At 64.7% G+C, this 57,671-nt stretch carries 53 protein-coding genes and 2 tRNA genes (1 of these 55 cut by a window edge); 29 read left to right on the top strand and 26 right to left on the bottom strand.

Annotation, left to right across the window (positions count from 1 at the left end):
* Window positions 1-61, bottom strand: the 5' end (the start) of a protein-coding gene (locus ACIGGF_RS02420) for an adenylate/guanylate cyclase domain-containing protein (RefSeq protein ID WP_397519818.1). 1,529 nt of this gene lie to the left of the window's left edge; 61 of the gene's 1,590 nt are visible here — the first part of the coding sequence; it begins with the start codon at window positions 59-61; the stop codon falls past the left edge of the window.
* A 42-nt stretch (window positions 62-103) separates the two neighbouring features.
* Here ACIGGF_RS02420 and nucS point away from each other — a divergent pair, with 42 nt between their 5' ends.
* Complete coding sequence (gene nucS, locus ACIGGF_RS02415; protein ID WP_397519817.1) at window positions 104-775, top strand: endonuclease NucS; 672 nt, start codon at window positions 104-106, stop codon at window positions 773-775.
* A 41-nt stretch (window positions 776-816) separates the two neighbouring features.
* Window positions 817-1,134: an ATP/GTP-binding protein gene (locus ACIGGF_RS02410; protein WP_397519816.1), complete on the top strand. Its 318-nt coding sequence runs from the start codon at window positions 817-819 to the stop codon at window positions 1,132-1,134.
* 28 nt (window positions 1,135-1,162) lie between these two features.
* On the opposite strand, the gene ACIGGF_RS02405 is transcribed toward ACIGGF_RS02410, so the two are convergent.
* Window positions 1,163-2,125, bottom strand: a complete 963-nt coding sequence (locus ACIGGF_RS02405; RefSeq protein WP_397519815.1) for a hypothetical protein — start codon at window positions 2,123-2,125, stop codon at window positions 1,163-1,165.
* A gap of 59 nt (window positions 2,126-2,184) precedes the next feature.
* On the bottom strand, window positions 2,185-2,667 hold the full coding sequence (mce, locus tag ACIGGF_RS02400; RefSeq protein ID WP_397519814.1) for a methylmalonyl-CoA epimerase: 483 nt from the start codon (window positions 2,665-2,667) through the stop codon (window positions 2,185-2,187).
* A 105-nt stretch (window positions 2,668-2,772) separates the two neighbouring features.
* Here mce and ACIGGF_RS02395 point away from each other — a divergent pair, with 105 nt between their 5' ends.
* From ACIGGF_RS02395 to ACIGGF_RS02385, 3 genes are all read left to right on the top strand, one after another.
* Window positions 2,773-3,963 carry an acetyl-CoA C-acetyltransferase gene (locus ACIGGF_RS02395; protein WP_397519813.1) on the top strand — a complete coding sequence of 397 codons (1,191 nt, stop codon included), beginning with the start codon at window positions 2,773-2,775 and terminating at the stop codon, window positions 3,961-3,963.
* A gap of 67 nt (window positions 3,964-4,030) precedes the next feature.
* The gene (locus ACIGGF_RS02390; protein ID WP_397519812.1) at window positions 4,031-4,402 is read left to right on the top strand and encodes a DUF3817 domain-containing protein; all 372 of its coding nucleotides are present in this window, start codon (window positions 4,031-4,033) and stop codon (window positions 4,400-4,402) included.
* Between the two features lie 101 nt (window positions 4,403-4,503).
* Window positions 4,504-5,391, top strand: a complete 888-nt coding sequence (locus tag ACIGGF_RS02385) for a tetratricopeptide repeat protein (RefSeq protein WP_397519858.1) — start codon at window positions 4,504-4,506, stop codon at window positions 5,389-5,391.
* A gap of 4 nt (window positions 5,392-5,395) precedes the next feature.
* On the opposite strand, the gene ACIGGF_RS02380 is transcribed toward ACIGGF_RS02385, so the two are convergent.
* Genes ACIGGF_RS02380 through ACIGGF_RS02370 form a run of 3 tightly spaced genes read right to left on the bottom strand, consistent with a single transcriptional unit; the run spans window position 5,396 to window position 11,064 of the window.
* A complete protein-coding gene (locus ACIGGF_RS02380; RefSeq protein WP_397519811.1) occupies window positions 5,396-6,844 on the bottom strand; it encodes a metallopeptidase in 1,449 nt (482 codons plus the stop codon).
* On the bottom strand, window positions 6,845-9,046 hold the full coding sequence (gene glgB, locus ACIGGF_RS02375; protein ID WP_397519810.1) for a 1,4-alpha-glucan branching protein GlgB: 2,202 nt from the start codon (window positions 9,044-9,046) through the stop codon (window positions 6,845-6,847).
* A gap of 11 nt (window positions 9,047-9,057) precedes the next feature.
* A complete protein-coding gene (locus ACIGGF_RS02370; RefSeq protein WP_397519809.1) occupies window positions 9,058-11,064 on the bottom strand; it encodes a maltotransferase domain-containing protein in 2,007 nt (668 codons plus the stop codon).
* 205 nt (window positions 11,065-11,269) lie between these two features.
* On the opposite strand from ACIGGF_RS02370, the gene glgP reads away from it, so the two are divergent.
* A complete protein-coding gene (gene glgP, locus ACIGGF_RS02365) occupies window positions 11,270-13,792 on the top strand; it encodes an alpha-glucan family phosphorylase (RefSeq protein WP_397519808.1) in 2,523 nt (840 codons plus the stop codon).
* Window positions 13,793-13,799: 7 nt separating this feature from the next.
* Here glgP and ACIGGF_RS02360 read toward each other — a convergent pair whose 3' ends face one another.
* Window positions 13,800-15,848, bottom strand: coding sequence for an ATP-dependent DNA helicase (locus ACIGGF_RS02360; protein ID WP_243609749.1), 2,049 nt, complete (start codon window positions 15,846-15,848; stop codon window positions 13,800-13,802).
* A gap of 50 nt (window positions 15,849-15,898) precedes the next feature.
* On the bottom strand, window positions 15,899-17,236 hold the full coding sequence (locus tag ACIGGF_RS02355) for a nicotinate phosphoribosyltransferase (protein WP_397519807.1): 1,338 nt from the start codon (window positions 17,234-17,236) through the stop codon (window positions 15,899-15,901).
* A gap of 58 nt (window positions 17,237-17,294) precedes the next feature.
* Between ACIGGF_RS02355 and clpS the strand changes: the two genes are divergently transcribed.
* The 8 genes from clpS to ACIGGF_RS02315 all read left to right on the top strand — a co-directional run bounded on the left by clpS (window position 17,295) and on the right by ACIGGF_RS02315 (window position 23,129).
* Complete coding sequence (gene clpS, locus ACIGGF_RS02350; protein ID WP_397519806.1) at window positions 17,295-17,654, top strand: ATP-dependent Clp protease adapter ClpS; 360 nt, start codon at window positions 17,295-17,297, stop codon at window positions 17,652-17,654.
* 38 nt (window positions 17,655-17,692) lie between these two features.
* Entirely contained in the window at window positions 17,693-18,262 is a 570-nt protein-coding gene (locus ACIGGF_RS02345) for a DUF2017 domain-containing protein (protein ID WP_397519805.1), read from the top strand.
* A gap of 9 nt (window positions 18,263-18,271) precedes the next feature.
* Window positions 18,272-19,354: a P1 family peptidase gene (locus ACIGGF_RS02340; protein WP_397519804.1), complete on the top strand. Its 1,083-nt coding sequence runs from the start codon at window positions 18,272-18,274 to the stop codon at window positions 19,352-19,354.
* Between the two features lie 108 nt (window positions 19,355-19,462).
* The gene (locus ACIGGF_RS02335) at window positions 19,463-20,041 is read left to right on the top strand and encodes a rhomboid family intramembrane serine protease (RefSeq protein WP_397519857.1); all 579 of its coding nucleotides are present in this window, start codon (window positions 19,463-19,465) and stop codon (window positions 20,039-20,041) included.
* A gap of 110 nt (window positions 20,042-20,151) precedes the next feature.
* Window positions 20,152-20,910, top strand: coding sequence for a cyclic nucleotide-degrading phosphodiesterase (locus tag ACIGGF_RS02330; protein ID WP_397519803.1), 759 nt, complete (start codon window positions 20,152-20,154; stop codon window positions 20,908-20,910).
* A 21-nt stretch (window positions 20,911-20,931) separates the two neighbouring features.
* Window positions 20,932-21,717, top strand: a complete 786-nt coding sequence (rph, locus tag ACIGGF_RS02325; RefSeq protein WP_397519802.1) for a ribonuclease PH — start codon at window positions 20,932-20,934, stop codon at window positions 21,715-21,717.
* Entirely contained in the window at window positions 21,710-22,324 is a 615-nt protein-coding gene (gene rdgB / locus ACIGGF_RS02320) for an RdgB/HAM1 family non-canonical purine NTP pyrophosphatase (protein WP_397519801.1), read from the top strand. The genes rph and rdgB overlap by 8 nt, the downstream gene beginning before the upstream one ends.
* A gap of 4 nt (window positions 22,325-22,328) precedes the next feature.
* On the top strand, window positions 22,329-23,129 hold the full coding sequence (locus tag ACIGGF_RS02315) for an esterase/lipase family protein (protein ID WP_397519800.1): 801 nt from the start codon (window positions 22,329-22,331) through the stop codon (window positions 23,127-23,129).
* A gap of 2 nt (window positions 23,130-23,131) precedes the next feature.
* On the opposite strand, the gene ACIGGF_RS02310 is transcribed toward ACIGGF_RS02315, so the two are convergent.
* The 4 genes from ACIGGF_RS02310 to ACIGGF_RS02295 form a co-directional block, all read right to left on the bottom strand.
* The gene (locus tag ACIGGF_RS02310) at window positions 23,132-23,485 is read right to left on the bottom strand and encodes a DUF3817 domain-containing protein (protein ID WP_397519799.1); all 354 of its coding nucleotides are present in this window, start codon (window positions 23,483-23,485) and stop codon (window positions 23,132-23,134) included.
* Window positions 23,482-23,883 carry a transcriptional regulator gene (locus tag ACIGGF_RS02305; protein ID WP_397519798.1) on the bottom strand — a complete coding sequence of 134 codons (402 nt, stop codon included), beginning with the start codon at window positions 23,881-23,883 and terminating at the stop codon, window positions 23,482-23,484. The genes ACIGGF_RS02310 and ACIGGF_RS02305 overlap by 4 nt, the downstream gene beginning before the upstream one ends.
* 78 nt (window positions 23,884-23,961) lie before the next feature.
* Complete coding sequence (locus ACIGGF_RS02300; RefSeq protein ID WP_397519797.1) at window positions 23,962-24,621, bottom strand: maleylpyruvate isomerase family mycothiol-dependent enzyme; 660 nt, start codon at window positions 24,619-24,621, stop codon at window positions 23,962-23,964.
* Between the two features lie 42 nt (window positions 24,622-24,663).
* Window positions 24,664-24,745: transfer RNA gene (locus ACIGGF_RS02295), tRNA-Leu, on the bottom strand.
* Window positions 24,746-24,909: 164 nt separating this feature from the next.
* Between ACIGGF_RS02295 and ACIGGF_RS02290 the strand changes: the two genes are divergently transcribed.
* Window positions 24,910-25,719 (top strand): TetR/AcrR family transcriptional regulator, encoded by an 810-nt coding sequence (locus ACIGGF_RS02290; RefSeq protein ID WP_397519796.1) that lies wholly within the window; start codon window positions 24,910-24,912, stop codon window positions 25,717-25,719.
* Here the strand turns inward: ACIGGF_RS02290 and ACIGGF_RS02285 are convergent.
* Window positions 25,686-26,417, bottom strand: a complete 732-nt coding sequence (locus ACIGGF_RS02285) for a hypothetical protein (RefSeq protein WP_397519795.1) — start codon at window positions 26,415-26,417, stop codon at window positions 25,686-25,688. The two genes, ACIGGF_RS02290 and ACIGGF_RS02285, sit on opposite strands and share 34 nt — an antisense overlap.
* Before the next feature lie 433 nt (window positions 26,418-26,850).
* Between ACIGGF_RS02285 and ACIGGF_RS02280 the strand changes: the two genes are divergently transcribed.
* Together ACIGGF_RS02280 and ACIGGF_RS02275 are read left to right on the top strand one after the other, a co-directional pair.
* On the top strand, window positions 26,851-36,153 hold the full coding sequence (locus ACIGGF_RS02280; protein WP_397519794.1) for a fatty acid synthase subunit beta domain-containing protein: 9,303 nt from the start codon (window positions 26,851-26,853) through the stop codon (window positions 36,151-36,153).
* Window positions 36,153-36,545 (top strand): holo-ACP synthase, encoded by a 393-nt coding sequence (locus tag ACIGGF_RS02275; RefSeq protein WP_008715184.1) that lies wholly within the window; start codon window positions 36,153-36,155, stop codon window positions 36,543-36,545. The genes ACIGGF_RS02280 and ACIGGF_RS02275 overlap by 1 nt, the downstream gene beginning before the upstream one ends.
* A gap of 75 nt (window positions 36,546-36,620) precedes the next feature.
* Here ACIGGF_RS02275 and ACIGGF_RS02270 read toward each other — a convergent pair whose 3' ends face one another.
* On the bottom strand, window positions 36,621-37,259 hold the full coding sequence (locus ACIGGF_RS02270) for a TetR/AcrR family transcriptional regulator (protein WP_080729227.1): 639 nt from the start codon (window positions 37,257-37,259) through the stop codon (window positions 36,621-36,623).
* A gap of 349 nt (window positions 37,260-37,608) precedes the next feature.
* Here ACIGGF_RS02270 and ACIGGF_RS02265 point away from each other — a divergent pair, with 349 nt between their 5' ends.
* Together ACIGGF_RS02265 and ACIGGF_RS02260 are read left to right on the top strand one after the other, a co-directional pair.
* Window positions 37,609-38,919, top strand: coding sequence for a hypothetical protein (locus tag ACIGGF_RS02265; RefSeq protein WP_397519793.1), 1,311 nt, complete (start codon window positions 37,609-37,611; stop codon window positions 38,917-38,919).
* Window positions 38,920-38,993: 74 nt separating this feature from the next.
* Window positions 38,994-40,358 (top strand): dipeptidase, encoded by a 1,365-nt coding sequence (locus ACIGGF_RS02260; RefSeq protein ID WP_397519792.1) that lies wholly within the window; start codon window positions 38,994-38,996, stop codon window positions 40,356-40,358.
* Here ACIGGF_RS02260 and bcp read toward each other — a convergent pair.
* Window positions 40,347-40,820, bottom strand: coding sequence for a thioredoxin-dependent thiol peroxidase (bcp, locus tag ACIGGF_RS02255; protein WP_032375973.1), 474 nt, complete (start codon window positions 40,818-40,820; stop codon window positions 40,347-40,349). The genes ACIGGF_RS02260 and bcp overlap by 12 nt on opposite strands.
* Before the next feature lie 77 nt (window positions 40,821-40,897).
* Between bcp and ACIGGF_RS02250 the strand changes: the two genes are divergently transcribed.
* Together ACIGGF_RS02250 and ACIGGF_RS02245 are read left to right on the top strand one after the other, a co-directional pair.
* Window positions 40,898-41,119 (top strand): DUF3618 domain-containing protein, encoded by a 222-nt coding sequence (locus ACIGGF_RS02250; RefSeq protein ID WP_032408333.1) that lies wholly within the window; start codon window positions 40,898-40,900, stop codon window positions 41,117-41,119.
* Window positions 41,120-41,211: 92 nt separating this feature from the next.
* Window positions 41,212-41,285, top strand: a tRNA-Lys gene (locus ACIGGF_RS02245).
* Between the two features lie 260 nt (window positions 41,286-41,545).
* On the opposite strand, the gene ACIGGF_RS02240 is transcribed toward ACIGGF_RS02245, so the two are convergent.
* The 4 genes from ACIGGF_RS02240 to ACIGGF_RS02225 all read right to left on the bottom strand — a co-directional run bounded on the left by ACIGGF_RS02240 (window position 41,546) and on the right by ACIGGF_RS02225 (window position 44,134).
* Window positions 41,546-41,752, bottom strand: coding sequence for a hypothetical protein (locus ACIGGF_RS02240; RefSeq protein WP_397519791.1), 207 nt, complete (start codon window positions 41,750-41,752; stop codon window positions 41,546-41,548).
* A 42-nt stretch (window positions 41,753-41,794) separates the two neighbouring features.
* Window positions 41,795-42,250, bottom strand: a complete 456-nt coding sequence (locus ACIGGF_RS02235; RefSeq protein WP_397519790.1) for a hypothetical protein — start codon at window positions 42,248-42,250, stop codon at window positions 41,795-41,797.
* Window positions 42,251-42,276: 26 nt separating this feature from the next.
* Entirely contained in the window at window positions 42,277-43,152 is an 876-nt protein-coding gene (locus ACIGGF_RS02230; protein ID WP_397519789.1) for a DUF6745 domain-containing protein, read from the bottom strand.
* Window positions 43,153-43,765: 613 nt separating this feature from the next.
* Window positions 43,766-44,134, bottom strand: a complete 369-nt coding sequence (locus tag ACIGGF_RS02225; RefSeq protein ID WP_397519788.1) for a hypothetical protein — start codon at window positions 44,132-44,134, stop codon at window positions 43,766-43,768.
* A 325-nt stretch (window positions 44,135-44,459) separates the two neighbouring features.
* Between ACIGGF_RS02225 and thpD the strand changes: the two genes are divergently transcribed.
* The gene (gene thpD, locus ACIGGF_RS02220; protein ID WP_397519787.1) at window positions 44,460-45,323 is read left to right on the top strand and encodes an ectoine hydroxylase; all 864 of its coding nucleotides are present in this window, start codon (window positions 44,460-44,462) and stop codon (window positions 45,321-45,323) included.
* Window positions 45,324-45,611: 288 nt separating this feature from the next.
* On the opposite strand, the gene ACIGGF_RS02215 is transcribed toward thpD, so the two are convergent.
* A complete protein-coding gene (locus tag ACIGGF_RS02215; protein WP_397519786.1) occupies window positions 45,612-45,872 on the bottom strand; it encodes a hypothetical protein in 261 nt (86 codons plus the stop codon).
* 334 nt (window positions 45,873-46,206) lie between these two features.
* On the opposite strand from ACIGGF_RS02215, the gene ACIGGF_RS02210 reads away from it, so the two are divergent.
* From ACIGGF_RS02210 to ACIGGF_RS02195, 4 genes are all read left to right on the top strand, one after another.
* Window positions 46,207-46,539 (top strand): putative quinol monooxygenase, encoded by a 333-nt coding sequence (locus ACIGGF_RS02210; RefSeq protein WP_397519785.1) that lies wholly within the window; start codon window positions 46,207-46,209, stop codon window positions 46,537-46,539.
* A gap of 87 nt (window positions 46,540-46,626) precedes the next feature.
* A complete protein-coding gene (locus tag ACIGGF_RS02205; RefSeq protein ID WP_397519784.1) occupies window positions 46,627-47,802 on the top strand; it encodes a lipase family protein in 1,176 nt (391 codons plus the stop codon).
* A gap of 85 nt (window positions 47,803-47,887) precedes the next feature.
* Complete coding sequence (locus ACIGGF_RS02200) at window positions 47,888-48,058, top strand: hypothetical protein (RefSeq protein WP_397519783.1); 171 nt, start codon at window positions 47,888-47,890, stop codon at window positions 48,056-48,058.
* A gap of 77 nt (window positions 48,059-48,135) precedes the next feature.
* Window positions 48,136-49,164 carry an LLM class flavin-dependent oxidoreductase gene (locus tag ACIGGF_RS02195; protein ID WP_397519782.1) on the top strand — a complete coding sequence of 343 codons (1,029 nt, stop codon included), beginning with the start codon at window positions 48,136-48,138 and terminating at the stop codon, window positions 49,162-49,164.
* A gap of 7 nt (window positions 49,165-49,171) precedes the next feature.
* Here the strand turns inward: ACIGGF_RS02195 and ACIGGF_RS02190 are convergent, their stop codons facing one another.
* Both ACIGGF_RS02190 and ACIGGF_RS02185 read right to left on the bottom strand, forming a co-directional pair.
* A complete protein-coding gene (locus tag ACIGGF_RS02190) occupies window positions 49,172-49,879 on the bottom strand; it encodes an enoyl-CoA hydratase-related protein (RefSeq protein ID WP_397519781.1) in 708 nt (235 codons plus the stop codon).
* Window positions 49,880-49,939: 60 nt separating this feature from the next.
* Complete coding sequence (locus tag ACIGGF_RS02185) at window positions 49,940-50,974, bottom strand: hypothetical protein (protein ID WP_397519780.1); 1,035 nt, start codon at window positions 50,972-50,974, stop codon at window positions 49,940-49,942.
* A gap of 208 nt (window positions 50,975-51,182) precedes the next feature.
* On the opposite strand from ACIGGF_RS02185, the gene ACIGGF_RS02180 reads away from it, so the two are divergent.
* Complete coding sequence (locus ACIGGF_RS02180; protein WP_397519779.1) at window positions 51,183-51,461, top strand: Rho termination factor N-terminal domain-containing protein; 279 nt, start codon at window positions 51,183-51,185, stop codon at window positions 51,459-51,461.
* A gap of 1 nt (window position 51,462) precedes the next feature.
* Here ACIGGF_RS02180 and ACIGGF_RS02175 read toward each other — a convergent pair whose 3' ends face one another.
* Both ACIGGF_RS02175 and ACIGGF_RS02170 read right to left on the bottom strand, forming a co-directional pair.
* Entirely contained in the window at window positions 51,463-51,951 is a 489-nt protein-coding gene (locus tag ACIGGF_RS02175; RefSeq protein ID WP_397519778.1) for an SRPBCC family protein, read from the bottom strand.
* Between the two features lie 81 nt (window positions 51,952-52,032).
* Window positions 52,033-53,721 carry a nitroreductase/quinone reductase family protein gene (locus ACIGGF_RS02170; protein ID WP_397519777.1) on the bottom strand — a complete coding sequence of 563 codons (1,689 nt, stop codon included), beginning with the start codon at window positions 53,719-53,721 and terminating at the stop codon, window positions 52,033-52,035.
* 119 nt (window positions 53,722-53,840) lie between these two features.
* On the opposite strand from ACIGGF_RS02170, the gene ACIGGF_RS02165 reads away from it, so the two are divergent.
* Entirely contained in the window at window positions 53,841-54,434 is a 594-nt protein-coding gene (locus tag ACIGGF_RS02165) for a TetR/AcrR family transcriptional regulator (protein WP_397519776.1), read from the top strand.
* Window positions 54,435-54,526: 92 nt separating this feature from the next.
* Window positions 54,527-56,146, top strand: coding sequence for an MFS transporter (locus ACIGGF_RS02160; RefSeq protein ID WP_397519775.1), 1,620 nt, complete (start codon window positions 54,527-54,529; stop codon window positions 56,144-56,146).
* Here the strand turns inward: ACIGGF_RS02160 and ACIGGF_RS02155 are convergent.
* Window positions 56,139-57,035, bottom strand: a complete 897-nt coding sequence (locus ACIGGF_RS02155) for a glucose 1-dehydrogenase (RefSeq protein ID WP_397519774.1) — start codon at window positions 57,033-57,035, stop codon at window positions 56,139-56,141. The genes ACIGGF_RS02160 and ACIGGF_RS02155 overlap by 8 nt on opposite strands.
* A gap of 148 nt (window positions 57,036-57,183) precedes the next feature.
* Window positions 57,184-57,546: an STAS domain-containing protein gene (locus ACIGGF_RS02150; protein ID WP_397519773.1), complete on the bottom strand. Its 363-nt coding sequence runs from the start codon at window positions 57,544-57,546 to the stop codon at window positions 57,184-57,186.
* Window positions 57,547-57,671 lie beyond the last annotated feature (125 nt).

Genomic DNA, 57,671 nt, shown 5'->3' with positions numbered 1-57,671 from the left:
CGGTGGTGTCTCCGAGGAGCCGAGAGCCGAGCGGAGCTGCAGATCGTCTGAATTTGGGCATGGTCGTCACAGACTAACGGGCAGGCTGGCTTAAGGTGGTCGAGTGCGTCTAGTTATTGCTCGTTGCCAAGTGGACTACATCGGCCGCCTCACCGCACATCTACCCTCTGCTCGACGCCTCCTTCTCGTCAAGTCCGATGGATCGGTCAGCGTGCACGCGGACGACAGGGCCTACAAGCCGCTCAATTGGATGTCTCCGCCGTGCTGGATGGTCGAGACAACCGAAGAGGAAACGATCAAGTGGGTCGTCACCAACAAGGCGGGCGAGGAACTTCGCATCACCATCGACGACGTCGAGCTCGACTCGAGTCACGAGCTCGGCATCGATCCGGGGCTGGTGAAAGACGGTGTGGAGGCCCATCTTCAGGAATTGCTCGCCGAGCATGTCAGCACCTTGGGTGATGGCTACACCCTTGTGCGCCGCGAATACATGACTGCGATCGGACCGGTGGATCTACTGTGCCGCAACGCTGATGGCGGCACTGTAGCGGTCGAGATCAAGCGTCGCGGCGAGATCGACGGCGTCGAGCAGTTGACTCGGTATCTCGAACTTCTCAATCGTGACCCGTTGCTTGCCCCGGTCAGCGGAGTTTTCGCCGCGCAGGTCATCAAGCCGCAGGCGAAGACGCTGGCCACTGATCGCGGTATTCGTTGTCTCACACTGGACTACGACGTTCTGCGCGGAACCGACAGCACCGAGTTCCGGCTTTTCTGACGACTGTCGGCACCCACGGCTTGGTTCTCTACACTGGACGGGTGCCCCGCCGTAATCAACCCCGCCGACCGAATCGGAGTGGCCCGAGCGATCTCGGTCCGCCGGCCGACTCCGTTCTGGGTGGCAATCGGACCGAGGTCGGTCCGGACGGGTACTCGTACACGACGCGGATGATCCCGGGTGCGAAGGCCGTGAAGACGTACCGGTGCCCAGGCTGCGATCACGAGGTGCGGCCCGGCGTCGCACATATCGTTGCGTGGCCGTCGGACGACTTCGGCGGAGCAGATAACCGCAGGCACTGGCACACCGGATGTTGGAGCGGCAGAAACACGCGAGGCCTCACCCGCAGATGGTCGTAGCGGGGGAGGCCGGGCGCGTACTGCGAGTTCAGGACGCCGAGTCGGCCGATTCCTTCGCGTCCTCGCTGTCCTTTTCGGCCTTCGCTGCAGCCTTCTCTTCTTCCTTCTTCAGAATTGCCGTCGGGTCCGGGTTGTCGAGTAGTTCGCTCTCACGGTTGACCGAGGCCAGCATGGCCGGCACCGAATCGAGTTGGCCGCGGATTCCGAGTAGCTGAGCGAGCACCCGACTACGCAGCACACGCAACTCCTCGGCCAATTCCTTGGAGTGTGCGATGCGTCGTTCTGCCTGCTCACTGGCGGACTGGAGCCGTCGTGCAGCTTCGGTGGTGGCATCCTCGATGCGTCGTGCCGCGTCGGCTTTGCTCGACGCCTCGAGCTCTTCGAGTGCGCTGAGCACCTTGGTTCGGCGCTCGGCCATCGTGATCTCGAAATCCTCCTGGACCTCGGCGCGCTTGGCCTCGGACTCGGCTGCCAGCTTGTCGCGCTCTGCCTGTGCGGCCTCGACCACCCGAGCTGCCTCGGTGCGCGCCTGCGCCATGGTCTGCTCGTGCTCGGTTTCGAGAGCCGTCCGGCGTTCTTCGAGTTCTGCCACCAGCGACTCGTGCCGCCCGCGGAGTCGAGCGCTTTCCTGCTGCGCAACCGAAATCATCTCCTCGGACTCCGAGTGCGCTTTCGCCCGCACCTCGGATGCCTCGTCCGACGCCAGGCGCAGCATGCGCGAGATTCGATCGCTCATGCCTTCCGCTGTAGTGGGCGGAACCGAGAGACGATCGATGTCCTTGCGCAGCTCGTCGATCTCGTCACGTGCATCGTCGAGTTGCTTTGCCAGGTCACGAGCCTGCGCTGCGGCCGCGTCACGGTCGGCGGTCGTCAGCCGCAGCTCGGCGTCGAATCGCTCGAAGTAGTTGGTGACTTCGTCGCGATCGAACCCCTTCCGGACGATGGAAAAGGGAAGTTGCACCGCAGAAGTGCGCTCATGATCGATGGCCATGGCCGTCAATTTACCGGTGAGTCAAGTAGAGAGCCATACGGCTGGTTCACAGAGTTCGATCAGTGCGCGTCGGGGTTCGGCTCGACCAGTTCGATGAGTACTCCACCAGCGTCTTTGGGGTGAACGAAGTTGATCCGAGAATCGGCGGTACCGCGGCGCGGGGCGTCGTACAGCAACCGAACGCCGCGAGCGCGCAACTCCGTCGAAATCTCTTCGATGTCGGTGACGCGGTAAGCCAACTGCTGCAGTCCCGGCCCGTTGCGTCCGATGAACTTGGCGATGGTGGACGACTCGTCGATCGGCGCGAGCAACTGCAGTGCAGCGGACTTCTCCGTGGCTCCGGGGAAGGAGAGCATCGCCTCGCGAACGCCCTGCTCCTCGTTGATCTCCTCGTGCACCGCGACCATGCCGAGGTGATCGGTGTACCAGGCGATGGCAGCATCGAGATCGGGGACGGCGATTCCGACATGGTCGATGGCCGTCACCAGGTCGGAGCGGAGCGGAGCTCCCGTGAAAGACTGTGTGCTGGAGGTCATGGCCATGACGTTAGCGCCAGCTGCATTTGGCTGCTCTGCCCGGCCGGTATCGGTCGGGCGCGTCGGAGCGTTGATCTCGACAAGGCCGTCTTCACACTTTCGGAGGAAATCGTGACCACAACAGTCATCGTCGCCGGTGCTCGCACGCCCGTCGGGCGCTTTTCGGGTGCGCTCAAGGACCTCTCGGGATCGGACCTCGGCGGGATCGCCATCAAGGGTGCGCTCGAGAAGGCGGGGGTTTCGCCCGACCAGGTCGAGTACGTCATCATGGGCCAGGTTCTCACCGCCGGAGCCGGCCAGATTCCGGCCCGTCAGGCCGCTGTTGCTGCCGGCATTCCGATGACGGTGCCTGCGCTGACGATCAACAAGGTGTGCCTGTCCGGCGTCGACGCCATTGCCCTGGCTGATCAGCTCATTCGCGCCGGTGAATTCGAGATCGTGGTGGCCGGCGGCCAGGAGTCGATGACCCAGGCACCGCACATGCTCGAGAAGTCGCGGGCCGGATTCAAGTACGGCGACGTCACGATGCGTGATCACCTCGCCTACGACGGCCTGTACGACATCTTCACCGACCAGGCCATGGGAGCACTGACCGAGCAGCGCAACCAGAGCACCGAGGTCATCACTCGCGAAGAGCAGGACACGTTTGCTGCCGCGTCGCATCAGAAAGCTGCTGCTGCCTGGAAGAACGGCGTCTTCGACAACGAGGTCGTACCGGTGTCGATCCCGCAGCGCAAGGGCGACCCGATTCAGTTCACGGCCGACGAAGGTATCCGCGCCGATACGACGGTCGATTCTCTCGGGAAATTGCGCCCCGCGTTCGACAAGGCCGGAACCGTCACCGCAGGATCCGCGTCCCAGATCTCCGACGGTGCCGCCGCCGTGGTCGTGATGAGCAAGGAGAAGGCGGAGTCGCTCGGGTTGACCTGGCTCGCCGAGATCGGTGCCCATGGAGTGGTCGCCGGTCCCGATTCCACACTGCAGTCGCAGCCGGCCCGTGCCATCGCCAAGGCGTGCGAGAAGGACGGCATCGATCCCAAGGATCTCGATCTCGTAGAAATCAACGAGGCGTTCGCAGCGGTGGGAATCGCGTCGACGCGCGAACTCGGCATTGATCCCGAGATCGTGAACGTCAACGGCGGAGCGATCTCGATCGGGCATCCGCTCGGCATGTCGGGGGCTCGCATCGCCTTGCACCTGGCCCTCGAGCTGCAGCGACGCGGCGGCGGAGTGGGTGCAGCAGCACTGTGCGGCGGCGGTGGACAGGGCGACGCCCTCATCGTTCGGGTGCCGAAGCAGTAGGGCGGACGTGGCTCTGGTCCACAGTGAGACCAGAGCCACTACGTTCTGTCGTAGCCGACCGGGCACAATGGCTGGCATGACCAAGTTCTTCGACCTGAGCACCACAGCCACACGCTTTCGTTTCATCGCCGTGCTCGAAGCGTTCACCTGGCTGGGCTTGCTGATCGGAATGGCCTTCAAGTATTTCCCGGCCGACGGCAACGAAATCGGCGTGAAGATCTTCGGGCCGATCCACGGCGGGGTGTTCGTGGTGTATCTGGCCGTAGCAGTGTTGACGGCGGTGAAGCTGAAGTGGGACGTGAAGGCGACCCTGTTGTCGCTCGTCGCTGCGTTCCCGCCCTTCGGCACTGTCATTTTCGAGATCTGGGCCGCACGCACCGGACGCCTTGCCGAGCTCAGCACGGGCCGGGCGGTACCCGACGCGAAGGTCGTGTCCTGACTGCCCGCAAGTGGATGGCACTTCGCGTTAGTGACAAACTGTAGGGCGTGACTCGACCCGGTTCCCGTCCTCCCGCCCGCCCAGCTGCCGTCCCCGCCTCTATTGCCGGTGCCGTCGACCTGTCCGTCCTCAAGGACCGTCCGACACCTGCTCCAGCAGGCGATGCTGCCGGTGAATCGGCGGGGCTGGCACCGATCGTGGATGTGACCGCGGCCACGTTCGAGGCCGAGGTTTTGCAACGCTCCACCCAGGTTCCGGTGGTCGTCGATCTGGGCTCGGCCCGCTCCCCGCAATCACAGGCGTTGACGCGTCAGCTGGGGCAATTGGCCGTCGATGCCGGGGGTGCGTGGGTTCTGGCCCGCGTCGACGTCGACTCCAATCCGCAGATCGCGCAGGCGTTCGGTGTACAGGCCATTCCTACGGCCGTAGCCGTTGCTGCCGGCCAACCGTTGGCCGACTTCCAGGGCACGCAGTCGGACGAGCAACTGCGCCAGTGGCTGCAGGCAGTAGAACAGGCAACGGCCGGAAAGCTCAGCGGCCCACCCGGAGTCGCGACTGCCGAACCTGAACCCGAGGTGGAGGATCCCAGGATCGTCGCAGCCGAGGAAGCCATCGACGAGGGCGACTTCGACAAGGCGGCAGCCGCGTATCAGGCGATCATCGACGCCGAACCCAAGAACACCGACGCCGTCGCCGCGCTGCGGCAGGTCAAGTTCTTGGCTCGGGTGCAGAACGTTTCACCGGATGCCATCGAGACCGCCGACGCCGACCCCGCCGACGTCCAGGCTCGAATCGACGCCGCGGACGCCGAGATGGCCGGTCAGCAGCCGGAGGAAGCCTTTGCTCGGCTCATCGAGGGCATCAAGATCAGTGCGGGCGACGACCGGACCGCACTACGCACCCGGTTGCTCGAATTGTTCGAGTTGTTCGACGCGGCCGATCCACTGGTGGTGTCCGCGCGCCGCAAGCTCGCATCCGCGCTGTACTGATCGATCAGCTGTACCGTGCCTCGCACGATTGCCGGCCGCCGAGAACCCCCGAGCGAAACGCGTCGACTCGGGAGAAGCCGGACGGCAGCGTCGTTCCGTTGACGTCGCTGGCGGCCAATCCGTCGCTGAGTAGACCGGAGACAGCTTCGTCGAGATCGCCGGGCGAGAGCCGGATTTCGAGTGCGGCATCGTTGGATTCGGCGCTCAACGCTGCGGTGATGACTCCGGAAAGGCATGCGGAGCGAAGTGCGGTCTGTGGGTCGTCGAGCGTTTGGCCTGCTTCCTTCTGTACAGCGAGGGTGTAGCGCGACGCGAACAGTACATACGCGCTGTAGTCACCGGATACGTTGAGCGGCAAGATGTCTCCGCGCTGCGGGGTCTCGGGCTGCCCGATTTCGGCCAAGTCCTCGACATCGACACCGATGGTGTTGGTCGACGGGCAGTACGACACCGGCGCGGTGGCCTCGGCGTCGGCGCAATCGGTGTCCGACCCGGAGTAGTCCACGGTCGGCGGATCAGCGACGGGTAGCGCCGTTTCGAACGATCGCGTGAATGCGCCGAGGGAATCCTCGGTGACCGGTAGCTCGCCGGAATCGTCGGCGCTATCGAACTTCTGCGGCAACGATGCTCGGCGTGAATCGATTTCGGCCTCGTCGATGCCGGTGCAGGCCGCCGCTCCGTCGGTGAAGCCGATCTGTACGGCAGTCACTCGTTCGAATGCAGATCCGTGTACCGACTCGGGATCGTTGGGGTCCACGTCGCGCACGGCGACGGTCGCCGCCAGAACACCGTTGAGTCCATCCGAGGTGTTGATGGTGAAGTGAGGTGAATTGTTCTCTGCCACATGGCGTATGAATGCGCCGGCGAAGCAGTCGGCCTGTTGCTCGGCAACGATGGTCGGGGTGTCGTCGCCGACCAGGCCCGACTGATGTTGAATGGCGTGACCGTATTCGTGAGCGATCACCATCACCACCGACATCGGCCCGAAGGCATCGACCAGAGCCGGTAGGAGAATAGTGCGGTCCCAGCCGATCGAGTCGTCTCGCGTGCAGTAGGCGGCGTTCGGGATACCGCCGGTCCGGTCTCCGCAGAACCTTATGCCGGATCCCTCGTCCTCGGAGGCGTCCCACGAGACCACCTCGGTGACCGGCGTGAACGAGCCCTTGAACAGGATCGGATACTGCTCGGACCAGAATTGCTGAATGTCGTCGACGGCGTTGGTCGCCAGAATGTCCGAGTCGGTGCCCTCGGAGTTCTCCACGACGATCGTCGAATCGGGCACCCCCGGCCGCAGACCGCTCGGCCCGCTGGTGACGGGAAGGCCCGCGACGGTGAACGGGTTCTCGTAGATGGACACGGCGTTCCCGCCGACCGTCTGCGTACATGCGGTCAGCAGGAGGAGCCCTGCGGTGGCGGCCGCGGCCACGAGACGGGATGTGCGGCCGCCACTCATCTATTGCTCCAGTTGTATCCAGATCGCCCCGTTGGCCGGGAGGGCGACCTGGCCTGACGCCGGTCGACCGTGCCACGAGTGCGATGTTGCCGTCACTTCACCCAGGTTGCCCACGCCGGAGCCGCCGTATTCCGTTGCATCGGTGTTGAGGATCTCGATCCAGCGACCGGGTTCCGGTAGTCCCACACGATAGCTTCCGTGCTCGGTACCGGAGAAGTTGAAAATACACGCGATGACCGAACCGTCCGACCCGTACCGCAGAAAGCTCAGCACGTTGTTCTCGGTGTCGTTGGCGTCGATCCACGAATATCCGCTGGGAGAGGTGTCGAGTGTCCAGAGTGCCGGATGCGACCGGTACGTCGAGTTGAGGTCGGACACCAGGGTTTTGACGCCCTTGTGCAGCGGCTCCTCGTCGATCTGATGCCAGTCGAGACCGCGTTCCTCGGACCACTCACGGGTCTGACCGAATTCCTGTCCCATGAACAGCAGTTGCTTACCGGGGTGTGCCCACATGTAGGCGAGCATGCCGCGCAGACCGGCCGCCTTGGCGTAGTCGTCGCCGGGCATCCGAGTCCACAGCGTGCCCTTGCCGTGCACCACTTCGTCGTGGCTGATGGGGAGCAGATAGTTCTCGCTCCACGCGTAGACGAGGGAGAAGGTGATCTCGTGATGGTGGTAGCTGCGATGAATGGGATCACGCCCGAGGAAGCCCAGGGTGTCGTGCATCCAACCCATGTTCCACTTCATGTTGAAGCCCAGTCCGCCGACATTGGTCGGTCGGGTGACGCCGGGCCATGCCGTCGACTCCTCGGCCACGGTGACGACCCCGCGGTGCTTCTTGTGCACCGTCGCGTTCATCTCCTGCAGGAAGGTGACGGCCTCGAGGTTCTCGCGGCCCCCGTAGATGTTCGGCGACCAGCCGCCCTCGGGGCGTGAGTAGTCCAGGTACAGCATGGAGGCCACGGCGTCGACGCGCAGTCCGTCGATGTGGAACTCGTCGATCCAGTACAGCGCGTTCGCAACGAGGAAGTTGCGTACCTCGCGTCGGCCGAAGTCGAAGACCAGTGTGCCCCAATCGAGTTGCTCACCGCGCTGCGGATCTCCGTGTTCGTACAGTGGGCCACCGTCGAACCTCGCGAGGGCCCATTCGTCCTTGGGGAAGTGCGCGGGAACCCAGTCGACGATCACGCCGATGCCGGCGCTGTGCAGATGATCGACGAAGAAGCGGAAGTCGTCGGGGCTGCCGAAACGGGAGGTCGGTGCGTAATACGACGTCACCTGATAGCCCCATGAGCCGCCGAACGGATGCTCGGCGACGGGGAGGAGCTCGACGTGGGTGAAGCCGGTTTCGGTGAGGTACTCGGCCAGCTGTTCGGCGAGCTCCCGGTACCCGAGGCCCGGTCGCCAGGACGCCAGGTGGACTTCGTACACACTCATCGGTGCCTGCGTCGGCTCGATTCCGGCCCGGGTGTCCAGCCAGGACTCGTCGTTCCAGGTGTAGGAGGACGCGGTGACGACCGAGGCAGTCGACGGCGGGACCTCGGTGGCGAACGCCATCGGATCTGCCTTGTCCTTCACCGAACCGTCGGAGCCGTGTACGCGGAACTTGTACAGCGCCCCGGGTGCGATGTCGGGGACGAACAGTTCCCACACGCCAGTGGAACCGAGTACGCGCATCGGCCAACTTCGCCCGGTCCAGCCGTCGAAATCGCCCACCAGAGTAACGCCCTGGGCGGCCGGGGCCCAGACGGCGAACGAGGTGCCGGTGACCGGGCCGTCGGGGGTGGCGTACGACTGCTGGTGTGCGCCGAGGATGTCCCACAAGCGCTCGTGGCGACCCTCGCCGAACAGGTGCAGATCCAGTTCACCGAGAGTGGGCAGGAATCGGTATCCATCGGCGGATTCCGATACGTGACCGCCCGGCCAGGTGACCACGAGGCGGTAGTCGATCAGGTCCTCGAACGGGATCAGAGCCGAGAAGACTCCGTGTGCGACGTGCGTCAACTCGTGGTCGACACCGCCGACGCGTGCCACCACCTTCTCGGCATCGGGCTTGAGCGCGCGAATTGCTGTTCCGCCCGCCACCGGGTGCGCGCCGAGGACGGAATGCGGGTTGTAGTGCCGACCCGCAGCGATGAGATCGAGGTCGTTGTCGGACGGGGCTGCGACGGTGTCTTCGGGCGTCGTCGGATTCTTGGTCACGTTGAATCCCTTCACTTTCGGTTGCCGCGGTAGGCCAGTTCGATTCGTGCCGGGTAGGGGATGTGGGGGAGCGTGAAGATGTGCGCCACCGAGGTCCAGGGCTCGAGTCGGACGAAGTTGGTGTGGCCCCAGTCGTAATGGACGCCGCTCACCTCGTCCTTGATCGTCAGGGTGTCCTGCCAGTCGTGTCCGAGTGCGGGCATGTCCAAGTGGACCGTGCCTTCCTCGGCTCCGAACGGGTTGAGGTTGATCACCACCAGGACGGAGTCACCGGTCTGCGGATCGAACTTGGAGTATCCGATCAGCGCTTCGTTGTCGATCGTGTGGAAGTGGATGTTGCGGAGTTGCTGTAGTGCGGGGTGGGCGCGGCGAATGGAATTGAGGGTGGTGATCCAGGGCTCGAGCGATTCACCCCGGGCCAGCGCCCCCTCGAAGTCGCGTGGACGCAGCTCGTATTTCTCGGAGTCCAGATACTCCTCGCTGCCCTCGCGCACGGCCTGATGCTCGTACAGCTCGTATCCGGAGTAGACACCCCAGGTCGGAGCCAGAGTTGCGGCCAGAGCTGCTCGCAGAGCGAACATTCCGGGGCCGCCGTGCTGCAGGCTCTCGTGCAGGATGTCCGGGGTGTTGACGAACAGATTCGGACGCGCGTCATCGGCCCGTCGGGCATGCTCCTCGGCGAACTCGGTGAGCTCCCACTTGGCCGTACGCCAGGTGAAGTACGTGTACGACTGGGTGAACCCGCGTTGAGCGAGACCGTACATGCGGACCGGACGGGTGAACGCCTCGGCGAGAAAAAGTACGTCCGGGTCGGTCTTCTTGACCTCGGCGATGAGCCATTCCCAGAAGTCCGGTGGCTTGGTGTGCGGGTTGTCGACTCGGAAGACCTTGACTCCCAAGGATATCCAGTATCGGACGACCCGCAGAACCTCTTCGTAGATGCCACGTCGGTCGTTGTCGAAATTGACCGGGTAGATGTCCTGGTACTTCTTCGGCGGATTCTCGGCGTACGCGATCGTGCCGTCCGGCAATACCGTGAACCACTCCGAATGTGTTGCGGCCCATGGGTGATCGGGAGCGGCCTGCAGGGCGAGGTCGAGTGCAACTTCGAGACCGTGCTCTTTCGAGGCGGCGACGAACGCGAGGAAATCGTCCTCGGTCCCCAGCTCGGGATGGATGGCGTCGTGCCCGCCGTCCTTCGATCCGATCGCCCACGGCGACCCGACATCCTCGGGGCCGGGAGTCAACGTGTTGTTGGGCCCCTTGCGGTTGATCGTGCCGATGGGGTGGATCGGCGGCAGGTAGACGATGTCGAATCCCATTCGCGCGATGCGGGGCAACTGCTCGATCGACGTCGCGAACGTGCCGTGTCGCGGCGATCCGTCCTCGTTCCATCCGCCCGTCGACCGAGGGAAGAACTCGTACCAGGCACCGTTGAGTGCGAGATTGCGGTCGACCCAGATGTTGACCGCACGGGATCTGGTCACCAGCTCGCGGAGCGGATGCGCGAACAGCAGTTCGGCAACCGACGACGCGAACGCCGAGGACACTCGGGCCGGCAGCGGGCGATCGGTGTCTCGCAGTGCAGCGGCGACATCGGCCAGCAACTGCCTGCTCTCGGCGGGAACGCCGGTCGCGGCGCGCAGAAACAAGCGCGCCCCGATCTCCAGGTCGTTCGCGAGCTCGTGCGCGCTCTGGCCGACGCCGAGCTTCGCTTCGACGGCATGACGCCACGTACTGATCGGGTCGCTCCACGCTTCGATCCGGCAGATCCAGTAACCCGGCCGGGAGGGAACGAACACCGCGTCGAACGTGTCGGGTTCGCGGCCCGGCGTCATCGGAATGCGCTCGAGCTTGCCTCCCGGTCCGCGCACCGACAGTGTTGCGGCCACTGCGTCGTGACCCTCGCGCCAGACATCGGCCGAAACCGGAAATGTCTCGCCCACCACCGCTTTCGCGGGGTACTTCCCGGTCGTCGTATCTGGAAGGACATTGTCGATACCAAGTCGACCTGTCACTTCACACTCCATTCTTCGCTAGAGGTATGGCTGCGCGGGCGCAACCTCTTGTCGAACCGATCTTGGTGTGCTTCTACTCGTCAACCGTAATGCAGCAACGCAGTCGGCGCGTGCGCCAACCGATACTGCCCGCGACGAACGCGGGATCTCGGATTTCATGTAAGCCGCCCATCGACACAGGTATCCGTGGGTAGGGTTCGACTCTGTGAAAGCTTTGCGCCGATTCACCGTCCGAGCCCACCTTCCCGCCCGCTTGAATGCCCTCGCCGAGCTCTCGACAAACCTTCGGTGGTCGTGGCACCCGGCGACGCAAGATCTGTTCGAGCACATCGATCCGCTGCTGTGGACCGAACTCGAACGTGATCCGGTTGCGGTGCTCGGAGCCGTTGCACCGGCGCGCCTCGAGGAACTTGCGGGCAACGATCGGTTCCTGGCCGAGCTGGATGCGGCCGAGGCGGACTTGCACGACTACCTGGCGCGTCCGCTGTGGTACCAGAACGAGCTGGCCGAGGGCCGTGCTCTGCCGTCGGGCATCGGCTATTTCTCGATGGAGTTCGGCGTCACCGAAGTGTTGCCGAACTATTCCGGCGGACTCGGCATCCTGGCTGGGGATCACCTCAAAGAGGCCTCCGATCTGGGTCTGCCGTTGATCGGCGTCGGGTTGCTCTACCGCTCGGGGTATTTCCGGCAATCGCTGACGGCCGACGGCTGGCAGGCCGAGCGCTATCCGTCCCTCGACCCACACGGGCTTCCGCTGCGGCTGCTCACCGACGGCGGCGACTCGCCCGTGCTGATCCACGTGTCCATGCCCGGATCGCGAGTACTGCGGGCGCGCGTGTGGATCGCCCAGGTGGGTCGCATCCCACTGCTGTTGCTCGACTCGGATATCGCCGACAACGATCCGGAGCTCCGCGGAGTGACCGACCGCTTGTACGGCGGCGATCAGGATCACCGCATCAAGCAGGAGATTCTGGCCGGTATCGGCGGAGTCCGAGCGATCCGGGCCTACACCCGAGCGCACGGGCTGCCCGACCCCGAGGTGTTCCACATGAACGAGGGTCACGCAGGTTTCCTCGGTGTCGAACGAATTCGGGAACTGGTCACCACGGACGCACTGGATTTCGACTCGGCTCTGGCGGCGGTGCGGGCCGGCACCGTCTTCACCACCCATACCCCGGTTCCCGCAGGCATCGACCGATTCCCCGCCGATCTCGTTCGGCACTACTTCGGTAGCAACGACGGCGGCTCGGACTCGTCGTTGCTGCCGGGGCTACCGATGGACCGCATTCTCGCCCTCGGCGGCGAGAGCGACGCCTCCGTGTTCAACATGGCGCACATGGGTCTGCGTCTGGGGCAACGCGCCAACGGCGTCTCGAAGCTGCACGGCATCGTGAGCCGCGACATGTTCAACGGTCTGTGGCAAGGATTCGACGCCTCGGAGGTGCCGATCGGATCGGTGACCAACGGCGTCCATGCGCCGACGTGGTCTGCTCGAGAATGGGCGCAGGAGGGCGAACTGTCCTCCGGACGCGTGTGGTCCACGCGAAACAACCTGCGCGCGCAGTTGGTGGACGAGGTGCGCCGCCGAGTGCGCCGTTCGGCACTCGAACGCGGTTCGACAGAGGCTGAGATCAGTTGGACTGCACACGTTTTCGATCCTGACGTGCTCACCGTGGGATTTGCCAGACGGGTGCCGACCTACAAGCGCCTGACGCTGATGCTGCGTGAACCCGAGCGGCTGCGCGCGATGTTGTTGGACCCCGTTCGTCCCGTACAGCTGGTGGTAGCAGGCAAGTCACATCCCGCGGACGACGGCGGCAAGGCGCTCATCCAGCAAATTGTGAAATTCGCCGACCAAGCCGACGTACGGCACCGCATCGTGTTCCTGCCCGACTACGACATGTCCATGGCGCGCTTCCTGTACTGGGGATGCGATGTGTGGCTGAACAATCCGCTGCGACCGCTCGAAGCCTGCGGTACTTCGGGTATGAAATCCGCACTCAACGGAGGACTCAACCTCTCGATTCGCGACGGGTGGTGGGACGAGATGTACGACGGTGAGAACGGCTGGGCGATCCCGACCGCAGACGGCGTGACCGACGACGAGCGACGAGACGACCTCGAAGCGGCTGCGCTGTACGAGTTGCTCGAGCAGGCCGTGTTGCCCAAGTTCTACGACCGCGGCGAGGACGGAGTGCCGAATCGGTGGATCGAAATGGTGCGGCACACCCTCGACCAGCTCGGCCCCAAGGTGCTGGCGTCGAGAATGGTCCAGGAGTACACACTCGGTTACTACGCGCCGGCCGCCGAGTCCGTTCGCGCGGCGTCGGCCGACGGTCACCGCGGTGCCACCGACGTGGCGTCGTACCGCCGCCGCGTCGAACAGGCCTGGCGTGCAGTCGAAGTCACCCGGGTCGACAGTGACGGACTACCGGACACCCCGGTGATCGGGGCCGGGTTGTCGCTGCGCGCAAACGTCGATCTCGGTGGACTCGACGCGTCGGACGTGGTGGTGCAGGCGGTCGTGGGTCGCGTCGACGAGGAGGAGAACCTCACCGACATCCGCACGACGGCCATGACGCACGTCGGGACCGACGGCGGCGAGCACGTCTATGCCGGCGAGTGCACGCTGCCGCACAGTGGCGCAGTGGGCTACACGGTGCGAGTGCTGCCGCATCACGATGGCCTGGCGTCGGACGCCGAGCTCGGTTTGGTGGCGACTCCGTAGGGGTTGCTTACTTTCCGGCCAGGCGGGTGAGGGCCTTGCGGACCACCTCCGGGTCCGAAGTCTCCCAGAACGGCGGCAGTGAGGCGCGCAGGTAGCCGCCGTAACGGGCAGTGGCCAGGCGTGAATCGAGAACGGCGACAACGCCTTTGTCGTCGACGCTTCGAAGCAAGCGACCGACGCCCTGTGCCAGCAGCAGAGCCGCATGGTTGGCGGCGACGGCCAGAAAGCCGTTGCCACCGCGGGATTCGACGGCCTGCTGCCGGGCGACGAGTAGTGGATCGTCGGGCCGCGGAAACGGAATGCGGTCCAAGATCACCAGACTCAGCGACGGGCCGGGGACATCGACGCCCTGCCACAGAGACAGCGTCCCGAACAGGGAGGTGGCCTCGTCGTCGGCGAACTTCTGCACCAGAGCGCCGGTGGAGTCGTCCCCCTGACACAGGATCGGCGTGTCGAGGCGCTCGCGCATCTCCTCCGCCGCGGCCTTGGCGGCGCGCATCGAAGAGAACAGCCCGAGCGTGCGGCCGCCTGCCGCGCTGACGAGCGACTCGATTTCGTCGAGAGAGGACTTCGAGAGACCGTCGCGTCCGGGCGGCGACAGATGCTTGGCGATGTACATGATGCCGGCGCGGGCATGATCGAACGGCGAGCCGACGTCGAGCGAATTCCACCTGATCGACCCCGTATCGGACGGCGGCTCCACACCCGAGGCCATCGCAGTGTCACTGCGCGACGGCTTCTCCGCCGGCAGCCCCCAGTTGACGGCCAACCCGTCGAACGATCCACCGACGGTCAAGGTCGCGGACGTGAGCACCACGGTGGACTCGGCGAACAGACGAGCTCTCAGCAGTCCGCCGACCGACAGCGGTGCGATGCGGACGGTGCGTTTGACGTTGCCGCGAAAGTCGTCGACGGCGTGCCAGACGACGTCTTTGCGTTTGGCCGGATCGGGTTCGTCGAACGCCGTGAGGACGCGCACGGCGCTGTCGTGGACCTCGTCAACCGCGACGAGTGCGGCGCTGCGGGCCGCGGCGGCCTCGGGGTCGCTGGCCGCCATGCCCTGCTTGTTGGGGCCGATCGCGGTGCGTACTGCCCAGGCGGCATCGCGGATCGAGGCGAGCGCAGGTCCCACGCCGTCGGGTAGGGACTGCCAGCGACTCGGGGGTAGCTCGTCCAGAATCGCAGCCCAGTTCTCGGCTGCTCCTTCGAGCTGATCGACCGTCTCCTCTTCGATGAGCTTGGCGCTACGACGCGCCGCGGCGGTGACGGTCGCGGCCGACAGCTCCTCGGTGGCAACGCCGGTCACTCGGTCGACCAGCTCGTGGGCCTCGTCGACGACCACGACGTCGTGCTCGGGCAGGATCTGAATTCCGGTGATGGCGTCGATCGCGAGCAGCGCGTGATTGGTCACCACCACGTCGACCTGGGCGGCCTCGGTGCGGGCGCGTTCGGCGAAGCAGTCCTCACCGACAGGGCAACGGGACTTGCCCAGGCATTCACGCGCGGTGACGCTGACCTGGCGCCAGGCCTGATCGCTGACCCCGGGAACGACGTCGTCGCGATCGCCGGTCTCGGTCTCGGACGACCACTTCGTCAGCCGCACCACTTCCCGGCCCATGCGTGAGACGGCGAACGGGTCGAACAGTTCCGCATCGGGTGCCTCTTGCGCAGCCCCGGTATGGATCTTGTTCATGCACAAATAGTTGTTGCGGCCCTTCAGGATTGCGAACTTCGGACGGCGGCCGACGGCCTCGGTCAAGGCGTCGGACAGGCGAGGTAGGTCGCGGTCGACCAGCTGCCGCTGCAGCGCGATCGTGGCGGTGGAGACGATGACGGTCTTGCCCGATTCCACCGCATGCCTGATGCTCGGAACGAGGTAGGCGAGGGACTTGCCGGTTCCGGTGCCTGCCTGCACTGCCAGATGCTCACCGGTGTCGATCGAGTGCGCCACCGCCGAGGCCATCGTCAGCTGGTTGCTCCGTTCCTTGCCGCCGAGCGAGTGCACCGCGACCTGCAGGAGAGCGGGAACGGTGGGCAACTCGGTCTTCGACGGCACCGAAGCAGACTACTGCCGATCGCCCACCCGGTTCGGTATCGACACCGCCGTCACTCCGGGGCGAAGCGGGTGGGTATCGCCGGTTCGCCCTGGGACAGTTTCAAGCCCTCCCACGGCAGGCTGACCAGGCGTCGCGCGAGCAGGTCGCGGCCGTCGTCCAGGGTCGGGAGGCCGGGGACGCGCTCGCCGCCGCGCATCAACGGCGTGGTCAACGTCTCCACCGTCACATCGTCGTCGACGGTCGGGGAAGAATCGAACGGATGCACGATCTCCTCGACGGCGGTTCCGGTGCTTCGTGCCGTCCGCACCGCGGCCTTGGTGCCTCCGCGCGACTCCTTGTGACTGCTGCGCTTGGCGACGGGGATGCCGTCGACTGTCACCAACTTGTAGACCATCCCCGCCGTCGGTGCACCGGAACCGGTCACCAGGGAAGTGCCGACGCCGTAGGAGTCGACGGGTTCGGCCCGCAGAGCGGCGATTGCGTATTCGTCGAGATCACCCGAGACCACGATCCTGGTCTTCGGCGCGCCCAGAGCGTCCAGCTGGTCACGCACCTGCCGCGCGAGCACTCCGAGATCACCGGAGTCGATGCGTACGCCACCGAGTTCGGGTCCGGCCACCTCGATGGCGTTGGTGACGCCCTGAGTGATGTCGTAGGTATCGACGAGCAGGGTGGTGCTCACCCCGAGTGCTCGGACCTGCGCCGCGAAGGCGGAACGTTCGTCCGGGCCGTCGGCGGTGGTGTGCAGCAGCGTGAAGGAGTGGGCCGAGGTTCCTGCTCCGGGAACACCGTGCCGGCGGACGGCTTCGAGGTTGGACGTCGCGGTGAACCCGGCGAGGTAAGCCGCGCGTGATGCGGCGACCGCCGCTTCCTCATGGGTGCGCCGCGACCCCATCTCGATGATCGATCGGGACTTCGCGGACGCCACCATCCGTGCTGCCGCCGACGCGATCGCACTGTCGTGATTGAGGATGGACAGCACGAGAGTCTCCAGAACGACGCACTCGGCGAAGGTGCCGCGGACGGTCAGCACGGGGGAGCCGGGAAAGTAGAGCTCACCCTCGCGATAGCCGTCGATATCGCCGGTGAATCGGTAGTTGCGCAGCCATTCGACGGTGTCGGCGTCCAGGAATTCGGCGACGATGCGTAGCTCGTCCGGGCCGAAGCGAAAGCGCTCGACGGCCTCGAGGATGCGCCCGGTGCCTGCGACGACCCCGTACCGGCGGCCTGCGGGCAGCCTTCGCGCGAACACCTCGAAACTACAGGGGCGATCCGCGTTGCCGCTGGCCAGAGCAGCTGACAGCATCGTGTACTCGTACTGATCGGTCAGTAGCGCGGTACTGGAGGTGGCGTGATCGGTGGTCGCGTCGTTGCTCACCTCGCCCACCCTACGAGCGTAGGGGCGTGCGTGGGACGCTGCCCCGACACGCCGTACCCTGTGTGGCATGCCTTGTTTGACGGTGGATGGATCGCTGCTGCCCGTGGACGGCGTCTCGGCGAGTGCTGTCGTAGCAGCGTCACCTCAGGCGGTTCCGGCTCAGACCGAGGCCGTGGCCGCCGACGAGTCACACGACACTCCGTGGGTCACGATCGTGTGGGACGACCCGGTCAACCTGATGCACTACGTGACGTACGTCTTTCAGAAACTCTTCGGGTACAGCAAGGCCAAGGCCACCGAGCTGATGATGCAGGTGCATTCCGAGGGCAAAGCCGTCGTGTCCAGTGGTGAGCGCGATGCGATGGAAAACGATGTTCGACGCCTGCACGCGGCGGGCCTGTGGGCCACCATGCAGCAGGACAAGTAGTAGCTCGCCACCTCTTTCGAGACAGGACATCAGCAACAGTGCGCACGTGGACGAGACGGAACTCGCTGTCCGGAGTCAAGATCAAATCCGAGATCGACGCCCGTGAGGCCGCCGTGCTTCGATCTCTCGTCGGGTCGGTTCTCGGATTGCTGCGCGACCGCTCCGCAGCCGCCCCCACCGACGAACTCGCGGCGATGACCGGGCTGCGCACCGGGCACAGCAGCCCGCCCGAGGATGCCGCACTGGCACGGCTGCTGCCGGACTTCCACCGCGCCGACCCCGGCCGCGACGAGGAAGACCCGGCCGACCTCAACGGTGCGTTGCGCGGACTGCACGAGCCCGAGATCATCGACGAGAAGATGGCCGCTGGATCGATGATTCTGGCAACCCTTCCCGAGGCCGGTGGCAAGATCATGCTCACCCAGGAACAGGCCGATGCATGGTTGACTGGCCTCAACGACGTGCGGTTGGCGCTCGGCACCACTCTGGGGATCAGTGCGGACACACCCGACGTCCTCGACGAGGGTGATCCTCGTGCTCCGCATCTCGACGTGTATCACTGGCTGACCTGGATGCAGGATTCACTCGTGCAGGTCCTCATTCCCTAGGACGCGCGTGTGACCGCAGCCTTCTCGACACCCGGACCACAGGATCGTCTGACCGACGTCGCAGGTTTGCTGGTCGGTCATCATCACGAACTCGACAGCGACGCCGCGATGGGGTCCGGATCGGCCACCGGGTGCACCGTGGTGCGTGCCCTCGGCGGTGCGACGGCTGCAGTCGACGTCCGAGGCGGCGGGCCGGGAACTCGCGAGACCGATCTGCTCGATCCGAGCCACTCCGTGCAGCACGTCAACGCGATCGTGTTGACGGCGGGTAGTGCCTACGGGCTCGCTGCCGCCGACGGCGTCATGCGATGGCTCGAAGAGCACGGTCAGGGTATTCCGATGGGAAGCCCCGATCACGTCGTTCCGATCGTGCCGGCCGCGGTGATCTTCGATCTCCCGGTCGGTGACTGGGCTGTGCGCCCGACGGCGGAGTTCGGCTACCTGGCGGCGGCAGCAGCGGCGTCCGAGTTCGCCACGGGCTCGGTCGGGGCAGGCGTCGGTGCTCGTGCCGGCGTTCTCAAGGGCGGCGTGGGGACCGCGAGCACGGTGATCGAGGGCGGCCCGGCCGACGGGGTCACCGTCGCGGCGCTGATGGTCGCCAATCCCGTGGGCGCGGTGTTCGATCCCCGCACCGGATCGTTGTGGGGCACCGGCACCCTCGGACCCGCGGCGTTCGGCATGCGCACGCCCGACGTCAACGAGGTGTGGACCGCGCTGGCGCTCGAACCGAAGGGCACTGCCCTGAACACGACGATCGGTGTGGTGGCCACCGATGCGGCGCTGTCGTCGGCGTCGTGCAAGCGTATTGCGATCGCAGGTCACGACGGTCTGGCACGGGCCATCCGACCGGCACACTCGCCGCTCGACGGGGACACGATTTTCGCCGTGTCCACGGCAACCAGAGCCGTCGGTGCCGAGTCCTCGGTTCCCGCTGCCTTCTCGGCGGAGTTACCGGTGCTGGCGGCGGTCACCGAAGCGGCGGCGATCGTCGTGGAGCGGGCGATCGTGCGGGCTCTGCTCGACGCCACCTCGGTGGCCGGCATCCCCACCTACCGCCAGATCTTCCCGTCGGCGTTCGTCACGCGCACCTGAGGACAGGCCTGGAGTCGCATTCGGCCGGGTACCGTGGAGGTACCGAGGTTGGAGGCGATCATGAGTGATACCGGCAAGCTTTCCGGCGAACGTGAGCGGCCGGTCTGGATGCAGGCGGCCGTGTTCGTCGGAGCGTTCACCGCACTGCTGTGGGTCATCGAGATCGTCGATGTGGCCAGCGGTTCGAGACTGGAACGCAATGGGATCGAGCCGCGCTCGCTCGACGGATTGTGGGGCATTCTGTTCGCGCCCGTGTTGCACGACGATTGGCAGCATCTGATCGCCAACACCGTGCCGATCGCCGTTCTGGGATTTCTGGTGTTGCTCTCGGGGATGGCGCGCGGTCTCGCGGCCATCGGGATCATCTGGGTCGTGGGCGGTTTCGGGACGTGGCTCACGGCGGGGGCCGGAAACACCATCGGCGCGTCGATCCTGGTCTTCGGCTTCATCGCCTATCTGCTCGTACGCGGATTCTTCACCCGCAAGCTCGGGCAATTGGCGATCGGTGTCGTGGTGTTCGTGCTGTACGGCAGCGCTCTGTGGGGCGTGCTGCCGAGTGATCCGAACATCTCGTGGCAAGGCCACCTGTTCGGTGCCGTGGGTGGAGTGATCGCCGCCCGGATGTTGTCCGCCGACGCGCGCGCCGAGCGAGCCCGAGCCAAGGCACTCGATCGGCCCACTCCGTGACCGCGAAGTAAGCGCGCACACAGCTGCGTTCGGCGGTGAATTTCGCCGACTCGCGCGCCAATACTGCCCGAACGTTTCGAGTACGCGCTCGGCGTGGCAGCATGGCTTACATGCGAATTACCGTCCTGGGATGTTCGGGCAGTGTGTCCGGGCCCGATTCACCCGCGTCGGGCTACTTACTGGAGGAAGAGGAGACCGCTCCGGTCGTCCTCGACTTCGGTCCCGGTGTGCTCGGGGCGTTGCAGCGGTACGCCGACCCCGGAGATGTCAGTGTCCTGCTCACGCATCTGCACGCCGATCATTGCCTCGATGTTCCGGGTCTACTGGTGTGGCGTCGCTACCACCCCGCTCCGCCGGAAGGTCGAGCGATCGTCTACGGGCCCAAGGACACAGCGTTCCGGCTCGGGGTGGCGTCCGCGGAGTGCGGTGGGCAGATCGACGACATGTCCGACACCATCGACCTGCGTCGCTGGGTGGACGGCCGCACGGTGGAATTCGGAAAGCTGTCGATTCTGACTCGGCAGGTGTTCCACCCCCCGGAGTCGTACGGCATGCGAGTGACGACGGGTGCGGGAAAGATCTTCGCCTACAGCGGAGACACCGGCATGTGCCAGGCCGTGCAGGATCTGGCTCGGGACGCCGATGTCTTTCTCTGCGAGGCGTCGTGGACGGACAGCCCGGATCGGCCCGAGGGTGTACACCTGTCCGGTACGGAGGCAGGTCGCATCGCGCGTGACGCCGGAGTGCGGGAACTGTTGCTCACCCACATCCCGCCGTGGACCTCCCGTGAGGACGTCATCGCCGAGGCCAAAGCGGAGTTCAGTGGACCGGTGCATGCCGTTCTTCCGGGGGACGTATTCACCGTCTGAGGACGCGCTAGGCTTCGAGTCGTGTCCAGACGAGAAGACGGCAGGGCGGACGACGAACTCCGCAACATCAAGATCACCCGTGGATTCACCAGCCATCCAGCAGGGTCGGTGCTGGTCGAATTCGGCAACACCAGGGTGATGTGCACGGCAAGCGTCGAGGAGGGCGTGCCGCGCTGGCGGAAGGGATCCGGACTCGGATGGCTCACCGCCGAATACGCGATGCTGCCCGCGGCGACGCATACCCGTAACGGCCGCGAGTCCGTCAAGGGCAAGGTCGGCGGGCGTACCCAGGAAATCTCTCGCCTGGTCGGACGTTCACTGCGTGCCTGCATCGACTTGGCGGCCATCGGTGAGAACACCATTGCCCTCGACTGCGACGTGCTCCAGGCGGACGGCGGCACCCGAACTGCAGCCGTCACCGGAGCATTCGTCGCGCTCAACGACGCAGTGACCTACCTGCGTGCAGCGGGCCGCCTCGCCGATCCGCAACCGATCTCGTGCATGATCGCCGCGGTCAGCGTCGGTGTCGTCGACGGCCGCGTGCGTCTCGACTTGCCGTACGAAGAGGATTCGCGCGCCGAGGTCGACATGAATGTCGTGGCCACCGACACAGGAACTCTGGTGGAGATCCAAGGCACCGGAGAAGGCGCGACTTTCCCTCGCACCACTCTCGACAAGTTGCTCGACTCGGCGTTCGTCGGCATCGAGAAGTTGTTCGAGGTTCAGAAGGAAGCTCTGGCACTGCCGTACCCGGGCGATTTGCCCGAGCCTGCCGCTGCGGGATCGAAGAAGAAGTTCGGTGGCTGACACCAAGCTCCTGGTCGCGAGTCGCAATGCGAAGAAGCTGCGCGAACTGCGTCGGGTTCTCGATGCCGCCGGCCTCGCGGGTATCGACTTGATCGGTCTCGACGAGGTGCCGCCTTTTCCGGAGGCACCCGAGACCGGCGCGACCTTCGAGGACAACGCGCTCGCGAAAGCGCGTGACGGCGCTGCAGCCACCGGAATGGCCTGTGTGGCAGACGATTCCGGTATCGAGATCGATGCGCTGAACGCCATGCCCGGCGTGCTTTCGGCGCGCTGGTCCGGTACGCACGGGCAGGACGAGGCCAATACCGCGCTGGTGTTGGCGCAGCTGAGCGATACGCCCGACGAGCGTCGCGGGGCGGCCTTCGTGTCGGCGTGTGCACTGGTGATTCCCGGCGGCACCGAAACCGTGGTCCGCGGGGAATGGCGCGGAGTAGTGGGCCGAGAGTCGATTGGGGAGAACGGTTTCGGCTACGACCCCATATTCGTGCCCGAGGGCGACGGCCGCAGCGCCGCGCAGCTGACCCCGGAAGAGAAGGACGAGGCATCACATCGGGGCCGCGCACTGCGCAAGCTGATTCCGGCTCTCGACGCGTTGGCGGGGCGGTAGCGGCGTGTCGGCGCGACGAGTGCTGACGGTAGGGGTTGCCGCCGCCGCGGTGTGTCTGACGGGCACCCCCGCCTCGGCGGCACCTACGGCAGGTTCCTTCCCCGAGGCCTTCGCCTACTCGATCGCCCACCCGGGAGTGACGCCTCCGGGTTCGAACGACTTCTCGTGTGTTCCGAGTGCACAGCATCCCGAGCCGGTGGTGCTGGTGCACGGATTTCTGGAGAACTCCTACGACAACTGGGCATCGCTGTCACCGAAGCTCGCCGGTGCCGGGTACTGCGTGTTCGCGATCGACTACGGAAACACCGGGCCGGTTCGAGCATTCGGTGCGCTCGAACCCATTCCCGAGAGTGCTGCGGAATTGTCCACGTTCATCGATTCCGTACTCGCGGCGACGGGTGCCGAGAAAGTGTCCATCGTGGGCCACTCCAAAGGTGGCACAGTGCCTCGTTACTACGCGCGCTTCCTCGGTGGGGATCGCACGGTGGCACGGATTGTGGCGCTGTCTCCACCGAACTACCCGACGGCGGGCCCACCGGTGCAGGACGACGTGCTCGAGCGGCTGAACGAGGGCAGCGACACCGTCTCGGGCATCGAGTACACGACAATCGTCACCCGGTACGACCAGATCGTGGTTCCGTACACGGCCTCGTTGCTCACCGGTGCGGGAAATACGAACGTGGTGCTGCAGGACGTATGCCCCGGCAATGTCGTCGAGCACACAGGAATCTCGTACGACCCGGCGGCGCAGCGGCTGGTGGAGAACGCGCTCGATTCGGCGAACACGCAGCCGGTCAGCTGCTGACCTCAGACGCCGAAGTCGGCTTTGACCTGCTTGGTGCGCTTGTGCTCGACGTAGAACGACAGGAACGGGATGGTTCCGGCGAGCAGGGTGCCGATAGTGCGTCCGGCAGGCCACCTCACCTTGATGGCGAGATCCACCGTGAGGATGAGGTAGACGAGGTAGACCCAACCGTGCACGACGGCAATCCAGTTGGGCACGTTCTCGACCTGGAAGATGTACTTCGCGACCATCTCGGTCACGAGTACGAGCAGCCAGATTCCGGTGGCGTAGGCCAGAACGCGGTAACGAAGCAACGCAGACGCGATCTTCTGGGTCTTGTTGGTGGACGCCTTCGTCTTGTCCGGTGCCGAACTCACGTGGTGCTCCTGTCGGTCCCGCGGGATTCGTTCAGCTCCGCGAGGTAGCTGTTGTACTCGAGTAGTTGTCGGGCCTCGGGATCGTCGAGGTCCGCAGCGTCGGCCGCCGGAGCATCGCGCTGGGGGAGCAGGTCGAGGGGCACCTCGGTGGGTCCGACGGGCCTAGCCGCTGCCGCCTCGTCGGGATCCTCGTCCTCGAGACGCACGAACTTGCGATAGGCGTAGACCACGAAGGCGGCGAACAACGGCCATTGGAACGCGTATCCCAGGTTCTGGCCGTTTCCGCCGACCGCCTCGAAGCGTTCCCACTGCCACCAGCCGAGGCCGAGACAGACCGCCGCGGCGACCACGACCAGCGCAATCAACGCGGGTCGACGGGTCGGGCGGGATGAAGTCACTCCTCGACGGTACCGGAGGTACTACTACCGAAGGTAGTCACGCGGTGAGGGCGGCCGGTGATTCCCGCCATGTATCGCTCACGACCGACGACGGTTCGCGCGTGCTTCGGCTAGTCGCTCGGCACCGGGACCGGTGACGTCCGCGAGAGCGCTGCTGCGTCCGGTCAGAACCAGGGCGAGAGTACCGGCCGTTCCCTCGATGACCGGGCCCTCGCCGCGGTTCCAATCCACATCGGTTGCGCGCCAGTGCAATCGAAGTTCGGGACCCTTGAACGGTGCCGCGCCGGTCTCGGGTACAAGGAAGTCGAGCATCGTCGTCATGCGGTGGTCGGGAACGTGGTGCTCGATGCCCAGTGGCGCACAGGTATCGAGTCCGTGCACGATGACGTCGGACAACGGGGCCAGCGGACCGTGTCCCGGCGGGGTGAACTTCTTGTCGGCGTTAGCCGCGAGGAGCGCGGGCAATTCGGAACCGTGCTCGAGACGCACCCGAGTGGTCATCAGCTGATTGGCGCGGTCGAAGTCCCCGCGAGTGCGCACCATCACTAGTCCGAATTTCCAGATCGGGACGATCAGCGGCACCACCAGATGGGCGGCGACGTCGCGGACCGTCCAGGCGTCGCACAGGGACGGGGCGTCCCATTGTTCGGGCGTCAAGGAGTCGAGAGTGCGAGCGAGAGAGCGTCGTTCGTCGGAAATCTCGGCGAATATTGCGTCCTGGTCCACGTCACCGGGCATTCGAGCCACCTTCGGCTGTGATCTCGGCCCTTGCGGCCGTCGTGCGCGAGGGGGGACTTGAACCCCCACGTCCTGAGACACTGGAACCTAAATCCAGCGCGTCTGCCAATTCCGCCACTCGCGCGTGCCGATGAAGTCTACAACTCGGGTGGTTGTTGTCGACGGCTCGGTCGGCTCGGCCGTGTGCCCACAGATTTTTCGGATGCTGACCTGTACAGGTAGGCAACTGCACATTCTGTGAGCGAACGTCGCACGATGTACACCGTACGGTGCCGATACACTCTCTGGGTGGCATCGAAGAAGGACGTCCCGTTCGACCCGGCACGGACGCTCGAACTCCTATGGCGTGTGGGTGGCAAGCCGAGTCGAACAGGGCTCAGCGTGGACGCGATCGTCGACGCCGCCATCGAACTGGCCGACGCGAACGGGCTCGAATTCGTGTCGATGCGCAACGTGGCGGAACGTCTCGGCGTCGGCGCGATGTCGCTCTACACGCATGTGCCGGGTCGGGAGGAACTGACGGATCTGATGATCGACAGATCCCTTTCGGGCCTCTACTCGCACGTCGACGAGCCGTCCTCCGTACCCGGCGGATGGCGTCCTGCGATGCGATTCGTCGCCGAGCGCAATTGGGTCCTCTATCAACAGCATTCATGGCTGCTCGAGGTGGAGGGCGCCCGGCCGGTGCTGGGCCCGCACACCAACGACAAGTACGAGGCAGAGTTGCGCCCGTTGGTCGGCACGGGCCTGACCGACATCGAGATCGACTCGGTGTTGACGCTGGTATTGACCCACGTCTGTGGAACCGCGCGGGCCCTCGCCGGCGTCACTCGGGTGAAGGAGCAGTCGGGCATGACCGACGCCCAATGGTGGTCGGCTACTGCTCCGATCCTCGAACGGGTGATGGACCGGGAGCGCTTTCCGGTGTCGTCTCGAGTGGGGACGGCCGCGGCGACGTCGTACGACGCCGCCAGCGACCCGGTGCACGCCTACTTGTTCGGATTGGAACGCATCCTCGACGGCGTGCAGGCCCTGATGTCTCGTGATCGGCCTGTGTCTGGAGATCAGCCCGCTGATCGGACTTCCGACTCGGAGTGACGTTGCTTCGCCCTGGGTGACTTGTGCTGGTAACGCCACACGGCATGCTCGAGCGAGGCGAGGTCGGTGTCCAGTGCGTTTGCCGCCGCCGCCAGGATCAGGGCACAGTGGTCCTCGGCAATGTCCGCGGCGAGCTCGTGGTGGAGCGGTTCGAGTGCGTCCGCGACGAACGAGTGCAGATGTCGGTTTGCCTTCTCCGTGCGCACTCCGAGGTGCATGAGCATGCATTCCCAGGTGGTCTCGCCGAGGCCCGGGATTGCCCGAAACGCATCGAAGTGGTGCTTGTCGTGCGACGCGAAGTCGGCCGAACAGCTCAGGCCCACCGAGATCAACGTCTGCGCCGCCACTGCTGCGGCCGCCCCCTTGGTTCGACTGTTGCCGGGCACGAACTGCCGGTTGGACAGTATTTCGACGAGCGCATCGGGATCCGACGACAGCTCTGCAAGGGTTGTCAAATCGTCGAGTCGGTCGTCGCCGCGATGGGCGCGCCACCGTCCGATCACCGCCCGTACCCCGGTCGAGGGCCCGCCGTAGGGAGCGCGTGCGGAGAAGATTGCATCGAGCAGCGCGACTTCGCTCTCGCCGCGCCACCCGGGTGTCCAGTGTGGTGAACGGGATTGTGACGCAACCGAATCGATGTGCAGCAAGACTGCATCGAGTTCTTTCGACGCGCAGATGTCTGTGACCGATGAATACATGAATTCCCCCCGAATTCTGGCGACCGTTCTCATGCGGAGCGGTTCGAGTAGCGAAGGTAGAGCACCCCACCGACAAGTCGGCCGGTTGCAAGATTGTGCTCGAGATCACATCACGAAAAGATAACGAAAAATGCGAGGGTTCCCTCATGTTTTGAGGCTGAGCGCGATCCTCTCGCCAGCACGAATGTGGGTTACCGACGAGTCGGGTAAACAAAAAGTAAAGACGCTTCTCGTGGCGTACTCGCTGGTAGCACTCGGACGTCCGAGCAAACCTGAGGATTTCCTCATGATTTTGTGTCAACCTGGAGCAGCGCGAAGGAGACCTGTCGACGAAGTCAGGCTCACGCTTTGCCCTGTTGCCCACGACGCACCACGGCAGCCATCACAGCGAACGCCTCGACCCCCGAGGCGTCCACGAGAGGAATCTTCAGCCTTGACGATCAACGAGAGCTCACCAGCACACGGACGCGGCTCGCGAAGCACAGGCAACGCAGGCAAAGCCCCTAGAAGCAGTGGCGGTTCTCGGACTCTGGCAGATCGATTCGCCGCGGGCGAGCCCTATGCATTGGCATTCGGCGGTCAGGGTGCGCCGTGGCTGAGTTCGCTCGAAGAGCTCGCGCGCGATTCGGCACTCGAACCCGAACTGACCGATCTCGTCAACGAGGCAGCGGCTGTACTCGCGCCCGTGTCCGACGAGCTGCTGGTCGTGCGCTCGGTCGGGTTCGACCCCATCGGCTGGATGCTCGAGCAGGACCTCGCCGACGACGACACCGTCGGCTCCTACGGGCCGTCCGAGGCGGCGCTGACCTCGGCAGCAGTCTCGCTTCCCGGGGTATTTCTCACGCAGGTCGCAGCGCTGCGCGCGTTGAAGCTGCAGGGGCTCGACCCGGCGCAGGCCCCGCCCGTTCGCGTGGTCGGACACTCGCAGGGTCTGATTGCAGCCGAGTCGGTCGCTGCCGACGGCGCACAGGATGCGAACTTCCTCGCGATCGCTCAACTCGTGGGTGCTGCTGCAGGCCTCGTCGGTCGCCGCCGCGGCATCATCGGTGCCGGTGACCGTGCGCCGATGGTCTCGGTCGCCAACGTCGAACCCGAACGTCTGCAGGCCATCATCGCCGACCTCGAGATCGCCGGAGCGCCCGAACGATCCGCTGCACTCGCCATCCGCAACGGCCGCCGTCGCGTCGTACTCTCGGGACCGCCGGCGCAGCTGGCACGCGTCCAGGAGAAGTGTGAACAGATCGCTGCCGCGGAAGAGAAGGAGCGCGACGCCAAGAAACGCGGCGGCGCTGTGTTCGCCCCGGTGTTCGAGCAGCTTCCGGTCGAGATCGGTTTCCACCATCCCGCACTCGACGACGCTGTCGAACTCGTCAGCGCATGGGCGCAACGCTGCGGCCTCGACGTCGACCTCGCGCGCGGCCTGGCGCAGAAGATCCTGGTCGATTCCGTCGACTGGGTCGAGGCCATCGACGGCGTTGTCGACGCCGGTGCCGATTGGATCCTCGATCTCGGACCCGGTGACCTGCTCACCCGCATGACCACGCCGGCATTGCGCGGACAGGGCGTCGGCATCATCGCCGCGTCCTCACGCGGCGGCCACCGCAATCTGCTCACCCCCGGAGCTGCCCCCGAGGTGCAGCCCGCATGGTCGGCATTCGCGCCCAAGCCCGTGACGCTGCCCGACGGCCGCGTCGTCGTCGAGACGTCCTTCACCAAGATGACCGGACGTTCGCCGATCCTGCTCGCCGGCATGACGCCGACGACGGTCGACGCGAAGATCGTGGCTGCCGCAGCCAACGCCGGTCACTGGGCCGAGCTCGCCGGTGGCGGGCAGGTCACCGAGGACATCTTCACCGACCGCGTTGCCGAGCTCTCCACGTTGCTCGAGCCCGGCCGTGCCATCCAGTTCAACTCCCTGTTCCTCGATCCGTACCTGTGGAAGCTGCAGCTCGGCGGACGTCGCATCGTGCAGCGTGCGCGTGCAGCGGGCGCGGCCATCGACGGCGTCGTCGTCACCGCGGGTATCCCGGAACTCGACGAGGCAGTGGCCCTCATCGAGGAGCTGTCCGAGGCCGGCATCAGCTACGTCTCGTTCAAGCCGGGCACCGTCGCGCAGATCCGCGCGGTGATCCGCATCGCCAACGAGGTTCCGTCCTACCAGGTCAACGTCCACATCGAAGGTGGCCGCGCAGGCGGACACCACTCGTGGGAGGATCTCGACGACCTGCTGCTGACCACCTACGCCGAGCTCCGCTCGCGTCCCAACCTCGTCATCTGTGTCGGCGGCGGCATCGGAACACCCGAGCGGGCTGCGGACTATTTGACCGGAACCTGGTCCGCTGTGCACGGATACCCCAAGATGCCTCTCGATGGCATCCTCGTCGGTACCGCTGCGATGGCCACTCTCGAAGCCACGACGGCACCCGAGGTCAAGCAGCTTCTCGTCGACACCCCGGGAACTCCCGACTGGGTGGGGGCCGGAACCGCCAACGGCGGAATGGCCTCGGGCCGTAGCCAGCTCGGTGCCGACATCCACGAGATCGACAACGCGGCATCGCGTTGTGGTCGACTGCTCGACGAGGTCGCCGGCAACGCCGACGCCGTGGCCGAGCGCCGCGACGAGATCATCGCCGCACTCGACGGCACCGCCAAGCCGTTCTTCGGTGACGTCGCCGACATGACCTACCAGCAGTGGCTCGCCCGCTACCTGGACCTGGCCATCGGCACGGACTCGCGCAGCGACTTCGACTGCGGCGGTGAGTTCACCGACGCCGTCACCGAAGCACGCGAATCGGTCTGGCTCGACATCACCTGGCGCACCCGCTTCCTCGAGATGCTCCAGCGCGCCGAGGCACGTCTGCACCCGGTCGACCGCGGCCCCATCCCCACCCTGTTCTCCGACCCCGAGGTACTCGAACGTCCCCGCGCAGCACTGAAGTCGCTGCTCGCGCAGTTCCCCGACGCCGCCGACGTGGTCCTGCACCCCGCCGACATCACCTTCTTCACCTCGCTGTGCCGCATGCCCGGCAAGCCGGTCAACTTCGTTCCCGTCGTCGATGGTGACGTGCGACGTTGGTGGCGCAGTGATTCGCTCTGGCAGGCACACGACGCTCGCTACTCCGCCGATCAGGTCTGCATCATTCCCGGAACCGTTGCCGTCGCCGGTATCACCCGGGTGGACGAGCCGGTCGGTGAGCTGCTCAACCGGTTCGAGAAGGCCACCGCGGACCAGCTTCTCGCCGAGGGTGTGGAGCCCGAGGCCATCGCGAGTCGTCGTCATGCCGAGATCGCACCCGGACTGCTGGGCATCGTGCTGGCAGCTCCCGACGTCACCTGGGCGTCGCGGATGACGCAGAACCCCGTTGCACGCCTCGGTGATACGGCAGATTGGACCGTCGATTCCGATACGGTCGCCTCGCACCCGCAGACCGGATCGTCGCTGACCGTGCTCGATGGCGAGCACGTGGAACTGCTGGTTCCGCTCGCTCCCGGCAAGGAAGTACGCATCCGTCTGACGGTGCCCGCCTCCACCGTCGACGGCGGCGCTCCCGTCGTCACCGCGCAGGATGCCCAGCAGGCTATGTCGGCATTGCTCGGTGTCGCTGCCGGACAAGAGCTTCCGGCAGTCAAGGGTGGCGTCGCGCGGCTGAACATCGCGTGGATCCCCGATCTGATCACCGACCACGCAGGCGTTACCGGCTCCGGACTGCCGGACACCCTGTCCGTCAGCGGCAAGGCCGTTCCCGACGTGCTCGTCGGTGCATGCTGGCCCGCGGTCTTCGCCGTCCTCGGTGCGACCAAGAACGCACAGGGTATCGACGTGATCGAGGGAATGCTCGATCTCGTCCACCTCGACCACAGCGTCAACCTGGTCGGTCAATTACCGACCGACACATCCATTCTCGTCGTCAAGGCGGCTGCCGGAGAGGTGCTCGACACCGATCTCGGACGCGTCGTCGAGGTCACCGTGGAGATCGGAGCCATGCTCGGTGAGGGTCTCGACGCCCCGGCCGTCGCAACGTTGGTGGAGCGCTTCGCGATTCGCGGCCGCACCGGCAAGGGCGAGCTCGTCGACCCGGCTCGCGCGGGCGGTTCGGTCGGTGCCGACGCCAAGGACACCCCGCGCCGTCGCCGTCGCCAGGCCACCATCGTGGCCCCGCGCAACATGGCTGCGTTCGCTCAGGTCTCGGGCGATCACAACCCGATTCACACCTCGGATGCCGCCGCGCTACTGGCCGGCCTCGGCAGCCCGATCGTGCACGGAATGTGGCTCTCGGCTGCAGCGCAGCAAACCGTCACCGCAGTCGATCACGAGGACACCAAGACGCCTCCGCGTCGTCTCACCGCGTGGACAGCACGCTTCCTCGGCATGGTCCGCCCCGGAGCCGAGATCGACGTTCGCGTCGATCGCACCGGATTCGACCAGGGTGCCGAGCTCATCGAGGTGTCCTGCCGTGTCGCGGGCGAACTCGTCATGGTTGCCACTGCTCGCACCGCTGCACCCAAGACCGTCTACGCGTTCCCCGGCCAGGGCATCCAGCGCCCGGGCATGGGGCTCGACGCGCGGGCTCGGTCCAAGGCCGCTCGTGAGGTGTGGGAGCGTGCCGACAAGCACACCCGCAGCGCACTCGGATTCTCGATTCTCGCTGTGGTGCGCGACAACCCTACGACCCTCAAGGCCCGCGGCGTCACGCACAAGCATCCCGACGGTGTGCTGCACCTGACGCAGTTCACCCAGGTTGCGATGGCCGTCCTCGGTGTCGCCCAGGTTGCCGAACTGCGTGAATCCGGTGCTTTCGTGGAGAACTCGATCCTCGCGGGTCACTCTGTGGGCGAGTACAACGCGTTGGCAGCCGTTGCCGGTGTGCTTCCGCTCGAAGCCGTCCTCGAGGTCGTCTTCCAGCGTGGCTCGGCCATGCACGCACTCGTTCCCCGTGACGAGAACGGCCGCAGCGACTACCGCATGGCAGCGATTCGTCCGTCTCAGATCGGCCTGGCCGACGAGGACGTGCAGGGCTTCGTCGCCGGTGTCGCAGAAGAGTCCGGCGAGTTCCTCGAGATCGTCAACCTCAACCTGCGTGGCTCGCAGTACGCCATCGCGGGCACTGTTGCCGGCCTCGGTGAGCTCGAGAAGAAGATCGCGGTTCGCCGGGCAGAGTTCGGCGGCAAGGCCGCCTACATCATGGTTCCGGGCATCGATGTGCCCTTCCACTCGACGGTGCTGCGCGGCGGAGTCGACGACTTCCGCAGCCGCCTCGAGACCCTGCTGCCCGAGCAGCTCGATCCGGCGATCCTGGTCGGCCGCTACATCCCGAACCTGGTGCCCAAGCCGTTCTCGCTGAAGCGGGACTTCGTGCAGGAGATCGCCGATCTCGTTCCGTCCGAGCCGCTGAACAGCGTTCTCGCGGAATTCGATTCGTGGGCCGCACGTCCGAGCGACCTGTGCCGCGTGATCCTGACCGAGCTGTTGGCATGGCAGTTCGCCAGCCCGGTGCGTTGGATCGAGACTCAGGACTTGCTGTTCGCGGACGAGTCCGACGGCGGCATGGGCGTCGAGCGTTTCGTCGAGATCGGCCTCGGTGCAACACCGACCGTCGCCAACCTCGCGTCGCAGACCCTCAAGCTGCCCGGCCGCTTCGGTCACCCGGTTGAGGTGCTCAACCTCGAGCGCGAAGCCGCGATCGTCTACGGCACCGACACCGACCCGGCTCCGGCCGACGAGGACGAGGCAACTCCGGCTCCCGAGACCGCTGCGGCCCCGGCAGCAGCAGCCCCGGCAGCTGCACCCGCTCCGGCGGCTGCACCGTCGGGCGGACCTCGCCCCGACGACATCGCATTCGTCGCCGCGGATGCCACCAAGATTTTGATCGGCCTGTGGACCAAACTGCAGCTCGATCAGATCGGGCCCGCCGACACGATCGAGGCACTGTGCGACGGTGTGTCCTCACGTCGTAACCAGCTGCTCGTCGACCTCGGCTCCGAGCTCTCGCTCGGTGCCATCGACGGTGCGGCGGACGCAGACATGGGCGCGCTCTCGGGCACGGTCAACAAGCTGGCTCGTACCTACAAGCCCTTCGGCCCCGTACTCAGCGATTCGATCAACGATCACCTTCGCAAGGTCTTCGGCCCATCGGGTCGACGCCCGGCATCGATTGCCGATCGCGTCAAGAAGACTTGGGAACTGGGCGACGGCTGGGCGCACCACGTCACCGCCGAGGTCGCGCTCGGTACCCGTGACGGTGCTTCGGTACGCGGCGGTGCACTCGGTGGCCTGGCCGACGGCGCTCTCGCCGACGGCAACGCAGTCGACAACGTCATCGATGCGGCAGTAGCAGCGGTGGCCGCACGTCGCGGTGTTGCAGTTTCCATGCCGCAGGCAGGCGGCGGGGCCGGCGGAACCGTCGACGCTGCTGCCCTGGGTGAGTTCACCGAGCACATCACCGGCCGCGACGGCGTTCTCGCCTCCGCTGCCCGGTTGGTGCTCGAGCAGCTCGGACTGGCGGACGCGCCCAACGCGCTGCTGGCCGAGAACCCGGATGCTGCTCTGGTCGAGCTGGTCTCGGCCGAACTCGGATCGGACTGGCCTCGCCTGGTCGCTCCCGCATTCGACGCCAGGCGCGCCGTGCTGATCGACGATCGATGGGCAACTGCCCGTGAGGACCTGGCCCGGTTGTGGCTCGGTACCGCAGGCGATGTCGCCGTCGAGTCCTTCGCCGGCGCAGGCAATGCTGTTGCGTCGCAGGCACAGTGGTGGAAGTCCAAGGCGGATGGCGAGAACAAGACCGTGCTCGCCGAGACCTTCGGACGTATCGCGGACATCGCGGTCGCATCCGAGGACAAGGGCCGGTGGGCCGACGAGGTCGCAGTCGTCACCGGCGGCAGCAAGGGTTCCATCGCAGCAGCGGTGACCGCCAAGCTGCTGGCCGGGGGAGCGTCGGTCTTCGTCACCACCTCCAGGCTCGACGACGAGCGGCTCGGCTTCTACCGCTCGCTCTACCGCGACAACGCCCGTAGCGGAGCCTCGCTGTGGGTGGTTCCGGCCAACATCGCGTCGTACACCGACGTCGATGCGCTCATCGAGTGGATCGGCAGCGATTTCATCGACAATGCCGGTGGCGCAAAGACTCTGGTCAAGGCCGCCACGACGCCGACGATGCTGTTCCCGTTCGCCGCACCTCGGGTCATGGGTGAGATGTCCGACGCCGGAGCTCGCGCCGAGATGGAAATGCGCGTGCTGCTCTGGTCGGTCGAGCGTCTGATCACCGGACTGTCCAAGGTCGGCTTCGACACCGACATCGACACCCACCTGCACGTGGTGCTGCCGGGATCGCCCAACCGCGGAATGTTCGGTGGCGACGGCGCTTACGGCGAGTCGAAGGCTGCACTCGATGCGGTTGTCGCCAAGTGGGGCTCGGAGAAGAACTGGGCCGAGCGGGTGTCCATCGCCCACGCTCACATCGGGTGGGTGCGCGGCACCGGCCTGATGGGCGGCAACGATCCCATCGTCGAGGCCGTCGAGGCCGAGGGTGTGCGCACCTGGTCGACCGACGAGATGGCGACCGAGCTGCTCGAACTGTGCACGTCTGCCGCTCGTCGTCAGGCCGCTCAGGAGCCGATCGTCGCCGATCTCACGGGCGGCTTGGCCAACACCAAGCTCAACCTCGTCGAGCTCGCTCGGGATGCGGCTGCGGCCGCGGCCGAGAAGACCGAAGAGGCAGTGGACAACTCGGTGATCGCGGCACTGCCCGCACCGCCGCGTCTGTCGACGTCGACCACCGCTCCGGCCTGGCCGACACTCGATGTCGATCCGAAGGACCTGATCGTCATCGTCGGTGCGGGTGAGCTCGGACCATACGGTTCGGCGCGTACTCGCTTCGAGATGGAGGTCGACGAGCAGCTCTCTGCCGCAGGCGTTCTCGAACTCGCATGGAATACCGGCCTGATCGCCTGGGAGAACGATCCCAAGCCCGGCTGGTACGACATCGAGTCCGGTGACCTGGTGCCCGAGGAGGACATCGCCGACAAGTACCACGACATCGTCGTCGAGAAGTGCGGTATCCGCACCTACGCCGACGACGGCGCGATGGTCGGCAACACTGCTCCGTTGATGACCTCGATCTTCCTCGACAACGACCTCACGTTCGTGGTCGGAACCGAGATCGACGCCCGGTCGTTCGCGGCAGCCGATCCCGAGCACACGCTGATCACGCCGGTCCCGGATTCGAGCGACTGGCAGGTCACCCGCAAGGCGGGCACCGAGATTCGTGTTCCGCGCAAGATGAAGCTCACCCGCACCGTGGGTGGACAGATTCCGACCGGATTCGATCCCACCAAGTGGGGCATCTCGCCCGACATGGCCAGCTCGGTCGACCGAGTTGCGCTGTGGAACATCGTCACCACGGTCGATGCGTTCATTTCCTCGGGCTTCAACCCGTCGGAACTGATGCGCTGGGTGCACCCGACGCTGGTCGCCAACACGCAGGGCACCGGCATGGGCGGCATGGAGTCCATGCGCTCGCTGTACATCGACACCTTGCTCGGTGATGCTCGTGCCAATGACATCCTGCAGGAAGCTCTGCCCAACGTCGTTGCAGCGCATGTGGTTCAGTCGTACATCGGTAGCTACGGCGCGATGGTTCACCCCGTCGCCGCCTGCGCCACCGCGGCCGTCTCCGTAGAGGAAGGCGTCGACAAGATCAAGCTGGGCAAGGCTCAGCTCGTCGTCGCCGGCGGATTCGACGACCTGAGCACCGAAGGCATCATCGGCTTCGGCGACATGTCGGCCACTGCGGATTCTGCGACGATGTCCGCCAAGGGAATCAGCGATCGACGGTTCTCTCGGGCCAACGATCGTCGGCGCGGTGGATTCGTCGAATCGCACGGCGGTGGAACGATTCTGCTGGCACGTGGTGATCTGGCACTGGAGATGGGTCTGCCGGTTCTCGGAGTGGTGGCGTACGCACAGTCGTACGGCGACGGCGTGCACACCTCCATTCCGGCTCCCGGACTCGGCGCACTCAGTGCCGGTCGCGGCGGCAGGGATTCGGCACTTGCGCTCTCGCTCAACGCACTCGGCGTCAGCGCAGACGACGTGGCCGTGATCTCCAAGCACGACACGTCCACCGCAGCCAACGACCCCAACGAGGCGGAACTGCATACCCGCCTCGCCAAGGCCATCGGTCGCTCGGACGGCGCTCCGCTGTTCGTCGTCTCGCAGAAGAGCCTCACCGGACACTCGAAGGGTGGAGCGGCTGCCTGGCAGTTGATCGGCCTGTGCCAGGTGCTGGCCAACGGCGTCATCCCGCCGAACCGCAGCCTCGACTGCGTCGACGACAAGATGACCGGTTTCGAGCATCTGGTGTGGGCTCGCGAACCACTGCGCTTCGGTGACTCGGTTCCGCTCAAGGCAGGTCTGTTGACCTCGCTCGGGTTCGGTCACGTGTCCGGGCTCATTGCTCTGGTGCACCCGCAGGCGTTCCTGGAAGCGGTTCCCGCGGAACGACGCGCCGAGTACGTCGCCAAGGCGAACGAGCGACGCATCGCCGGTCAGCGCAGGCTGATCTCGGCCATGGTCGGCGGCGACTCGCTCTACGAACGACCCGACGATCGACGGCTGGGACATGACGGGACGCCGGCAAAGGCGTCGCGCGAACTGGAGGCACACGTGTTGCTCAACGAGTCCGCTCGCCTCGGCGCGGACGATGTCTACTCTTCCGGTCTGCCGGGTGCCATCTGATGGCGATCCTGGGAGTGGGTTTCGACCTGGTGACGGTGTCCGACTTCGCCGAGCAGATGGAGAAGGTCGGGACGACGATGATTCGCGACAGCTTCACTGCCGGTGAGCGACGCCATGCCGCGACGAAGAGTTCCGATCCGACCCGCCATTACGCAGCACGGTGGGCCGCCAAGGAAGCCGTGCTGAAAGCCTGGGCTACATCACGATTCGCACGGCCGCCGCAGATCGGGGACAACCCGTATCCGCTGATCGAGGTCGTCAACGATGCGTGGGGCCGTCCGTCGATCAAGCTGCACGGTATGGCGCAGGAGTTCCTGCCGACGGTGAAGATTCACCTGTCGCTGACCCACGACGGCGATATTGCCGCCGCGGTGGCGATTCTGGAGGAGTGAGTCCGTCCTGAAACGAGTGAGGCCCGTCCGATCCATTTAGATCGGGCGGGCCTCTTTCGATGGTCTCGGGAAGACTCAGGCGTCGTCGGTGTTCACCGACCCGCCCGAACGCCTGCTCTCCTTCTCCGCGACGAGCAGATACGCCATCATGATGCGCTTGAGCTCGGCCACGGCGTCCTCGTGGCTCTGGCCGTCCTGCACGGAGAAGTTCAGCATCGAGTAGACGATGTGCACCAATACCTGAGCCATCAGGTTGCGGCGATGCCGCGGTGTGCGCGGCGTCAACGGGCCGAGCATGCGGGAGACCTGATCGGCGAACTCGCGTTCGTGGATCACTCCGGTCGCGCGGGTGGACGGCGTCGACTGCATCGCGAGCCACACCTCACGGCGTGACGGGTCGGTCATCCACATGCCCGCCATGTGGTCGACGAAGTTGTTGAGGAACCGCACCCAGTCCAGGGACGGGACTTCGCCGTCGAATTCGGCGAGCTCCTGTTGGACTCCGACGAGGTCCTGGCGATTGAGCTCGCAGACGATGACGTACTTGTTGGCGAAGAACTGATACAGCGTGCCGATCGGCAGCTCCGCCCGCGACGCCACTTCCTCGCAGGTGAACGACTCGAAGCCCACGTCGCTGAGCAACTCGCGTGACGCTTGCAGCAGCGCATCGAACTTGCGTTGACTGCGTTCCTGGGTGGGTCGACGTCGCGGCATCAGTTCCTGCGTCTGTGCCGTCGACTCGAGCGCAGCGTCGAGACGGCGCGAGGACTGAGCACGAGCAGAGGACTCCACCCGCTCAGGCTATCCGGCGAACGAGTCCGGTAGCCACACCTGGTCTGCCACCTGCGGGTCGAGCGCCGACGGTGTTGATCATGCGTGGTTTAGGCAACAACGAACGGTTCTGATTGCTGTGACAAACTCCAAGACCGATTTCAACCAATTTAAGTGTCAACAGGTATGGTTCAGGGAAGAGAATCAAATTCTGTGCAGGGTGATCGTGATTCGGAACAAGCGAATGACGTTCATGGTCGGGTGCCTCCACCCTGAGCACAGGGAGACTGCCATGGCAACCATTGGTATAGCGATCGAATCTGGCTCGATGCAGACGATCCTCGTCGAGCCGACGTCGGGCGAGGTCCTCGCCGATCGGACGACGCCACTCGACCCCGACGCAGCCACCGTACTGACCGAAGCGATCGAGATCATGCGCGCCGAGGCCGCAACTCTCGACACCGACGTCGACGCAGTGGGCGTGGTGTATCGATCCGAGACCGAACGCACCGACTTCATCGATGCCCTCGGCGAGGAGTCCGTCACGCTGTGTTCGGCGTCCGAGTCGTTCCTGACGTGGCTGGCTCAATCGAAAGATCTCGCCGACGCGAAAACGGTGCTCCTCTACTACATGGGCGAGACAGGGGTCTCCATCTCCCTCGCGGACGCGGCAGAAGCATCGTTCACCCCGACGAAGACTGCCGAGCTGGATTCGATGTCGCCCGAGCGCATCGGCAGCACCATTCCCTTGGCCTGGGACGTTGTGGATCACTCCGGCAAGAAGCCCGAGTTCGTGGCCCTGTTCGGAGACTCGTCGAGTAACCGTGACCTCATCGACATCCTGGCTCTCGGACTCGGCGTGCCCGTCGTGCGCGTGGGCGATGCCGATCAGATCGCCGCACGCGGAGCTGCGCTACTGGCGCTGGAGGACGGGGTTCCATCGGTGGACGAGGTGGCCGCCGCTCCGGCCGTCCTGCCGGTCGAGCCGTCGTCCGTCGAGCTGACACCGGAGCCGGCTGTCGATACTGTCCTTCCGACACAGCGGCTCCTGACCGCCGGTCCGGCAGTTTCGGTGCCGCTAGTTGTCGAAACGACGTCTGCACGGTCCGGAGGGTCGGGTCGCACGCTCGTGCTTGCCGCCGTACTGCTGGCAGGTGTGCTCTCGGCCGGTGTGGCAGTTGCCGCGACGCTGCCGGGCGACTCGGAATCCACCGCGCAGCAGACCGTCGATCAGCGTGATACCGGTGCTGATCTGGCTGGCGCAACGCGCGATGTGGTGCCGACGACCACGAACGACCCGGCTGCGCTGATCGCCCAGGCACCGGCGATTGCACCACCACCCGAGCCCGTTCCTGCCAGTGCGGATCCGGCAACGGCTGTCGCGCCCGAATCGACACCGGATGCGTGGGTCCCGCAGGATTGGACGAGTCCGGCAACGGTCGCTCCTGCGCCCGCCCCGACGACGGTCGACCCACCGCAGTTCACCGTGCCGGCCGTTGTGCCCGAGCCGGGGAAGTCGCCGCAACAGCTCGAACAGGAAGCATGGGATCGGCACTGGCAGCAGACCGATGAGTGGATCCACCAGCAGTTGTCCGGGGGCTGACAGGAAGCGCCACGTGTGAACGAGTGATGACAGACTGGCGATCGCCTGTCTGTCATTTCTCGTGTGGAGGACTCATGCCTGTCGATGCATCATCCGTGGACGTTCGATCCGAGATCGAAGAAGCAATGCCGAGAGCGAAAGCGGAGTTGGCAGAGCTGGTTCGGTTCACGTCGGTGCACGATCCTCTGCAGTTCCCGGTCGAGGAATGCACCGGTGCGGCGCGCTGGGTCCAGCAGGCGTTCATCGACGCCGGTGTTCCGGACGTGCAGTTGATCGAGACGGTCGACGGATCTCTGGCGGTTGTGGGTTCGCGTCCGGCACCCGCAGGAGCGCCCACCGTTCTGCTCTACTCGCACTACGACGTGCAGCCTCCCGGGGATCGGAAGCTATGGGACAGTGAGCCTTTCGAGCTGACCGAGCGCGACGGCCGTTGGTACGGGCGAGGTTCGGCCGACTGCAAAGGCAACGTGATCATGCATCTGCTGGCGCTACGGGCGCTGGGGGAGTCGATCGGGGTCGGCGTTCGGATCGTCTGTGAGGGTTCGGAAGAGATGGGCACGGGTGGGCTGGAAGCGCTCGTGGAGCAGCGACCGGAACTGTTCGCCGCCGACGTGGTCGTCATCGGAGACACGGGCAATGCGCGAGTGGGCCTGCCGACGGTCACGACGACCCTCCGCGGTATCGCCAACGTGGTGGTGCACGTGGAAACCCTTGCTGGAGAGGTGCACTCGGGCATGTACGGAGGGCCTGCTCCGGATGCACTCGCCGCGTTGGTGCAGGTGCTGTCCACGCTGCGAAACGAGCAGGGCGACAACGTCATCGACGGTCTCGATGGCACACAGACATGGGATGGTGTCGAGTACGACGTCGAGCAGTTTCGTTCCGATGCCGGGTTGCTGGACGGCGTCGCTCTGGCGGGCTCGGGCAGTGTGGCCGACGCGGTGTGGGCGCGTCCCGCTCTGACAATTCTCGGTATCGACTGCCCGCCCGTGGTGGGGTCTGCGGCGGCAATCTCACCGCGTGCGTCCGCGCGGCTCAATCTGCGGGTGCCGCCGGGAATGGATCCGCAGGCGGCTCAGGATGCATTGGTGGCTCACCTCGAAGCGCGGACGCCGTGGAATGCGCGCGTCACCGTCGAGCGTGAGGCTGTCGGATCGCCCTTCAGGGCACGGACCGACGGACCGGGCTACGCGGCGCTGTCAGCGTCGATGGAGGAGGCGTTCGGGCAGCCGATGGGAACGGCCGGCCAGGGCGGGTCCATTCCGCTGTGCAACGCGTTGGCTCAGGTACTGCCCGACGCCGAGATCGTGCTGATGGGCGTCGAGGAACCTCGGTGCCGGATCCACGCTCCCAACGAGAGCGTGGATCCGACGGAAATCGAGAAAATGGCCGTCGCCGAGGCGTTGTTTCTGCAGCGGCTGGCCGGTTCAGACAGCTAGATCGCGGCGGAGTTTCGCGACATGGCCGGTCGCGCGGACGTTGTACTGCGCCACCTCGATCTTGCCTGCCTCGTCGACGAGGAACGTCGAACGAATGACGCCCTCGTAGACCTTGCCGTAGTTCTTCTTCTCCCCGAATGCGCCCCACGCCTGCAGCGTCGTCTTCTCCTCGTCGGAGAGCAGCGGGAACGTCAGCTCTTCCTTGTCGCGGAACTTGGCGAGCTTGGCGGGCTTGTCGGGGGAGATGCCGATGACTTCGAGACCCTCGCCGTTGAGCTCGGCGAGGCTGTCGCGGAAGTCGCAGGCCTGCTTGGTGCAGCCCGGCGTGCTAGCGGCGGGGTAGAAGTACACGATGACCTTCTTGCCGGCGTAGTCGGCGAGAGAGACATCGTTGCCGTCGGCATCGGGGAGGGTGAACGCCGGAGCGGTGTCGCCCGGCTCGAGCTTGCTGTATTCGGTCACCGCACGAGAGTATCGAAATATCGTCGTGCTCTAGGCTCGACTGCGACCGAGACTATTTGCAACAAGTTGGAGGACACGTGGCCAAGGACACCGACCGAATCGAGCGCGAGATCGAGGCCGCTCGCAACCAGCTCGCCAGCACCCTGGACGAGCTGAGCGTCCGTGCCAGCCCCAAGAACATCGTCGCCAACACCAAGCAGTCCGTGGTGGCAAAGCTGAACGAGCCGCCAGTGAAGTTCACGCTGCTCGGAATCGGAGCAGTGGTGGCAGTTCTCGTGGTTCGCAGGATCTTCAACTGAGACAGCAGGCACTCCGACCAGCCGATTTCACATCTGGCCGCATCTGCTGTTAATGTTTCTCCCGCACCGCAGAGAACACGCGGTGCGGATCGGCGCCATTAGCTCAGTTGGTTAGAGCAGCTGACTCTTAATCAGCGGGTCCGGGGTTCGAATCCCTGATGGCGCACAACGAGTGCCCCTGAACAGCTTTACGAGCTGTTCAGGGGCACTTTTTGTTGCTATGGCGAGTCTATGGATGCGCGAGATGCACTAAGAGCGCTAGCTCCCTGACCTGCGAGTTGGCGGCGCACGGTGGCGATTCGAAGAGTCGACTCTTAACCGCAAATGTTAAGAGTCAGGCTTAGGACGCCCACCGCTGACCTGCGGTTTCGTCGCGCCGGGCTTAGAGTATGGACGCTCCAGACATCACTTATCTATCTGTTCGAGCTACTGCATTCGCACGCGGCCAGCTTCCGTGGCCATTTCGGCCGACGGCAATTCGGCGAAATTCGCGGATCGATCACACCAGCCCGATCCGCCGGTCGGTGACTCGGTCGACGTGGTGAGGTCGACCGAGTACGCGAGTCCGTCGATCACGAATTCGATCGCTTCGTCGGACTCGCAGTGTGTTGCCGACCCGTCGATTCCGCCCATAATCGGGCTGTCAGTCGTTGGGCCACTCCAGCAGAGCCGCGCTCAGTCGGCGACCAACTGCGTCGACTCGAAGTACCCACCTCGGGCGCGCTCGCGTTGCCTACCGATGACGTAGCGGCCCGGGGCGATTCCGGTGGCTCCGTGTTCGGGGTGGATCAGGTAGGCGGTCACCGCGTTGCCGAGAATTCCGAGCGCCAGACGCCGCGTATCGCTCACCGGTGTCGACCACGTGCATCGGCCGCCGTCGGCTACGAGGCTGTGCGGATTTCCGCCCGCCGCGCTACGCAGCAACTCGGTTCCGGACAGGGGCACGTCGTCGGTTCGCGTCCACACCCCAGTCGAGACGACGTCTTCGAGCAGCGCGTACGGAACGACGATGAGGTCGCCTTGGGCTTGCATGCCGTCGACGATCGGCACCGAAATCTCCTTGTCGAGATAGTCGAAAACATGGAGGCCGGTCATAGTTGTCAATGTGGACAGGGTCATGTTGTGGTTCATCTGAGTCACCTTGTATGAGAGTAGGTTCAGGTTCTGCGGAGCAGTTGGGCGTAGTTTTCTCCGCTGAGGCCGTATGTCCAGCCTGCGGCGTCGAGGGCCGAGGAGAATTCACCTGGGACGTGCAGGCCGTAGCGTCTGCGCTGGCCGTCGCGTTCGCGAGACCCATTGACGGCGAGAAGCACTCGACCTTCGCCACCCCAGCCGGCGGGAGTGGCGAACAGCTGCAGGGTGCAGCCGTCGTTGCCAGGATCGTCGGCGTTGTCGACCAGCGCGAGTCCTGCAGCGTCGATGTAGTTGTCCCACCCGATGCGTTCGATTGCGGAGCGGCGAATCTCGACGTTGCGTTCGACGGTGATTCGTTCGACGCTCGGGTCGAGCACTACCCAATCCGGCACAATTGTTCCGTTCAGAACGTATGTCGCACTGCCGTCGGTGAATTGGAGAGCTGGTTGGTCGTGATTGTGCAGCCGTCGTTCACCGTGTACGCGATCGGGTATGGGTTCGGAGTGCAGCACCGTGGGTCGTTCGGACATGACGCAGATGTCGTCGAACGCCCACCACCATCCCGTCGATTCGGTCAGGGCAACAAGTGCGTCGAGCAGGACGTTGTCCTGGGGTTGGAAGGTTGCGAGGGCGAGGCGGCGATAGATGTCGTAGTACGCGATGCGGTGTGCTTCCTGCTGGCCGTACCAGGGAATTCCGCCGACGAGGGTCGGCATCAGTGTTCTGATGGCGGCCGCGACGCCGTCGAACAGGCTGGTGTGCAACGAGTCCCACACCGTCGCTCGAATGGTGGGGTTGAGCCCGATGCCCGCGCGGACCGACATGTCCGGTGGTTGATGTCGTACTGCAGCCGCTGTGCGACCCTGGGCTGCCCTGAGCGCCTGAGAATGGACCGTCATCGGCCACCGGGGTGGTGGCCGTTCGCTCAATGGCAGCCGGATGCATGCGTCCATCCGGGAGCGTGACCTGGAGAGCAATGTTGCGATGCGAGCCGATGCACAAGTGGGTCCTTCGACGGAAAAGGTGACCGCGGAAGCCAGGTTGTCCCCGTCGATACGGGCCGCTGCAGCTGCCGGAGACGGTTCCCATACGAAGCGAGGACAGGGGAGGTCGGCATGTCGATACAGCTGAGCCACAGCAGATTCGGCAGAATGTCGATCCGATGGTCCGGCGCGCATTCCGTGACCGAGATAGGCGTCGCGAATGGATACGACACTGCTGATCAGTTCTGAATGGGGTTCTTCGATGAATGTCCCGTGCGACGAAGAAGTCGAGGGGATCGGCACGGCGCTCACGCGATGGAGGCTGTGTCAGCCTTTCCAATAGTCATGGGAACAGCCTGACACACATCATGCGCCGCCGCCAGTGGTGCTTTCACGAGTACGCCGGGCGGCTCGTGCCAATCCCGCTAGTAGAACGCGGTCGTGGTGCTCAGCTTCATGTGCGCAGATGCCCGCGCAAGGGAGGCAGCCGTAAAGTACGGAACGCGCTGAACCGTGTTGTCGTGTAGCGCTATTCGCTGACGAATCCCGTCGGGAAGCAGGTGATCCCGACGCATGGCTGCGCGTCGTTGGTCAGCATGGTGACCGAGATGTCATCACCGTTGGTGACATAGGCGGTGGCATCGTCGGGGGAGTAGACGGCACCACCGGGTCGTGCACCGACCGAGACTGTCCGACGTGAGAATGGATCGGCGGTGTTGATTGCAGTGGTCATGCCGATGGAGTTGGGTTCGACTGCAACGTCGTCGACGACCGTGTCGTCGGCAAAGTCGCGATCCGAGCCATGACCACCGCGTTGGAGAAAATATTGCGGTTCGAGGAAGTGACCTTTCGCGATATCCATACGACCGGGCGCGCTGCCGTGGTCGTGTGCGAGCACGAGGCGCTCCTCCACCGCGCCGACCTCGGCGGCAGGTTCCGTCGTAGATATATCTCCGGTCTACGGTCTCTCGAAGGCAGAGCGACCTCCCTGCAAAAATACGGCGGCCCGTTTCTGCCGCAACAGACTCCCGTCCGACGGCGCGTTCGGGATCGGTGCGGACGCTCGACCGCCTCGAAACGAACAGTCCCAGGCTCGAAACCGACTCGTTCTTCACGCAGGGACAACCAGCCATGCGCAGCGAGAACTGCCACGAGCGTGACCTTCGATTCCATATGTGTTAAGTGTGGACCGTACGCTGATAACCGAAATGGAGTGGTAGTAAATGACTCTCGCAGTAGTTGACCGTTACGTCAGCCGAGTGCCCGACAATCCGAAGATCCTCGACCGTCAAGACCCCGTGTTGTGGTCGGAGACGAGTAATCCGGAACTGATCGGGTACGCGTCAGCCGGATACGCCCAATTCGACAGAGCGCTGAGCTCGGGTGACGTGGCCGCATGTCTCGAAGAGATCGACCGAATAGAGAACGACCCCGCCTTGCGAGACGATCCTCGCATTGTGCGGGAAGAAGGCACATCCGCAGTTCGCAGCATTTTCGACATACGAGAACTGAGCCCAATCGTCAGTGCAGCCGTGGAACTTTCCGGGGCGAGGAGGCATGCGCAGGAAATTCTGGGCAGCGACGTCTACGTCCACCAGAGCAGACTGAATTACAAGCCTGGCTTCGCGGGCGGTGCGTTCTACTGGCATTCGGATTTCGAGACGTGGCACGCGGAAGATGGTATGCCCGCCCCTCGTGCGGTCAGCGCGTCGATTTCGTTGACGCGCAACGAGGTGTACAACGGCCCCCTCATGATCAGTCCCGGCTCTCAGCAATATTTCGTGCAATGCGCTGGTGAGACACCGGATGATCATTACCGGCAATCTTTGGTCGCCACGCGACCCGATGTCGGGGTGCCCGCCGAGCATCACATCAGCACGATCGTCGACGAATGCGGTATCGATGTACTCACCGGTGAAGCGGGTTCGATGACGATGTTCGATTGCAATGCGCTGCACGCGTCCTCGGGCAACATCTCGCCCATGCCGAGGGCAAACATTTTCGTGGTGTTCAACAGTGTCGAGAACACTGTGGTCGAACCGTTTTCCGGTACAGAACCGCGGCCGGGGTTCCTGGCTGCTCGCTAGAGGCTACAGGATTCGGCTTGGTGGCTGACGCCCCAGAACATGGCGTCCGGCGGGACGCACGTCTGACGGCCGTAGACCGGTCGAGCGATCTACCGCGCGGATTCGCTGGCGGACGGAAGCGTCAGACCATGTCTTCGGTGTAGTAGCGGACGTCCAAACGGTCCACGCTCGGTCGCGTACACAGTTGTCGAATTGCGTCGAGCGGGCGGCGTTTTCGAGTTGTCGGGGTCCCATTGGTGCATCGAGGTCGTGGTCGCCTGGCCGTGAGCCTCGACTCCAGTGCGCGTGTCACGCAACGGCGAACCGCACGGTGTTTGCCAACGGATCGAGGTATGTCGTGCTCACCGCGTTGGGTGCGACTGTCATCGAACCACCACCTGGAGGCATCGGGAAGGTGATCTCTCCCGTCAACGGCTCGAACGCCCGAGAAGCGAAGGGCAACAGGATCAATCGATTGCCACTTCCCTGCCCGTTGTCTCCCGCGGCCGACCAATAGTTCACGAAGATCGCGTTGTGACACTGACTGGTGAAGAAGGGTAGCCACGACACGGTCACCGTCACCTGGCCCGGTCTGTCGTGCCGTGTATGGACAGCTCCAGTCAACTGCCCACTGCACGGGACCGAGAAGTTCTCTCCCAGTGAGTAAGCCACCGGAGGGGAGTGAATTCCACGTGGTGCGCATGGGCCGTCGCCGGTATGAAGACGGTCGACGCGATCGCCGCGCCGGTAACCGCCACGAACCTCGTCACAGTTCTCCTGATCATGACCGGCGACACTACAGGCCGAGCGTTTCCGGTACCGGACCTCGGCACCGCAGCCGAATGTCCGAACCATGGTGGATGATCGCCGGACATCGGACACTTCTGTCGAAAGGACTTACGTCATGCAAGCTGAACCCGAGGCGGTAGCCGGTGTCACCGTCGTCGTTTCCCACAAGACTCTGCCGAATCAACGCGAAGCCGTCCGAGCTTTGTGGGAAAAGCACATGGCCCCGGCCGTGCTCGACAATCCCGGGCATCTCGCCTACTACTACGGGCTCGATTCCGACGATCCCGATGGCATCACAGCGTTTCAGCACTACAGAACCGCCGAGGATGCGCTCGCGTTTCTCCGGCATCCCACTTACCTCGCGTACGAACGCGAGGTGGCGCCTTTACTTGCCGCCGCACCCGAAGTGCGCAGGTTGTCTCCGACGTGGATCAAGCCGGGAAAGTAGGGGCGATCCACGCTTCGCGGCCACTGGCTCGGCCGCGGGGAATACGGAATGCGAATGGTCACTCCGAGCTGCATACTTGCTCGCGAGATGAGATTACCTTCCGTCACCTTCGCCGTGTTCGTCCTTGCCGCGTCCTGCGCGCTGTCGGTCGTACCTGCCTCGGCAGCACCTGGTAGCGCCGACTTCTATACTGCTCCCGTCGCCGACCTGGAGGCTTACGCCCCCGGGGTCATCGTGCGTCGAGAGCCCGTGCCGCAGCTCGATGTTCTGGGATCACGCACCGAGCGCATCCTGTACCGGTCGGCCGACCCCCGTGATCGTGCGGTGGCCGTCTCGGGCCTTCTCATCACGCCCGCTCTTGCGTGGAGGGGTCCCGGACCACGGCCGGTGATGGCCTACGCGCCGGGCAGTTACGGGATAGCAGACCGCTGCTCAGGTTCGTCCGAGCTGGGACTGACCACCACGATGCCTGCGCTTCTCCCTCTCTTGGCGCAGGGGTATCAGGTGGTCACGACGGACTACCAAGGACTCGGAACCCCCGGCGAATACGAGTTCCTGGGCCGCATCTCCAGCGCACGCGCTCTGCTGGATGCGGCTCGGGCCGCGGCGAGCGGAACAGACGCGCCCGTCGTGCTCTACGGGTACTCGGCGGGCGGCGTCGCATCTGCTGCCGCCGCTGAGCTCGCGTCCACCTACGGGCCGGAGCTGTCGGTGGTCGGTGCCTTCGTCGGTGCCGCACCGACCGATCCTGTGTTGCGCGTCGAGGGTCAAGACGGAACAGAATGGGCGGCGACGATGATGTACACGATCGACGGCCTCATCGGCGCACACCCTGAGCAGGCCGAGGGGATACGTGCCCTGTTCAACGAACGCGGGCGCGCGGCTCTCGACGCGGCACGGGATTTCTGCACGACCGACGCGCTCGCGTACGGATCACTGCGGTCCGAGGACTTGACTGTCGACGGCGAGTCGCTGGCGGCACTCATGACCGGTCCCGTTCTGGGACCGTTGACGGCTGCGAACACCATCGGATTCACGGTGCCCGATCTGCCCGTGATGATCGTCCAGGGCGTGCACGACAGCTCCGTCGACATCGAGCAGAGCCGGCTGTTGGCGCATCGTTGGACCGCCGCTGGTCTCGCTGACATCACCGTCCGTGAGTTCGACTTCGGAACCGAACTCGTTCCGGTGGTCGACCACCCCGCCGCCAACGCTGCGGCCTACCCCGAAGCGATCCGGTGGATCGAAAGCCATCTCCGATGATCTTTCCCGCGCGTAGCGGATAGGAATTGCTCATCTCAGGAACAACCGAACCTGAACACCACGCCTCGATCGGTACGGTGCAGGAATGGACGGATTCAGAATCGGCGACGGTGTCACGCCCGTGAGCGGGCCGATGAGCGGTGTGTACGGAACAGTGGTCTGGTTCTACGAAGAGAAGCGGCAGTTGCTGGTTCGCTTCGGCGGTAGCCAGCAGATGTACTTTGCAGCCGAGGAGTTGAGACGCTGGGGTGATTGACCGTCGTCTTTCGGCGGAATAATCGACAGTTCGTCGACGCTGACGGATACGTTCATCACCGATCGAGAGGCCGCATCGTGCATCTGGGCGTAGACAGTTTCGTTTCTTCCGTGACCGACCCGACGGACGGCCGGGTGATCGCTCCGGAGGAGCGGATGAGTCACCTGCTCGAGGAGATCGCTCTGGCCGATCAGGTGGGGCTCTACTCGTTCGGCATCGGCGAACATCATCGCAGCGAGTACTACGACTCGGCCCCGTCGATCATTCTGGCCGCCGCCGCCGCACGAACCGAGAACATCCGGCTCGGCAGTGCGGTGAAGGTCCTCAGCGCGGACGATCCGGTACGGGTGTTTCAAGAGTTCGCCACCCTCGACCTCATCTCGAAGGGCCGAATCGACCTGGTCGTGGGTCGCGGTTCCTTCACCGAGTCGTTCCCGCTGTTCGGTCTCGATCTGGCCGATTACGACACGCTCTTCGCGGAGAAGCTGGACCTCCTACTGCAGATCCGGGACAACGTGGAGGTGACCTGGTCCGGACGTCACCGACCTGCGCTGAACCGTCAGGGGATCTACCCGCGTCCGCTGCAGGATCCGCTGCCGATTTGGGTCGGCGTAGGCGGGACGCCCGAGTCGTTTGCCCGTGCAGGGCTTTTGGGGCTCCCGTTGATGATCGCCATCATCGGGGGAGAACCACGCCAGTTCGCCCCGCTCGTCGACCTCTATCGGCGGGCCGGAGCGCAAGCGGGTCACCCTCCGGAGCAGTTGAAGGTGGGGTTGCACGTGTTCGGCTTCGTCGCCGAGACAACTCAGGCCGCGGCCGACACGATCTATCCCGGCTGGAACGAGATGTTCACCAAGATCTCCCAGGAGCGTGGTTTCGCACGCCCCAGCCGGCAACAGTTCGACGCCACGTCCGGTCCCAACGGTGCGTTCTTCATGGGGGATCCGAAGACCGTGGCCGACAAGATTCTGCGAGTCGGTGAACAACTCGGTGGCGTGGATCGATTGTCGTTGCAGATGACCAATCCCCGGCTGGCGCACAGCGATCTGCTTCGCGGCATCGAGTTGCTCGGTACCGAGGTCGCGCCCCTGGTGGCCGGAAAGTAGGAACGACCTAGTTCGACGCCCATTCCATCTCGTCGACGCCCGCCACCGGGGTCGTCAGCGAACGAATCTCGTTGGCGTACATGGTTCGCTTGATCTCGCCGAGAACCTCGCCTCGCGTTCCGGCCAATCCACCGGCGCGGGCGATGGCGTCGTCGAGCAGTGAACCTGCGTCCGCTACGGCATCGACCAGCCCGAGCGCCAACGCGTCGCCTCCGCCGTAGCGGTGCCCTGTGGTCAGTGCCTCGTGAAAAGCGTTCGGTGCCAATCGCGCTCGCACCATATCGACGGTTCCCGGGCTGTAGGTGGCACCGATGTTCACACCGGGGAAGCACAGGAAACCGCGATCGGATCGCATGATTCGGTAGTCGTGAGCCATCACGAAGAATGCGGCACCACCGAACGTGTGTCCCTGCATGGCTGCGACACTCTGCATCGGCAGCGTCAGGAAGCGCACCAGCATCTCCTGCACGGTGCCGATGAACCGGTTGATCTGGTCGAGGTTCTCGGCCCCCCACGACAGGTCCACTCCGGTGGAGAAGTACTTGCCGCTCGCTGTCGTGACGAGCGCAGCGGGGCCGGAACTGGCCTGGACCTCGTCGAGCAGATCGTTGATCTCGGCGACCCAGTCAGGACTGATGCGGTTCTCGGTGTCGTCGCCCCCTCGGCTTCCGAGATTCAGAACGAAGACATCGGCAGATCGTTCGAGGTATGGCATTTTCCAAACCTACCCACATTTGGTTGTTCTCACTCACAACGCGGACCGGTTCGTTCTCGATCAGGACGAGGACGTCGCCGACTGTCTGCGAATCAACTCGCGGTGACCGTACGTGGCACCGAGAATGTCCTCGCGGTCCGCGACGGAAGACCCCACCGCGCCCGCCACGGTACCCAACGACGCGGCCAGCCATGCCAGGGAAAGGTAGTCGGCCGGCGTTGCAGTGCGGCCTATCTGCTCTGTCAGGAAGGCCGGAGAGATCACCACTGCCGCCGAGAACAGTACGACCGCGAACAACAGGGCATACATGCACAGCGTGCCGGTCAGGACTGTTCCCAACGTGGCTGCGTTGTACATCCAGCGATCGACGGTGGAGCTGCGAAACGATCGTCGTTCCCAGAGTCCGTTGGGAAAAATGACCCACACGGTCATGGCGATCACCGCGGTGACCCCGATCATCGCCAGTCGGCCGATGCTCATCGACGCTGCCATCTGCCAGATACTCGCGTAGAACACACCGAAGGCGGACGCCGCGCTCGCGGCCGCAAGCGCGCCCGACAACGTGGGAACCAAGCGCCACGGACGATTGCATCGAATCATTCCCGAAATCAACCTGATTCGGCCCAAGATGCTCGACGTCAGCAGAACCTCGTCCCCTTCGCCGGAGTCGCTCGCCGTCCAGCGGGACTTGAAATATCTCCTCGGTGGCCGAGACGAGTCGTCGGCTTCGATCAACTCGTGCAACACGGCCAGTGCTGCGGTGGTGGCGCGGCGCCGCACCGCGAACGTTCCGAAAGAGGGCACGTACACCGCGCCGGTCGTGCCGTCGCGAAGCTCGGCGATCACCGGTCGCGACCCGAGTCGACGAGGAACCTCCGACACACACAGCACGATGTCGTAGCTGTCGGTAGCTTGCACCGACGCCAGCCACTGGCCGAGTGGGGCGGAACCGGTAGCGGTGGGCGGCAGCGGAACCGATGCCGCCGAAACCCGCAGTTCCCGCCCCTGCCCGTCGATCATCGCGTGATCGGGCAACTTGTCGACGATGGTGGACGCGACGGTCGACGCGAAGCCGGAGTCACTGACCACGCCCACCGACAGCGGTGTAACGGCGGTGTCAGCGCTCTCGTGTTCGTCGTCTGTCTCCGAGCCCGCTGCGTGCGATCGATCGTGTTGCATGTCGATCGCTTACCCGGTGGAACCCGATGCACACCACTCGCATCCCTCGCGAAGCGAGGTTTGTCGCGGGGCGTACCGGGTAGCGCTGTCAATGCCCCAGTCGGTCCAGCGAGAGGAAAAGGCGATGCCCACGAACAAGTCCAACGAAGACCAGCCGCAGCTGAAGGACCAGGGTTTGTACGAAAAGCTCCGCGAGGAGGGGAACTCCAAGGAGAAGTCTGCGCGCATCTCCAATGCGGCTGCGAACAAGGGCCGGGACGAGGTTGGGAAAAAGGGTGGTGAGTCGGGATCGTACGAGGACTGGACGGTCGATGAACTCACCGATCGAGCCAAGGAATTGGGTCTCGAGGGCTATTCCAAGTTGAACAAGAAGGAGCTCATCGACGCCCTCCGAAACCACTGATTCACCGCGGTCGAAGCGATGAGTAGTACTCCTGCTGTGACGGGTAGTAGTCGTCGAAGTTCGGCAGCGGTGCGCCCTCCCTGGATGCGATGAGCATGTCCAGGTAGTACTCCCATCCAGGACCGATGTCTCCCAGACCATCTGTGCTCGCACAACTGTGCACGAGAACGAGGAGAGTCGACCCGCCCTTCTCTTCCAGCCGAACCTCGAGCGGCCACTCCATCTCGTCGATGGTGCGCAGCGCCAGTCGGCTCGGAGGCTCGCATGCTTCGATGGTCATATCCGATGCGGGCTCGCCCTCCTCGAACCGCATCGTGACACGAACGACGCTCTCCGACACGCGCTCCCACGGCCCGAACCACAGCGCCGTTCTCGGCGACTCGGTGAGGGAGGCCCACACGTCCTCTCGTGAAGCATCGATCGTCCTGGTCAGCTCGAGCGCGAACCCGGCGTCGGTACTGCGCAGGGTGCCGGAGGGTGAGGGTTCCATCGGTCGATTATGCGACGCCGGCACCATTGCCGTCGAGCACCATTGCCGTCGAGCACCATTGCCGTCGAGCACCGAAAACAGTCAGTCGTCGAACTCGACGCGCACGGAGATGGGATCGGTCTGAAGCGCTCGGAAGCCGGCACCGATGAGCCGGCCCAGGACAGGATTGTCCGAGAACGACCCCGCGCGAGCGACTACATCGTCTTCAGGCACGAAAGTGGCAGTGCCGCTGCGCCATTCACTACCCACGCGGATGCGGACGGCGGGCTCGTCGGCGATGTTGGCTCCCCAACCGGACCTGGTTCCATGCTGGGAGATCAGCCACGCACCGGTGCTGTCGAACGATGCGGACACCGGTACCTGGCGGCGCAGGCCCGACTTGCGGCCGACGGTCACGATGTCGGTGACCAACGACGTTCTGACACCGACCGACGTGAGCGTGTTGACGACCGGATTCGCGAGATACTTTCCGATCCAGCGTTCACGGCGAAATTTTCTGCCCGCAGAGGATGCGTCCGTCGCTACAGCGGTTCTACGATTACGAAACGCGTCCCAGCCGTTGCGCTGCAGCATGGTTGCGGCAGTTCTCCACGCGGGGCGGCTCGAATCGGGTTGTCGGCCGGCACCGATGAGTTGCAGCTGATCTGTGTGCCATTGCAGATCGAGAGCGCCGTTGATTTGTTTGAACGCGCCGGAGTTCGACGGCACTCGCAGAGTCACCCGCGGCGATTCGACCCGATCGAGCGTGCCGTCGACGAGAGCGTTCGCGACGGCAGGGGCGAGGGCGGTCGGACGGCCGAGACCGACCATGTCGCATTCGCCCGAGCGGACGGCTGAACTCATCACCGATCGAGTGCGAAATCCTCCCGTGACGGCAAGGGGAACTGTGCCCGCGGCTTCGCGTACCGTCCGGGCGTATTCCAGGAAGTATGCCTCTCGCTCGCGAGTACTCGATGTGCCCATCATCGCGGGGGATTCATAACTGCCACCGCTGATTTCGATCAGATCGATAGATTCGCGGACCAGATGCTCGACGGTGATCCGCGATTCCTCTTCACTGAATCCGCCGCGCTGGAAGTCTGCAGAATTCAGTTTGATGCCCACCGCGAAGCCGGGGGACACCGCTGTCCTGATGGCACGGACCACTTCGAGTACGAATTTCATTCGCCCGTCGAGGTCGCCGCCCCAGGCATCGTCGCGGTGGTTGGACAGTGGTGACAGGAACTGAGACACCAAATAGCCGTGTGCGCCGTGGATCTGCACGCCGTCGAAGCCTGCCGTCTCGGCCACGGCCGCCGCGGTGGCGAATCGGTCGATGACGTCGAGGATCTCGCGCTCGCTCAGTGCGCGCGGCGCTGGAATCCCGGGGATGTTCGGAGCTATGGCGGACGGCGCGACGGGCTTGGTGCGGGTGACGATCGGATTTGCTTGCCGTCCGGGGTGATTGAGCTGCATCCAGATCGGTGCGCCGCCGTCGGTCGTCGCTTTGGCCCATCGGGCAAGAGCGTCCCGGTGGCGATCGTCTTCGATGACGACGTTGCCCGGTTCGCCGAGATGGGATCGGTCGACCATGACGTTGCCGGTCACCACCAGGCCGTAGCCGCCGGCACCCCACTGGCGATACAGCGTCTCGAGGCGGGAGTCGGGTGCATGGTCAGAGGTCGCGAGTCCTTCGCTGAGAGCTGACTTCATCACGCGATTCGGCAGGATCTGGCCGCAGGCGAGCGGAAGAGGGCTGCTCAGATCGACGACGTCGGTGTCAGGGGACATGGCGTTGCTCCGATTTCAGAGGGTGTGACGAAGGACTATGCTCAACATCATAGACATACTGACTGTAGATGTAACTCCCAGTTACGTCGATCATGACGTCGTTGTCAGGAGGGGCTTCCATGGCGAATCGAAGCAGCGCGCGCGAGGACATGCTGCGCAGCGCCGCTCACCTGTTCCGTCGGCGAGGGGTGGAAGCCACCTCGTTGGCCGACGTCATCGATCACGCGGGAGCGCCGCGCGGCTCGATCTATCACCACTTTCCTCGCGGGAAGCCTCAGTTGGTGGAGGAGGCGACGCGGACGGCGGGAGCCTCGATGAGCGCAATGATCTCGGCGGGCCTTGCGTCGGCGGGTCCGTCGGCGACGGTCCAGGCCATCGTGGAGGGTTTCCGCACCGAGCTGGTTGGCACGGATTTCGTCGCCGGGTGTCCTGTTGCGCCTGCTGCGCTCGAGGGGTTGCACGCGCCGCGTGCTGTGGCCGCGGCCGGCGAATCCTTCTCCTCGTGGGAGGACGTGATCGCGGCGTCACTGTGGCAGCGCGGACTGACCCGGGAGAGGTCGTACTCCATAGCAACATTTGCGATTGCCGCCATCGAAGGCGCGCTCATCGTGGCCAAAGCGCAGCGGTCCACGACAGCCCTCGATCGGACCGAAAGCGAACTGTTGAACCTGCTGGAGGCCGTGTTGGATACGTCGACACCGCCACGGCAGTGACGCCGGCGTCGTCGTACATGTTGCTATAACGCTCAGTTACAGATACTTTCCCTTCGTGAACTATGCCGACCGTCATAGTCGAAGGGACTCTCATGTCGTTGCCTACACGCTCCCGTCACCGAGCAGATGCAGTGCCGCGCAGTCGGCGATATCTGGCACTGATCGTGATCTGCGCTGCCGAGTTGCTCGTCGTACTCGACAACACCGTCGTCAACGTTGCGCTGCCCTCCATGGGGTTGCAGCTTCGTGCCGATATGAGCGGTCTTCAGTGGGTGGTCGACGCCTACACATTGACGTTCGCAGGACTGCTCCTGGCATTCGGCCACCTCGGTGATCGCTACGGCCGCAAGAAAGTCATGATCGTCGGGCTGGCCGGAATTGCGGTGATGTCGGTCGGAGGTGCCCTGGCCGCGGATCTGGGGCAGGTGGTCGTAGCTCGTGCGGCAATGGGTGTGTGTGCTGCCGCGGTGTTCCCGGCCACGTTGGCGCTGATCATCAATATCTTCACCGACGGCAAGGAGCGGGCGCTGGCCATTGCCGCCTGGACTGCCATGGCAGGTTTCGCGATCGCCATCGGCCCCAGTGCAGGCGGCTTTCTGCTCGAGCAATTCTCGTGGCACTCGGTGTTCTGGATCAACGTTCCGGTGGCGCTGCTGGTACTGGTCGCCGCCCTGTGGTGCGTGCCGGAATCGCGCGCCGAGCATGTGGGCAGGTACGACCCGTTGGGTATTGCGCTGTCGTTGGCCGGTATCACCGTGCTGGTGTGGGCGATCATCGAAGCGCCGCACAACGGATGGCTTTCTACGACCAGTATCGTCGCCTACCTTGCCGGTGCGGCCGCCCTTGCCGGGTTCGTCTGGTGGGAGCTTCGGACACCGTCCCCGGTGCTGGATCTCGATCTGTTCAAGATCAGACGGTTCTCGTTGCCTGCCTTGGCAATTGCGATCGCATATTTCAGTATGTTCGGATTCCTGTTCATGATCACCCAGTACTTTCAGGGTGTCATGGAGCTGACGCCGTTGCAGTTCGGCATCCACTCGTTGCCTTTTGCAGTGTCCATCGCGATCGGAGCGCCGCTGGCAACGGTCATCGCCCAACGGATCGGAACCACGGCCGTGATCGTCTTCGGCTTGGTGGTGATGAGCGTCGGGATGTTCTTGGCAGGGCAGGTGAGAGTCGAAAGCCCTTATTTGGGAACGGTTCTGGTATCGATGGTCCTGATGGGACTCGGTTTGGCCATTGTGCAGGGCCCAGCCACCGAATCCATCATGTCCTCGGTGACGCTGGACGAAGCCGGAGCTGGATCCGCCGTGAACGACACCACCCGCGAAGTCGGCGGAACTCTGGGAGTAGCCGTGCTCGGGTCCATCGTCGCATCGATCTACACCACCCAGGTAGGGCCCAGAATCGACGCCATACCGGACGCCATCATGGAGCCGTACCAGAAGGCTTTCGCCCGGGAGACGGTCGTCAGCGTCATCGAAATCGTGAAGGCACCGACCAATCCCATCTTTGCGACGCAGAAAGCGGACCTGATCTACGCCATGAAAGCGGCCAGTTTGGAAGGCTTCCAACTCGCGTCGTTCGTGACCGTCGGGGCTGCGATGGCGTGCGCGCTCGCCGTGGCGCTTTTCCTTCCGTGGCGACGACCCGAGGGAGACGGCGTGCTCTTGGCGTGGCGTGAACGCACAGACGCCGACGGAATCAGTTGAAGGGAGTGCCACCGGTGACGGCGATGGTCTCGCCGGTGATGTAACTCGACTCGTTGGATGCCAGGAACACGTAGGCCGGAGCAAGCTCCGCAGGTTGACCGGGCCGTCCGAGGGGAACGGTCTCGCCGAACTGCTCGTACTTGTCCGCCGGCATCGTGGCCGGGATCAGCGGCGTCCAAATCGGTCCAGGTGCAACAGCATTGACTCGAATGCCGCGCTCTGCAAGGTCTCCGGCGAGGCCCTTGGTGAACGCAACGATTCCCGCCTTGGTCACGGCGTAGTCGAGTAGTTCGGGCGATGGATTCGATGCTTGAATCGAGGTGGTGTTGATGATGGTTGCGCCGCTCTCCATCACGGCTGCGGCGCGCTGGGAAATCCAGAACAGCGCATACAGGTTGGTCTTGACAACACGATCGAACTGCTCGGTCGTGATGTCCGCGATGCCGCCCATTTGGGCCATCTGAAATGCAGCGTTGTTGACGACGATATCGAGCCCACCGAGGACGTCGAGTGCGGTGTCCACGAGCTGAACACACTGGGATTCGTCGGTGAGGTCACACGCGATTGCCCTGCCCGCGCGGCCGGCACCCTCGATCAGGTCGACCGTCGCCTGGGCATCCGGCCCCTCCGATTCGAGGTGGGCGATGACGATATCCGCCCCTTCGCGCGCGAAAGCCAGTGCGACGGCCCGCCCTATCCCCGAATCGCCCCCGGTGACGAGGGCTTTCCGGCCGTGCAACCGATCCGAGCCGCGGTAGGAGTTCTCGCCGTGATCGGGGGCCGTCACCATGTCCCGCGTGAGTCCGGGATGGTCCAGGCGATTTTGATCTGCCCTGTCGGGCATCGGAAAAGCGGTCGTGGGGTCGGTCTTTTGGAACTGGTCGGACATCGTCGATCCTTGCCTCGGGTGCGTGAAGTGCTCCACGCGGCACGATGTGCGCCGCCTCGAATCGATAGAGACGACTCACATTCACTGCCGATGAGAGTCGCTGTCCACCGAGGATTTGCCGGATGCGGATACCCGCAAACCTGGGCCGTCAGAATTCGCGCGGATCAGTTATGATGTCCGCCGCACCCAAGGCTTCGAGAATCCGGCGTGCCGGCCGCGTCGGCGCGAAGATCTCGAGGCGTCCTGCGCTGCGGCCGGCGGCGTCGATGATCACACTGGCGGCCCCCGAGTAGATGAACGACACGGCCGACAAATCGAGCAGGACAACGGTTTCCGTGTTCGAGGCTGCCAGCAAGGCGTGAGTCAGATCCGAGCAGCAGTTCAATTCCAGATCGCCGGTTGCTCGGACGACGGTGAGGTGCGCCGAGTACGACTCGGACGTGATCGAGTATCGCGCGCTGCTGCGCTCGATGGTTGTGGTTGGAATCTCGAAGTGGTCGGTGACAGTCACGGTGCGAACCTCTCAGTTCGGATGGCCTAACGACCGGCGTGCTCTGGGTGGAACCCGAGGGCTACAGGTTCCGTCGCGTGCCGTGGGCCAATCCTGACAGTGCAACGTCACCGAATCGAGGCCTC

This window comes from Rhodococcus sp. NPDC078407, assembly GCF_044542515.1.
Lineage (GTDB): Bacteria > Actinomycetota > Actinomycetes > Mycobacteriales > Mycobacteriaceae > Rhodococcoides.
The sequence above is the reverse complement of the archived record's forward strand: the minus strand, read 5'-3'. Positions and strand labels throughout refer to the sequence as shown.

Bases quoted from the DNA above. Each gene is read 5' to 3' on its own strand.
- ACIGGF_RS02200 (WP_397519783.1), top strand. From the start codon at position 47,888: ATGGACGGATTCAGAATCGGCGACGGTGTCACGCCCGTGAGCGGGCCG.
- ACIGGF_RS02240 (WP_397519791.1), bottom strand. From the start codon at position 41,752: ATGGGCGGAATCGACGGGTCGGCAACACACTGCGAGTCCGACGAAGCG.
- ACIGGF_RS02235 (WP_397519790.1), bottom strand. From the start codon at position 42,250: ATGAACCACAACATGACCCTGTCCACATTGACAACTATGACCGGCCTC.
- ACIGGF_RS02260 (WP_397519792.1), top strand. From the start codon at position 38,994: ATGCCTGTCGATGCATCATCCGTGGACGTTCGATCCGAGATCGAAGAA.
- ACIGGF_RS02265 (WP_397519793.1), top strand. From the start codon at position 37,609: ATGGCAACCATTGGTATAGCGATCGAATCTGGCTCGATGCAGACGATC.
- mce (WP_397519814.1), bottom strand. From the start codon at position 2,667: ATGGCCATGACCTCCAGCACACAGTCTTTCACGGGAGCTCCGCTCCGC.
- ACIGGF_RS02380 (WP_397519811.1), bottom strand. From the start codon at position 6,844: ATGAGTGGCGGCCGCACATCCCGTCTCGTGGCCGCGGCCGCCACCGCA.
- ACIGGF_RS02270 (WP_080729227.1), bottom strand. From the start codon at position 37,259: ATGCCGCGACGTCGACCCACCCAGGAACGCAGTCAACGCAAGTTCGAT.
- ACIGGF_RS02160 (WP_397519775.1), top strand. From the start codon at position 54,527: ATGTCGTTGCCTACACGCTCCCGTCACCGAGCAGATGCAGTGCCGCGC.
- clpS (WP_397519806.1), top strand. From the start codon at position 17,295: ATGCCTTGTTTGACGGTGGATGGATCGCTGCTGCCCGTGGACGGCGTC.
- ACIGGF_RS02180 (WP_397519779.1), top strand. From the start codon at position 51,183: ATGCCCACGAACAAGTCCAACGAAGACCAGCCGCAGCTGAAGGACCAG.
- ACIGGF_RS02155 (WP_397519774.1), bottom strand. From the start codon at position 57,035: ATGTCCGACCAGTTCCAAAAGACCGACCCCACGACCGCTTTTCCGATG.
- thpD (WP_397519787.1), top strand. From the start codon at position 44,460: ATGACTCTCGCAGTAGTTGACCGTTACGTCAGCCGAGTGCCCGACAAT.
- ACIGGF_RS02175 (WP_397519778.1), bottom strand. From the start codon at position 51,951: ATGGAACCCTCACCCTCCGGCACCCTGCGCAGTACCGACGCCGGGTTC.
- ACIGGF_RS02390 (WP_397519812.1), top strand. From the start codon at position 4,031: ATGGCTGGCATGACCAAGTTCTTCGACCTGAGCACCACAGCCACACGC.
- ACIGGF_RS02210 (WP_397519785.1), top strand. From the start codon at position 46,207: ATGCAAGCTGAACCCGAGGCGGTAGCCGGTGTCACCGTCGTCGTTTCC.
- ACIGGF_RS02230 (WP_397519789.1), bottom strand. From the start codon at position 43,152: ATGACGGTCCATTCTCAGGCGCTCAGGGCAGCCCAGGGTCGCACAGCG.
- ACIGGF_RS02165 (WP_397519776.1), top strand. From the start codon at position 53,841: ATGGCGAATCGAAGCAGCGCGCGCGAGGACATGCTGCGCAGCGCCGCT.
- ACIGGF_RS02330 (WP_397519803.1), top strand. From the start codon at position 20,152: ATGCGAATTACCGTCCTGGGATGTTCGGGCAGTGTGTCCGGGCCCGAT.
- ACIGGF_RS02285 (WP_397519795.1), bottom strand. From the start codon at position 26,417: ATGTATTCATCGGTCACAGACATCTGCGCGTCGAAAGAACTCGATGCA.
- ACIGGF_RS02300 (WP_397519797.1), bottom strand. From the start codon at position 24,621: ATGCCCGGTGACGTGGACCAGGACGCAATATTCGCCGAGATTTCCGAC.
- ACIGGF_RS02205 (WP_397519784.1), top strand. From the start codon at position 46,627: ATGAGATTACCTTCCGTCACCTTCGCCGTGTTCGTCCTTGCCGCGTCC.
- ACIGGF_RS02335 (WP_397519857.1), top strand. From the start codon at position 19,463: ATGCAGGCGGCCGTGTTCGTCGGAGCGTTCACCGCACTGCTGTGGGTC.
- ACIGGF_RS02190 (WP_397519781.1), bottom strand. From the start codon at position 49,879: ATGCCATACCTCGAACGATCTGCCGATGTCTTCGTTCTGAATCTCGGA.
- ACIGGF_RS02275 (WP_008715184.1), top strand. From the start codon at position 36,153: ATGGCGATCCTGGGAGTGGGTTTCGACCTGGTGACGGTGTCCGACTTC.
- ACIGGF_RS02405 (WP_397519815.1), bottom strand. From the start codon at position 2,125: ATGGCCATCGATCATGAGCGCACTTCTGCGGTGCAACTTCCCTTTTCC.
- ACIGGF_RS02170 (WP_397519777.1), bottom strand. From the start codon at position 53,721: ATGTCCCCTGACACCGACGTCGTCGATCTGAGCAGCCCTCTTCCGCTC.